The sequence below is a fragment of the Paenibacillus filicis genome, from assembly GCF_038070315.1.
Classification (GTDB): Bacteria; Bacillota; Bacilli; order Paenibacillales; family NBRC-103111; genus Paenibacillus_G; species Paenibacillus_G filicis.
Genome location: NZ_JBBPCC010000036.1, coordinates 1 through 53,150, shown reverse-complemented (window position 1 = coordinate 53,150; position 53,150 = coordinate 1). Strand labels below are relative to the sequence as shown.

At 54.1% G+C, this 53,150-nt stretch carries 47 protein-coding genes, 1 pseudogene and 4 riboswitches; of the genes and pseudogenes, 38 read left to right on the top strand and 10 right to left on the bottom strand.

Translation table 11 applies throughout. The features are described 5' to 3' along the window. Both WMW72_RS33735 and WMW72_RS33730 read left to right on the top strand, forming a co-directional pair. The coding region (locus WMW72_RS33735; protein ID WP_341419978.1) for an ABC transporter permease at window positions 1–1,256 on the top strand (1,256 nt) is incomplete at its 5' end. A 7-nt stretch (window positions 1,257–1,263) separates the two neighbouring features. Beyond that, the gene (locus tag WMW72_RS33730; protein WP_341419977.1) at window positions 1,264–2,067 is read left to right on the top strand and encodes an inositol monophosphatase family protein; all 804 of its coding nucleotides are present in this window, start codon (window positions 1,264–1,266) and stop codon (window positions 2,065–2,067) included. A 66-nt stretch (window positions 2,068–2,133) separates the two neighbouring features. On the opposite strand, the gene WMW72_RS33725 is transcribed toward WMW72_RS33730, so the two are convergent. Further along, entirely contained in the window at window positions 2,134–2,826 is a 693-nt protein-coding gene (locus tag WMW72_RS33725) for a phosphodiester glycosidase family protein (protein ID WP_341419976.1), read from the bottom strand. A 310-nt stretch (window positions 2,827–3,136) separates the two neighbouring features. On the opposite strand from WMW72_RS33725, the gene WMW72_RS33720 reads away from it, so the two are divergent. Together WMW72_RS33720 and WMW72_RS33715 are read left to right on the top strand one after the other, a co-directional pair. Then, a complete protein-coding gene (locus tag WMW72_RS33720; RefSeq protein WP_341419975.1) occupies window positions 3,137–3,502 on the top strand; it encodes a hypothetical protein in 366 nt (121 codons plus the stop codon). 11 nt (window positions 3,503–3,513) lie between these two features. After that, window positions 3,514–3,684: a hypothetical protein gene (locus tag WMW72_RS33715; protein WP_341419974.1), complete on the top strand. Its 171-nt coding sequence runs from the start codon at window positions 3,514–3,516 to the stop codon at window positions 3,682–3,684. Here the strand turns inward: WMW72_RS33715 and WMW72_RS33710 are convergent. Then, complete coding sequence (locus WMW72_RS33710; RefSeq protein WP_341419973.1) at window positions 3,674–3,982, bottom strand: hypothetical protein; 309 nt, start codon at window positions 3,980–3,982, stop codon at window positions 3,674–3,676. The two genes, WMW72_RS33715 and WMW72_RS33710, sit on opposite strands and share 11 nt — an antisense overlap. Before the next feature lie 405 nt (window positions 3,983–4,387). Between WMW72_RS33710 and WMW72_RS33705 the strand changes: the two genes are divergently transcribed. The 8 genes from WMW72_RS33705 to WMW72_RS33675 all read left to right on the top strand — a co-directional run bounded on the left by WMW72_RS33705 (window position 4,388) and on the right by WMW72_RS33675 (window position 16,354). Then, window positions 4,388–6,400, top strand: coding sequence for a stalk domain-containing protein (locus WMW72_RS33705; protein ID WP_341419972.1), 2,013 nt, complete (start codon window positions 4,388–4,390; stop codon window positions 6,398–6,400). A gap of 254 nt (window positions 6,401–6,654) precedes the next feature. Next, on the top strand, window positions 6,655–7,611 hold the full coding sequence (locus WMW72_RS33700) for a nucleoside hydrolase (protein WP_341419971.1): 957 nt from the start codon (window positions 6,655–6,657) through the stop codon (window positions 7,609–7,611). A 637-nt stretch (window positions 7,612–8,248) separates the two neighbouring features. Continuing rightward, window positions 8,249–8,438, top strand: a riboswitch (cyclic di-AMP (ydaO/yuaA leader). A gap of 169 nt (window positions 8,439–8,607) precedes the next feature. Next, a riboswitch (cyclic di-AMP (ydaO/yuaA leader) is annotated at window positions 8,608–8,774 on the top strand. A gap of 123 nt (window positions 8,775–8,897) precedes the next feature. Further along, window positions 8,898–9,308 (top strand): hypothetical protein, encoded by a 411-nt coding sequence (locus WMW72_RS33695; RefSeq protein WP_341419970.1) that lies wholly within the window; start codon window positions 8,898–8,900, stop codon window positions 9,306–9,308. A 137-nt stretch (window positions 9,309–9,445) separates the two neighbouring features. Then, window positions 9,446–9,523: a K(+)-transporting ATPase subunit F gene (gene kdpF, locus WMW72_RS35740; protein ID WP_423227638.1), complete on the top strand. Its 78-nt coding sequence runs from the start codon at window positions 9,446–9,448 to the stop codon at window positions 9,521–9,523. Window positions 9,524–9,551: 28 nt separating this feature from the next. After that, a complete protein-coding gene (gene kdpA, locus WMW72_RS33690; protein WP_341419969.1) occupies window positions 9,552–11,228 on the top strand; it encodes a potassium-transporting ATPase subunit KdpA in 1,677 nt (558 codons plus the stop codon). 22 nt (window positions 11,229–11,250) lie between these two features. Beyond that, on the top strand, window positions 11,251–13,281 hold the full coding sequence (gene kdpB / locus WMW72_RS33685; RefSeq protein WP_341419968.1) for a potassium-transporting ATPase subunit KdpB: 2,031 nt from the start codon (window positions 11,251–11,253) through the stop codon (window positions 13,279–13,281). Between the two features lie 39 nt (window positions 13,282–13,320). Continuing rightward, complete coding sequence (kdpC, locus tag WMW72_RS33680; protein WP_341419967.1) at window positions 13,321–13,929, top strand: potassium-transporting ATPase subunit KdpC; 609 nt, start codon at window positions 13,321–13,323, stop codon at window positions 13,927–13,929. A gap of 73 nt (window positions 13,930–14,002) precedes the next feature. After that, on the top strand, window positions 14,003–16,354 hold the full coding sequence (locus tag WMW72_RS33675) for a histidine kinase (protein WP_341419966.1): 2,352 nt from the start codon (window positions 14,003–14,005) through the stop codon (window positions 16,352–16,354). Here WMW72_RS33675 and WMW72_RS33670 read toward each other — a convergent pair. The 3 genes from WMW72_RS33670 to WMW72_RS33660 form a co-directional block, all read right to left on the bottom strand. Next, the gene (locus WMW72_RS33670; protein ID WP_341419965.1) at window positions 16,330–16,653 is read right to left on the bottom strand and encodes an MGMT family protein; all 324 of its coding nucleotides are present in this window, start codon (window positions 16,651–16,653) and stop codon (window positions 16,330–16,332) included. The genes WMW72_RS33675 and WMW72_RS33670 overlap by 25 nt on opposite strands. A 114-nt stretch (window positions 16,654–16,767) precedes the next feature. Next, window positions 16,768–17,898 carry a DUF4261 domain-containing protein gene (locus WMW72_RS33665; protein ID WP_341419964.1) on the bottom strand — a complete coding sequence of 377 codons (1,131 nt, stop codon included), beginning with the start codon at window positions 17,896–17,898 and terminating at the stop codon, window positions 16,768–16,770. A 163-nt stretch (window positions 17,899–18,061) separates the two neighbouring features. Then, on the bottom strand, window positions 18,062–19,072 hold the full coding sequence (locus WMW72_RS33660; RefSeq protein WP_341419963.1) for a LacI family DNA-binding transcriptional regulator: 1,011 nt from the start codon (window positions 19,070–19,072) through the stop codon (window positions 18,062–18,064). Window positions 19,073–19,275: 203 nt separating this feature from the next. Between WMW72_RS33660 and WMW72_RS33655 the strand changes: the two genes are divergently transcribed. The 12 genes from WMW72_RS33655 to WMW72_RS33600 all read left to right on the top strand — a co-directional run bounded on the left by WMW72_RS33655 (window position 19,276) and on the right by WMW72_RS33600 (window position 33,762). Beyond that, a complete protein-coding gene (locus tag WMW72_RS33655) occupies window positions 19,276–21,561 on the top strand; it encodes a helix-turn-helix domain-containing protein (protein WP_341419962.1) in 2,286 nt (761 codons plus the stop codon). Between the two features lie 170 nt (window positions 21,562–21,731). Beyond that, window positions 21,732–22,655 carry an ABC transporter permease gene (locus WMW72_RS33650; RefSeq protein ID WP_341419961.1) on the top strand — a complete coding sequence of 308 codons (924 nt, stop codon included), beginning with the start codon at window positions 21,732–21,734 and terminating at the stop codon, window positions 22,653–22,655. Between the two features lie 39 nt (window positions 22,656–22,694). Then, complete coding sequence (locus tag WMW72_RS33645; RefSeq protein ID WP_423227637.1) at window positions 22,695–23,558, top strand: carbohydrate ABC transporter permease; 864 nt, start codon at window positions 22,695–22,697, stop codon at window positions 23,556–23,558. A gap of 59 nt (window positions 23,559–23,617) precedes the next feature. Continuing rightward, on the top strand, window positions 23,618–25,195 hold the full coding sequence (locus WMW72_RS33640) for an extracellular solute-binding protein (protein WP_341419959.1): 1,578 nt from the start codon (window positions 23,618–23,620) through the stop codon (window positions 25,193–25,195). A 112-nt stretch (window positions 25,196–25,307) separates the two neighbouring features. Beyond that, window positions 25,308–26,651 carry a glycoside hydrolase family 30 protein gene (locus tag WMW72_RS33635; protein ID WP_341419958.1) on the top strand — a complete coding sequence of 448 codons (1,344 nt, stop codon included), beginning with the start codon at window positions 25,308–25,310 and terminating at the stop codon, window positions 26,649–26,651. 317 nt (window positions 26,652–26,968) lie between these two features. Further along, window positions 26,969–27,331: a DUF423 domain-containing protein gene (locus WMW72_RS33630; RefSeq protein ID WP_341419957.1), complete on the top strand. Its 363-nt coding sequence runs from the start codon at window positions 26,969–26,971 to the stop codon at window positions 27,329–27,331. 58 nt (window positions 27,332–27,389) lie between these two features. After that, window positions 27,390–27,581, top strand: a riboswitch (cobalamin riboswitch). Between the two features lie 97 nt (window positions 27,582–27,678). Further along, window positions 27,679–29,319, top strand: coding sequence for an ABC transporter substrate-binding protein (locus WMW72_RS33625; protein ID WP_341419956.1), 1,641 nt, complete (start codon window positions 27,679–27,681; stop codon window positions 29,317–29,319). After that, window positions 29,320–30,261 carry a nickel ABC transporter permease gene (gene nikB / locus WMW72_RS33620; protein ID WP_341419955.1) on the top strand — a complete coding sequence of 314 codons (942 nt, stop codon included), beginning with the start codon at window positions 29,320–29,322 and terminating at the stop codon, window positions 30,259–30,261. Continuing rightward, window positions 30,258–31,130, top strand: a complete 873-nt coding sequence (locus WMW72_RS33615; RefSeq protein ID WP_341419954.1) for an ABC transporter permease — start codon at window positions 30,258–30,260, stop codon at window positions 31,128–31,130. The genes nikB and WMW72_RS33615 overlap by 4 nt, the downstream gene beginning before the upstream one ends. Before the next feature lie 24 nt (window positions 31,131–31,154). After that, complete coding sequence (locus tag WMW72_RS33610; protein ID WP_341419953.1) at window positions 31,155–32,231, top strand: ABC transporter ATP-binding protein; 1,077 nt, start codon at window positions 31,155–31,157, stop codon at window positions 32,229–32,231. Continuing rightward, window positions 32,179–32,964: an ABC transporter ATP-binding protein gene (locus WMW72_RS33605; protein WP_341419952.1), complete on the top strand. Its 786-nt coding sequence runs from the start codon at window positions 32,179–32,181 to the stop codon at window positions 32,962–32,964. The genes WMW72_RS33610 and WMW72_RS33605 overlap by 53 nt, the downstream gene beginning before the upstream one ends. A gap of 102 nt (window positions 32,965–33,066) precedes the next feature. Then, window positions 33,067–33,762 (top strand): class I SAM-dependent methyltransferase, encoded by a 696-nt coding sequence (locus WMW72_RS33600; protein WP_341419951.1) that lies wholly within the window; start codon window positions 33,067–33,069, stop codon window positions 33,760–33,762. A gap of 187 nt (window positions 33,763–33,949) precedes the next feature. On the opposite strand, the gene WMW72_RS33595 is transcribed toward WMW72_RS33600, so the two are convergent. Next, a complete protein-coding gene (locus WMW72_RS33595; protein ID WP_341419950.1) occupies window positions 33,950–34,588 on the bottom strand; it encodes a DUF2306 domain-containing protein in 639 nt (212 codons plus the stop codon). Between the two features lie 212 nt (window positions 34,589–34,800). Here WMW72_RS33595 and WMW72_RS33590 point away from each other — a divergent pair, with 212 nt between their 5' ends. Together WMW72_RS33590 and WMW72_RS33585 are read left to right on the top strand one after the other, a co-directional pair. Beyond that, window positions 34,801–35,400 carry a TetR/AcrR family transcriptional regulator gene (locus tag WMW72_RS33590; protein WP_341419949.1) on the top strand — a complete coding sequence of 200 codons (600 nt, stop codon included), beginning with the start codon at window positions 34,801–34,803 and terminating at the stop codon, window positions 35,398–35,400. Between the two features lie 474 nt (window positions 35,401–35,874). Continuing rightward, window positions 35,875–36,753, top strand: coding sequence for a radical SAM/SPASM domain-containing protein (locus WMW72_RS33585; protein ID WP_341419948.1), 879 nt, complete (start codon window positions 35,875–35,877; stop codon window positions 36,751–36,753). Window positions 36,754–36,930: 177 nt separating this feature from the next. Here WMW72_RS33585 and WMW72_RS33580 read toward each other — a convergent pair whose 3' ends face one another. Next, entirely contained in the window at window positions 36,931–37,503 is a 573-nt protein-coding gene (locus WMW72_RS33580; RefSeq protein WP_341419947.1) for a DoxX family membrane protein, read from the bottom strand. 179 nt (window positions 37,504–37,682) lie between these two features. Then, entirely contained in the window at window positions 37,683–38,549 is an 867-nt protein-coding gene (locus tag WMW72_RS33575) for a sigma-70 family RNA polymerase sigma factor (RefSeq protein ID WP_341419980.1), read from the bottom strand. 283 nt (window positions 38,550–38,832) lie between these two features. Here WMW72_RS33575 and WMW72_RS33570 point away from each other — a divergent pair. From WMW72_RS33570 to WMW72_RS33555, 4 genes and pseudogenes are all read left to right on the top strand, one after another. After that, window positions 38,833–39,312 (top strand): annotated as a pseudogene (locus WMW72_RS33570) (NAD(P)H-dependent oxidoreductase); the annotation flags it as partial. Window positions 39,313–39,447: 135 nt separating this feature from the next. After that, window positions 39,448–39,591, top strand: a riboswitch (FMN riboswitch). 121 nt (window positions 39,592–39,712) lie between these two features. After that, a complete protein-coding gene (locus WMW72_RS33565) occupies window positions 39,713–40,714 on the top strand; it encodes a DMT family transporter (RefSeq protein ID WP_423227636.1) in 1,002 nt (333 codons plus the stop codon). 222 nt (window positions 40,715–40,936) lie between these two features. Then, entirely contained in the window at window positions 40,937–41,167 is a 231-nt protein-coding gene (locus WMW72_RS33560; RefSeq protein ID WP_341419946.1) for a cold-shock protein, read from the top strand. A gap of 111 nt (window positions 41,168–41,278) precedes the next feature. Beyond that, a complete protein-coding gene (locus tag WMW72_RS33555; protein WP_341419945.1) occupies window positions 41,279–41,656 on the top strand; it encodes a GNAT family N-acetyltransferase in 378 nt (125 codons plus the stop codon). A 131-nt stretch (window positions 41,657–41,787) separates the two neighbouring features. On the opposite strand, the gene WMW72_RS33550 is transcribed toward WMW72_RS33555, so the two are convergent. Continuing rightward, window positions 41,788–42,300, bottom strand: a complete 513-nt coding sequence (locus WMW72_RS33550) for an SRPBCC domain-containing protein (protein WP_341419944.1) — start codon at window positions 42,298–42,300, stop codon at window positions 41,788–41,790. Then, the gene (locus WMW72_RS33545; RefSeq protein ID WP_341419943.1) at window positions 42,278–42,529 is read right to left on the bottom strand and encodes a transcriptional regulator; all 252 of its coding nucleotides are present in this window, start codon (window positions 42,527–42,529) and stop codon (window positions 42,278–42,280) included. Before WMW72_RS33545 ends, WMW72_RS33550 begins: the two co-directional genes overlap by 23 nt. 241 nt (window positions 42,530–42,770) lie before the next feature. Between WMW72_RS33545 and WMW72_RS33540 the strand changes: the two genes are divergently transcribed. The 8 genes from WMW72_RS33540 to WMW72_RS33505 all read left to right on the top strand — a co-directional run bounded on the left by WMW72_RS33540 (window position 42,771) and on the right by WMW72_RS33505 (window position 52,848). Beyond that, window positions 42,771–43,244: a hypothetical protein gene (locus WMW72_RS33540; protein ID WP_341419942.1), complete on the top strand. Its 474-nt coding sequence runs from the start codon at window positions 42,771–42,773 to the stop codon at window positions 43,242–43,244. Window positions 43,245–43,293: 49 nt separating this feature from the next. Next, window positions 43,294–44,682: a threonine synthase gene (gene thrC, locus WMW72_RS33535; protein ID WP_341419941.1), complete on the top strand. Its 1,389-nt coding sequence runs from the start codon at window positions 43,294–43,296 to the stop codon at window positions 44,680–44,682. A gap of 188 nt (window positions 44,683–44,870) precedes the next feature. After that, the gene (locus WMW72_RS33530) at window positions 44,871–46,658 is read left to right on the top strand and encodes a cache domain-containing sensor histidine kinase (protein WP_341419940.1); all 1,788 of its coding nucleotides are present in this window, start codon (window positions 44,871–44,873) and stop codon (window positions 46,656–46,658) included. Beyond that, on the top strand, window positions 46,655–48,292 hold the full coding sequence (locus WMW72_RS33525) for a response regulator (protein ID WP_341419939.1): 1,638 nt from the start codon (window positions 46,655–46,657) through the stop codon (window positions 48,290–48,292). The genes WMW72_RS33530 and WMW72_RS33525 overlap by 4 nt, the downstream gene beginning before the upstream one ends. A 103-nt stretch (window positions 48,293–48,395) precedes the next feature. Further along, entirely contained in the window at window positions 48,396–49,298 is a 903-nt protein-coding gene (locus WMW72_RS33520; protein ID WP_341419938.1) for a carbohydrate ABC transporter permease, read from the top strand. A gap of 15 nt (window positions 49,299–49,313) precedes the next feature. Next, entirely contained in the window at window positions 49,314–50,210 is an 897-nt protein-coding gene (locus tag WMW72_RS33515) for a carbohydrate ABC transporter permease (protein ID WP_341419937.1), read from the top strand. 127 nt (window positions 50,211–50,337) lie between these two features. Then, complete coding sequence (locus WMW72_RS33510) at window positions 50,338–51,702, top strand: ABC transporter substrate-binding protein (RefSeq protein WP_341419936.1); 1,365 nt, start codon at window positions 50,338–50,340, stop codon at window positions 51,700–51,702. A 15-nt stretch (window positions 51,703–51,717) separates the two neighbouring features. Then, complete coding sequence (locus WMW72_RS33505; RefSeq protein ID WP_341419935.1) at window positions 51,718–52,848, top strand: alginate lyase family protein; 1,131 nt, start codon at window positions 51,718–51,720, stop codon at window positions 52,846–52,848. The last annotated feature ends 302 nt before the right edge of the window (window positions 52,849–53,150 follow it).

Here is a 53,150-nt window from a genome sequence, read left to right as displayed (position 1 = left end):
ATTGTTTATACTTCATGTTGAGTGCCTCCTGTGCTGGAATTGTTCTTTGGACGGAACGTTTCCCAGTATACAGTTGGCGCTTTTTTCATTCAAACCTTAAATTAATTCATTACAGGAATGGCTCCTTTTATATTCTAAGAAGAGTTGTCTTTCCTGTCTTAAAGCCTACGTTGTTTGCGGTAACCGTTTTGTTATTTTTAACGGGGCTAGGGGCTACTTCGGCTCCCTTGGTTCTTGGCGGTCAAAATTTTCAAACGATCACCCCAATGATCTTAACCTTTGTCCAAAGTGTCACCTCTCGCGACATGGCCTCTCTGCTAGCCATGATTCTGGGGGCGTTTACGTGGGTCTTATTATCCATGATGAGGAAAGTGGAAAAGGGCGGCAATTATATTTCGATTTCCAAGGTGAAATCGCAAATCGTGAAGCAAAAAATCAACAACAAGCTTGCCAATATCCTGGTCCATGGCGTAGCATATTTGTTGTTTGGGATATATGCACTGCCGGTGATTTTGATCGTGATTTTTTCGTTTACCGATTCGTATAGCATCACGACTTCTACCTTGTCATGGGATCGCTTTACCTTGGCGAATTATGCAAGGCTATTTACACACTTTAGTGATTTCAAGCCGTACGGGGTTAGTATTTTTTATTCATCTGTCTCCTCGATTTTGGTGGTGATCTTGGCGCTCGTTGTGTCTCGAATTCTGCATAAATACAAGAACCTGTTCGCTACCGTCTTGGAGTATGCCATGCTGATTCCGTGGCTATTGCCTTCAACGCTGATCGCCTTAGGGCTGATCGTCACTTATGATTCGCCCAAGCTCATCATGCTGAACCAAGTGCTGACTGGGAGCGTATGGATTCTGTTGATTGCCTACGTCATCGTGCAAATTCCGTTTACGCTGAGAATGCTGCGGGCTGCTTTTTTTACAATCGACCGATCCTTGGAGGACGCCGCCCAAAGTTTAGGGGCCGGAGCCTTCCACACCTTTAGACGAGTCCTGCTGCCCATCGTGCTGCCCTCTACGTTAGCGGTGTTAGCTATGAATTTTAACGGGCATCTAGCCGATTATGATCTTACTGTCTTTTTATTTCACCCAATCCTGCAGCCGCTAGGTATCGTGATCAAAAATAGTACGAGCGAGCAGGCCACGGGCGATGTACAAGCTCTGGTGCTGGTGTACTCGGTCATCTTGATGGTGATTTCCAGCCTTACGCTATATCTGGTCTATGGAAGAAAATCAAAGGAGTGAGGTCCATATGCACGAAGAGCATGACATTTATCTGAAGTCCATCGCTTGGGTTCTGGAAGCCGGGGAGATCATCAAACAAAGGCTGCAAGAGGGCACTGAATTTAAGCAGAAAACGAGTCATGCGGACGTGGTAACCGAGGTGGATCGCGAGATCGAGTCGTACTTCGTGAGCAAGATTACGGAGCACTATCCGGAGCATAATATTGTGGGCGAGGAGAACGTGGGCAATCGGGTTTCGGAGAGCCCGTACTTGTGGATTATTGATCCGATCGACGGCACGAGCAATTTTATTAACCGGAAGAAAGACTTTGCCATCTCCGTAGCGTTCGGCGAGCTCCATCGCGGAGTGTTCGGGATCATCTACGATGTGATGGCCGGAAAGCTGTACCGCGCTCAGAAGGGAAGCGGGGCTTTTCTGAATGACGTGAAGCTGAATGCGGTTCCTGCGAACACGCTGCTCGAGAATGAGCTGGTGGCGATTAGTGCGCCATGGGGAAGCCTGGAGGAAATGAAGCCTTGGGAGCCGCTCTATAAGCTGGCTGCCCAAGTTCGGGGCGTCAGACTCTATGGAGCGACGACGATGGAGCTGACCGATATGGCCGAGGGAGTACTAGGCGGCTATGTCCAAAATTACGTCAACTCGTGGGATTATGCGGCCGGCCGAATTCTGCTGGAGGAGCTGGGTTGCACATTCTCCGACTTGGAAGGCAACGATATCGACATGCTATACAGCGGCGGATTGGCTGCCGCGAGCACAGGTCTTCATGAACAGATCGTCCGGGCGATCCAAGAGGCCTCGGAGGCCAAGTAGACAGAAAACAGGTGCAGTTCTCTTTGGAGAAACTGCACCTGTTTCGTTAAGAAGAGGCGTTTCATCTTAGGATTTATCTTTCAGAGCAACCATCTCTGGGACTTTCCTCCCGTCTCCACTTACGCTGGCCTCAGCACATTTCATCTGAGACGAACCGCTTCCGTCGAGGAAGATTCCATTAACAAGCGTTCCGGAGCCGACCTTTTCTTTGATGGCCGTGCGGAACTCTGCGGCTGTACAGTTTGTATTGGTTACGACAAGCCAGATATTCAGCCCCGTATTATATACCAGACCAGCGCGTTCTACTTTGCCTGTACGGTTAGGCATCTTCTCGGCATCGGCTTGTGCCGCCCAGCCCGAATCATTGCCCAGGCTCATGCTGATGCCGCCCTGAGCCCAATATTTCGTTTTATCGGTCACGGTGAGATTGCTTGCCGAGTCGGTGACTTGAACCGAATATTTCCCTGCCGCGTCGTCCCAGACCAACGTGCCGCGTTTGGCCGTTCCTGCGTTGGTCCAACCCACGCCATAATCTCCAGCTGCGCCTTTAACAGGCGCGTGATTGTTCACAGCAATAGACAGGATGTTTTGCGTTGAAAAATCGAAGAATCCGCCATTAATCCCATAGTTGGGTTGCGAGGAAGACGTAACTGCTGAACTGATCGCCTTCAAGATGATGTTTTTAGGAGTCGTTTTGATCGTATGAAGCACCACGCCGTTTGTTGCCGTATATTTGGTGTACGTGTAATTGGTTGCCATGATAGAATTCCTCCTCAGTAGGTTTGTTCGGAAGTGAAGTTAGGCATGAAAAGTGCCCCGTTGGGATAATCCGAGAGAAGGGGTGTATCCCTCACCACTTGACTCTTGGAAACAAAGCAGCATCTCGCCTTACACATACAATATCATATAGCGTAACGTTACGCAATATAATATTAGTTGGAGATGTAGAAGTCGAAGATTCGACAGGCCAGTGAGCCTATCCGGATGAAGACTTGTAGGGTAATTCATATTGTAGAACGTAACGAACCGCTATATAATAAACGTATGATTTCCAAATAAGGAGGACCCTATGAAGTACTCTATCAATTTATTTGGCTACAATTTAGACTGCCAATTAAGCGTAGTGGACGGAAAGCTGAATATTGATGTTTTAGAGGAAGAACAACGAGCTCTCAAACAGTACTTGATTCGTGTTCTTCCCAAGTACGGAAGAGAGGCTTCCAACGCATCCTCCTTGGAATCGCTGCTGGAGCTTTCGTTAATGGCCGAAAAAACGCTAGAAGGCCGGATGGCGGAGCCCAAGCTGAAGTTACCTTACGAATTCCAGCCCGAAATCAAAGAAAAGCTGATCGAAGCCGCAGCTTTACAGGACCTATCGGCTACTCAATTATTAATTCGCTTGATCGAAAAAAAATATCAAGAAGTGATGGGTTAGGAGGAAGATTCATGCCATATGGAAACAAAGTTAAATTTCATTACGATGTTCCCGCTTATATTAAGCAGCAGCTGGCAGAGGCGGCCAAAAAGCTGAATATGACGGCGACCGAGCTTCTCTCCAAAACCATCGAAGAAGAATACGAACGCATTAAATCCGAACAAAAGAAGTCTAATGAATAGGCAGACAAGATAAGAATCGGCCGAACACACGTAATTGTTCGACAGACAGATATTGGTATAAATAATCGTCCCCAATGGGATCACACGAGAACAAATGCCCCACACTGTATGCTTCTTTGGGATTATCCTCCACAAGAAACATGGAGCACACGGGGGTGTTCTTTTCCATGTGGAGAAAAAATCGTGCATCCACACTGGAATGCAGGATAGCTTGTACATGTTCCATGACATGAATAGGGATTTCATGTTTTTGAAGATCAGAAATGATAGAGGATTGTTCCTGTGCTTCGATCATCATAGCGTAATCTCTCCTTTTATAGTACAATAATAAATGCAAACATATGTTCTATTTTTGGGCGCGGATTTCCAAAGATGTAGGCAGCTTGTACATAGGATCATGACAGAAGTTGCTCATCTATTTAAATGAATAAGTAAATTAATGTAAATAAATAGGTAATATATGTAACATAATAATAGTATAAAACGAAACGTTACGCAATATGCTATTGTTCCTCACGGTCAGCAGCACCTGCCGCGGACGGAGGGACATCCAGGAAATTGTCGGCAAATTGTCTTGAATTGGTGGAAGCTAATTTCAGATAAGAATGAATGATAGATTCCATAAATGGGTATTCTGGCCTATAATCATAGAGAACGAAGGAGCACCGCATCGTAAAATGACTTTCATAATGGAGTGAAAAAGATGAACAGTAAGAAAATCATGAGTTTACTTGTCGTATTCGTTTTACTTCTCGGGGTATTTGATATTCGAGCAGGGTTGGCGAAAGCGAATGATCGGCTGGATTACAGAGAGGGCGATTATCTCGTTCACCTGCTTCAAGATGGGGATGGGAAGGAACGCCGGTTTGCCTTCACCCCCGGCAATCGAATCACGGCTGCCAATACGAAGCTTCGTTTGTTTATCAATGCCCGGGAAGTGGAGCACAAGGATTACACCGTAGATTACGACAACTACGCTATTACGATGAATAAGGCTCCTGACCCAGGTGCTGAGATTTCTTTGAAATATGCAATAAACCCAACCTTCGAATGGGAAGAAAACATCTCGGGCACATCGAGTATTGGGGTTGCCCTTCCCGAAGGGGACGGGGCGGCACGAGTTTTCAAATTAACGACCCGATATGTCATAAATTCAAGTAAAAATGTGAGCTTGTACATCGACGGGATGAAAATCCGACCTTCGGAGTTCACCTTCAATCCTGAGAGCCAGTCCATCACGATCTCAGAAAAGCGCCCGGCGCCTGGTGCTAAATCGAAGATTTACTTCTATTTCCCGAAGACTTCGATTACGGGTATCCAAACCGCTGGCGGAGAGCCAGCAGCGCCCGCTCCCTCCGGCCCGCTTGCAGCGCCGTCTCCCAATCCGGCTGTCGAACCGGGATTTCAAGTGCCAAGCGGAGCGAGCTTTCCCGGGACGATTACACAGAGTCCGAATGGATCCGTCACGGTGAATATGCCGAAGGCCAATTTGCAGCCGACCTATCACTCGTATCTCATGATCAAGAATGCGAGCGGAAAGCTTGTGAAGCAAATCCGAATAACCCCAGGGAGCCCTTCGACCTATTCATGGAGTAAGCTTGGGCTGTCCTCGGGAGGATACTATGTTTACTTGAAAACCGTCAATCAGTCGGGAGGGCTCGCAGCCTCTGTCCCTCAATTCGTGCCGGTCAACCAGCAACCAGAGCAAATCCAGGTTTTAATCGGAGGACAACGGCAGGCTTATGAGCAGGCTCCTGTCAATTCGCAAGGAAGCGTGCTGGTGCCGCTGCGGTCCATCTTCGAATCGCTCGGAGCAACGGTAGAGTGGGATAGCCTCACCCAAACGGTCACCGCAAGAAGAGAAGGTCAAACCATTGTATTAACGATCGGTTCGAATGTGGCTTACGTCAACGGTGTTGCCGTGACGTTGAGTGTACCCGCACAGCTTATCCATGGGCATACGATGGTACCGGTTCGCTTTGTGAGTGAAGCTCTAGGCGGTGTTGTAGAATGGAACGAGGCTTCCAAATCCGTCATCATTTTTCAGAACAAACCTGAGATCCCGACCTCCGTTGAAAGCGAGAAGACTCCGGTTGAGGAAGCGGTACAAGAGCCGTCAGAACCGTCGACTTCCTCACCTATTCTAGAGAACATATCCAAAGGGATCAAAGCTGCTTCGGATATTGTCTTTGTCATAGACGTGACAGGTAGTATGGGTGAGGTTATCGACTACGTGAAGGAGTCGGTCATTAGCTTCGTGGATTCCGTTCCATCGGGCTCGAACTTTGCTCTCGTGGCTTATCGGGATATTAATTATGTAGATCCGTATAATCCAGATTTCGAGTATTTTGATTTCACCAATAATAAACACTTGTTACGGGTTCAATTAGAGCAGTTGGTTGCTTCCGGCGGGGAGGACGAAGAGGAATCTGGACTAGAGGCCATTGATATGGCGATTCAAAAATTAGCGGGACGAAAGAACTCCAAAAGAATCATCTTCATTACCGATGCTCCTGTTCATGATAAAGGCACCTCCCAAGGCATGGCCGGTTTCTTCCTGGAAGAAATCATCGCTAACCTGCCAGCGAATCAGGTTACGCTGGATGCCATTGCCCCGACAAGCGGCTTGGCCTACGAGCAGATCAGTCAGCTTGTTCAAGCTGGCCAAGGTACCTTATACGATATTGATGCTGCCACGCTGATGCAGCTGCAATGACTTTGGTGAAGCAAGCCTATGCATGAATTTCACTGTCATGCAGGGATTACCGAGCTTATGCTCGTTTCCCTCACCAAGCACGGACTCTAGGGTCCGTGCTTTTTTCATAATGAAATTCGGTAACGCACCGCTACACGCTGGGATGAGAGGTTTGCTATGCCGCTCATTACTGTTATAATTCCTATCATGATTCTCCTGCCACTTCATCGAATACGGGAATTAAATAGTAACTAACCAGACAGGGAGAGATTCCGATGCAACCATTCGAAAAAAAAGTAATCATTGATGCCGATACGGGGATCGACGATGCGCTAGCCATCCTATATGCGCTGAAAGCAACGGATGTACACGTAGAGGGAATCACAACGGTATTCGGGAATATTAGCGTCCAGCAAGCAACGGAGAATACCTTAAGAATTATTCAGCTGGCCAAGACGACCTATGAGATTCCGGTGGTCCAAGGGGCGGAGAAGCCTCTGCAGCGCACCTTGCAGGGCTTCTCTACGAAAGTGCACGGCGAGAATGGAATCGGCGACGTCGAGCTTCCGCCTTCCGCTCAGAAGGCCTTGGGGGAAGAAGCCCATGAGTTTATCTTGCGTAAAGCGGACGAGCTTCCTAATGAGTTAATTATCGTGGCTTTGGGAAGATTAACCAACTTAGCCCAGGCGCTTCAGAAGGATGCAACGTTGGCTCAAAAAATTAAGCATGTATATGTCATGGGTGGAGCTGTTCATGTCCCGGGTAATGTAACCCCCGTGTCGGAGGCGAATATATGGGGCGATCCCGAGGCCGCGGACATCGTGTTTAGCTCGGGGTTACCGATCACCATGGTGGGCCTAGATGTTACGATGAAAACGCTGATTACCCAGCAGCATCTGAACTATCTGCAGGAGCATTGCCAAGAAGAGAACAAGGATATCGTCGAATTTATCAACGAATCCTTACAGTTTTACTTTGACTTCTATCACACCTCGAATTATTGGATGGGAGCTGCCCCGCTGCATGATCCATTAACGATGCTGGTGGCCCTAGAGCCAGGTGTGGTCAAAACCCAACAGATGAAGATTAAAGTGGAATGCCAAAGTGAGATTTGTCAGGGGATGACCGTGGCGGATTTACGGCGTAATGCTTTGGTAGGAAGTCCTGTACAGGTGTGTATAGATGTCGAGGCCGAGTATGCCGTGAATAAATTATTGTCCGTATTTCTTTAAACAGCGTCTATAGCTATGCAGAAGGCATGGAAGGGGAGCAGAAATGCTCCCTTAGCCTGTTTGTAATCAGGCATGTATGCGTCTGAAACGACCTTTGTCACGCCATATGAAAAGAGTCCCTTTCTTCTAAGCAGATCCAATTTGTCAGGCGGAACACTTTTGGAAGGTCTTTTTTTACATGAGGCGCCTCTTCATCTATAAAAATTACGAAATCAGAGGTCATGGCCGCCATTCCGGCATCCTCAATCTTCGTCTCGTGCAACCGGGATTAGTAAATAGTTGTTGGCGGCTGAAACCTGTGCTTACGAGGTTAGCTATCGCGGTTACCCCATTCGCCCGAACTATTGCAAAATAAAACCCGATAAATGGTTAGATTTGTATGATTTGAACCGGAAATCCACGTGAAACCGACTTCAATGGACAGACGCTTCGGTTATCTCCACCTTTTCTAGGCTAAGCTTCTATTTTCGTGATTTTCGAGATAAACAGTAAAATCGGGAGTAAGATGCAGCAATATGGAGATCGAAGATGAATTACTTCCGGATTATGGCGGATTGAACGGGATTTGACGGATGGTCTTTCTTTACAGGACCAACCGGCAAGCGTATGATACAACTCATGAATCAAACAAAGTTTCCATGTTGAATCGCTGAGTTTCCTGGGCTAACCGGGAAAGCGGGGGAACCAATACAGCCAGGCCGAAGCGGTGTGAGAGCCGCTGCGCGCAGGGCATGGGGTGAATCTTGGGGCAGGAAGCGGCTCCGAGTAGGGCGACTCTCACCGCCCGAATCCGTCAGCTAACCCCGTAAGCGTTGGTAGGCAGCCATCTTGGTATCGAAGGACCGTCTTGACTTGTTCTGACATGCGAATGGTGCTTAATGGAGAGAGGATGATGAAGCTTGTGATCGAACCTATCGACCACAGGGCTTAAGCCTCTGTGGTTTTTACTTGTCTTTTTATGAAACAGAAGCCAATGATTTACAAAACGAATGACATGCATCTGATTCGCTGAGTCCTTGAATGGAAAAGGAACGGGGGAACCAACGAAGCTGCCATCGCAGCTTCATGGGGTGAATCCCGGAACAGCCAGGCTGTTCCCGGGTAGGGCGACTCTCACGCCCGAATCCGTCAGCTAACCTCGTAAGCGTTTGGAGAGAGGCAACGATTGTCGTGGGCAAGACACGGTCTATTTGGCTGTGCCTGAAGAAGCCGCGGGAAGAGTTCTTTTCTTCCTGCCGGCTTCTTTTTTGTTGCCTTCTCTTTCTCAATCAATAGGAGGAGAATCCGTGGTACATCAGCGGGAATGGATCTTGGTATCCGCACCGAACAAAGCAGGGGAGCTGTTCATTAGTCAATTGCTGGCCCGGCAGATTCCGTGCGCAGCGATCGTGAACAATCGAGTGGAACAAGAGAGGGTTACTAGAATCGGAGTGAAAATTTCCCACCTCGTGGATACTAAAAATGAGGTTACCTGGATCATGCCGGAGTTCCCGGTAGGTCAAGTCTTTTTATTTGAAAATAGCGTGACGCTGTGCTGCCGCTATCTGCAGATCTGCAGCAAATGGACGACAAAGCCCATCACGATCATCACCCATTCGAGCAGTCCGAGGCTGATGTACAGAAATCTGGGGGCCCGCAATATCATTCATACGTCCAGTCAGGACGTTAGCTTTTTAATTGCATCCATGGACGATTAGGCAGAAGGCTGACCATGAGGAGGGATTTGGATGCTGGATCTAGGTATGGTGCTGCTTCTGGCCGGAGCGTATGTCTTATTCGCAGGCTTCCTAGCCTGGTGCGGAAGCGTAAACCGTGAACCGGAGGGAGATAACAAATGATCGTGGTTGGTGTATGTACGGTGTTTATCTTTATTTATCTCGTCTATGTGCTGGTCAATCCGGAGAAATTCTAGGTTGCTGACAAGGAGGGTCTAAGAAGTTATGGGCATTGTACAAATAGCCGTTGTTATCCTGATCCTGCTGCTGCTGGTGAAGCCGCTCGGCACCTACCTGTACCAGGTGTTCCGGGGCGAGGCGAACGGCACAGATCGCTGGTTTGCCTGGGCGGAGAGGCCGATATACGCACTGATCGGGCTGAAGCAGCGCCGGGGCATGACCTGGAAAACCTACGCGCTAAGCTTTATTCTGACGAACATCGTCCTGGTAGCGACCGGCTACCTCATGCTTCGACTGCAGAAGTTTCTGCCGTTTAACCCGAGCGGCATCGATAATATGGAGCAGACGCTGACATTCAATACGGTCATCAGCTTCATGACCAATACGAATCTCCAGCATTACAGCGGTGAGACTGGCCTCTCGTATTTCTCGCAGATGGCTTTTATTACGATGATGATGTTTACCTCAGCTGCTACGGGGCTGTGCGTGGCGATAGCCTTCATCCGAGCCATCACGAGCAAGGGTGAGACGATCGGCAATTTCTTCGAGGATTTCGTCAAGGCGCATACGCGGGTATTTCTGCCGTTTGCTTTTGTCACCACGCTGGTGCTCGTCGGGCTTCAGGTACCACAGACGCTGCAGCCAACGATCACCGTGAACGGGGTGGAAGGGCCGCAGCAGATTGCGATCGGCCCGGTAGCGGCGCTCGAATCGATCAAGCATCTGGGGACCAACGGGGGCGGCTTCTTCGGGGCGAACTCAGCCCATCCGTTCGAGAATCCGAATCCGCTGACCAACGTGATCGAGATTCTGTCCATGTGGTCGCTGGCGGCTGCGCTCCCGTATACGTTCGGCTTGTTTGCCAAGAACCGCAAGCAGGGCTGGGTGATCTTCTCGGCGATGATGATCTTGTTCGTACTGTTCCTGTCTGCAGCTTATGCCGCTGAATCGGCAGGCAATCCCGTGCTGAACCGGCTGGGCGTGGATGCCTCACAGGGCAGCATGGAGGGCAAGGAGGTACGCTTCGGCATTGCTGGGTCCGCCTTGTTCACAACCGTGACGACGGCGGCGACGACCGGCTCCGTCAACAATATGCATGATACGTTGACCCCGCTCGGGGGGATTACGCCGTTGGCTCTGATGATGCTCAACTGTGTATTCGGCGGCAAGGGTGTTGGTCTCGTCAATATGCTCATGTATGCGATTCTGGCGGTGTTCCTCGCCGGGCTCATGGTCGGGCGCACGCCTGAATTTCTGGGACGGAAGATTGAGGCTAGGGAGATGAGATTGATCGCCGTCGCGATTCTGACGCATCCCTTGATCATTCTGGCGCCGACGGCGCTGGCCCTGATGACGGAGCCGGGCACGGCTGCAATTACGAGTCCGTCGTTCCACGGCATCTCGCAGGTGCTGTATGAATACACCTCCTCTGCGGCCAATAACGGGTCCGGCTTTGAGGGACTTGGTGACAACACGCCATTCTGGAATATATCCACGGGTCTCGTGATGCTGTTCGGCCGGTATATCTCGATGATCGCGCTGCTCGCCGTAGCGGGTTCCATGCTGCGCAAGCAGTGGGTTCCAGAGACGATCGGAACCTTCCGTACGGACAATGGCTTGTTTGTCGGGATACTGGTCGGTACGGTCCTGATCATCGGTGCGCTGACATTTTTACCGGCGGTTGTTCTGGGCCCGATCGCTGAGCATTTAACGATCCGTTAATCGAAGAGGTGGAAATAAGTCCATGAGTACAAGTAGAAAAAAACTGCTAACCGGCGAAATGGTAACAAATGCGATCAAAGACAGCTTCATCAAGCTGAATCCGGTCACGATGATGAAGAATCCCGTGATGTTTATTGTGGAGGTCGGCACCTTCGTCGTACTGCTGATGACGCTCTTCCCCGGCTATTTCGGAACGGAAGGCAGCGTAGGCTTTAACCTGACGGTGTTTGTGATTCTGCTGTTCACGGTGCTGTTCGCGAATTTCGCCGAGGCTTTAGCCGAAGGGCGGGGGAAGGCACAGGCGGATTCCCTGAAGAAAACAAAAACTGAGATCTCGGCGAATAAAGTCTTGGGGAGCGGCATCAAGCTGGTACCCTCCACCGAGCTGCGCAAGGGCGATATCGTCATTGTGTCGCAGGGGGAGATGATCCCGGGGGATGGCGAGGTGATCGAAGGACTGGCCTCTGTCGATGAGTCTGCCATTACAGGCGAATCCGCGCCGGTGATCAAGGAAGCGGGCGGAGATTTCAGCTCGGTCACCGGAGGCACCCGCGTCGTGAGCGATAAGATCCGGGTGCGGATTACGAGCGATCCGGGCGAATCCTTCATCGATCGGATGATTGCCTTGGTCGAGGGAGCCTCCCGGCAGAAGACGCCCAATGAAATCGCGCTGAATACGCTGCTCACCAGCCTGACGCTGATCTTCCTGATCGTCGTCGTGACACTTGCTCCTATCGCCCGGTATGTAGAGATCGAGCTGTCCATCCCGGTCTTGATTTCGTTGCTTGTCTGCCTCATTCCTACGACGATCGGCGGGCTGCTGTCCGCCATCGGCATAGCCGGGATGGACCGGGTCACTCAGTTCAACGTCCTGGCGATGTCTGGCAAGGCTGTCGAGGCGGCGGGGGACATCAATACGATGATTCTCGACAAGACAGGAACAATTACATTCGGGAACCGGATGGCCAGTCAGTTTGTGCCCGTAGGCGCACACCCTGAACGTCTAGTAGGGGAATGGGCGGCGGTCAGCTCCATGAAGGATGAGACGCCGGAGGGCCGCTCGGTGCTGGAGCTGATGAAGAAGCAAGGGCTCACGTACGATGAAGCGATGGCCGAAGGCGGGGCGTTTATCGAGTTCCAGGCGGAAACCCGGATGAGCGGCATTGACCTGAAGGACAGCCGCAAGGTGCGTAAGGGCGCAGTCGACGCCGTGCGCAAGTGGGTGGAGGCCCAAGGCGGCACGGTCCCTGCGGATCTCGGCACTCAAGGCGATGCGATTGCCAAGGAAGGCGGGACGCCGCTGGCGGTAGCCGTCGATCACGAAATCTTTGGACTCATTTATCTGAAGGACACCGTCAAGCCGGGCATGAAGGAACGGTTCGATCAGCTCCGCAAGATGGGGATCAAGACGATCATGTGCACCGGGGATAACCCGTTGACGGCAGCGACCATTGCCAGGGAAGCGGGCGTAGACGATTATATCGCGGAGAGCAAGCCGGAGGATAAAATTGCGGTTATCCGCCGGGAGCAGGCGGAGGGCAAGCTGGTCGCGATGACCGGGGACGGGACGAACGATGCGCCGGCACTGGCGCAGGCGGATGTCGGCCTCGCGATGAACAGCGGGACAGTCGCGGCGAAGGAAGCGGCCAATATGGTCGATCTCGACTCGGACCCGTCCAAGATTATTGAAGTGGTGGCGATCGGCAAGCAGCTGCTGATGACTCGCGGCGCGCTGACCACGTTCAGTATCGCCAATGACGTGGCCAAATACTTTGCGATCATCCCGGCGATGTTCACGCTGGCGATCCCGCAGATGGAAGCCTTGAATGTGATGCGGCTGGGCTCGCCTTTATCAGCGATCCTGTCCGCCCTGATCTTCAATGCGATCATCATCCCGCTGCTCATCCCCCTCGCGATGAGGGGAGTCGCCTACAAGCCGATGAGCTCGACCCGGCTGCTGCAGCGCAATCTGTTCATCTATGGGCTGGGTGGAGTCGTGGTACCGTTTATCGGAATCAAGCTGATCGATCTCGTCGTGCATTGGTGGGTCTAGACCTACTAGACCTGTACAGAGAAGAAGGGTAGGATGAAGATGAATAAATCAGCAAGCGCCGGACAGGAACCGGCCCGGCTTTCCATAAGCGTCGCGATAAGAGTCAGTCTCGTATTCATCGTCTTGTGCGGGATTGTGTACCCGTTATTAAGCACAGGTGTCGCGCAGATGCTGATGCCCGGGAGGGCGAATGGCAGTCTGATCGTGAACAGCAAGGGCGAAGCCGTAGGCTCGGAGCTGATCGGGCAGTCCTTCACCGATCCGAGGCTGTTCCAGGGCCGTGTATCCAGCATTGAGTATAAAGCGGAAGCGTCAGGCTCGAATAACTATGCGCCGTCGAATCCGGAGCTGCAGAAGAGAACGGAGGCATCAATCGCCGACTGGAAGCGGAATAATCCCGACGTGCCTGTCAGTCAGTTGCCTATCGACCTGATCACGAATTCGGGCTCGGGGCTTGATCCGCATATTACGCCGGAATCGGCACACGTCCAGGTCCCACGGATCAGCAAGCTGACCGGGCTGCCGGCCGATCAATTGAATAAGCTGGTCGAAGCGCATACAGAGGGACGCAGCCTGGGGATTTTCGGCGAACCCCGCGTGAACGTGCTGGTCTTGAACCTGGACTTGATTGAGCTATTGAAGAAATAACCCGAAGAAGCCGGACATCGATGCCTCAGATGCTCCGGCTTTACTCCGTAACGGCTGGGACCGGGGAGGAACTATGGACACATTCAGACGCAAGACGCCGGAGGAAATTCTGCTATCCGTCTCCAAGCTGCATCGAGGCCGCTTGAAGGTTTACATCGGGGCGGTGTCCGGCTCGGGGAAGACGTACCATATGCTGAGGGAAGGCCAAGCGCTCCGAAGCCAGGGTATCGATGTGGTCATCTGCGCGGTATCGACCATGCAGCGGCCGGAGACGGTCCAGCAGATCGGCGATCTGGAGCGGGTGCCGAGCATCCACTGGACCCTGAACGGCCGGGAGAAGAAGGATTTGAACCTGGACGCGCTGATCAAGCGTAATCCGGAGGTCGTCCTCGTCGACGGTCTGGCTCACCGGAACCGGGAGGGCGCGCCGCTTCGTACACGGCTGGAGGATATCCAGCGCTTGCTCAGCCATGGTATCAGCGTGATTACGACGGTCAACGTGTATGAGCTGGAGGACGTGCGCGCCGTAGCCAAGAAGCTGACCGGGATCGAGGTTACCGAGACGGTAGCCACGGATGCGCTGGAGCTGGCCGATGAGGTTGTGCTGATCGACGTGACGCCAGAGACGATGCTGGCCCGGGTGGAAGAAGGGGGCTTGCGCGCGGATGGAGCGGCGCTGTTCAAGCGGGGCAATCTGGCGATTCTGCGGGAGCTTACCCTGCGGCTGATGGCGGAGGGCGTCAATGACTCCCTGAAGAAATACCGGGAGGAGCTGGGGCTGATCGGCCCGTCGGGAGCGGCGGAGCGGATTCTCGTCTCCACCCAGTATCACTGGAATGGGTCCATCTATATGCGCCGCGGCCAGCAGATTGCTAAGCGGCTGAACGGTGAACTGCTGGTGGTGACCTTCGTCAACCAGGAGAAGGAGCTGAGCAAGGAGGCCGCGGCCTTCAAGCGTTCGCTGCTGAAGCTGGCGGACCGCATCGATGCGGAATTCCAGGAGCTCCCCCTGTGCTCCCGGCGGGAGCTGCCGACGGTGCTGGTGAACTATGCGCTGGGGCATCACGTCACCCGGATCGTGATCGGGCATTCCAAGCAGACCCGCTGGCAGGAGTTCTGGCAGGGCTCTATTGTGCATGACATGCTGAAGAAGACGCGCAACATCGATGTATTCGTCGTCGCCGACCGCGCCGAGCATGAGGGAGAGCGCATCCTGCCTGCCAAGCTGGCGGCGTCGGTGCCGGAGGATGAGGCGGAGCTGTTCCGCCGGCTCAGCTCGCAGGAGCTGGAGCAGCGCATCCGGCAGATCAAGCGGGGGCGGTTCAAGGTATACATCGGAGCCGCGCCGGGCGTCGGCAAGACGTATACGATGCTAAGGGAAGGCAATGACCTGCTCCGGAAAGGCATTCAGGTGTTCGTCGGATTGCTGGAGACTCACGGACGTGAGGAGACGCAGGCTCAGGTCGGCGCGCTGGAGGTGCTGCCCAGAGCCGTCTTGGACTACAAAGGAACCCGGCTGCAAGAGATGGATACGCAGGAGATCATCCGGCGGAACCCCGAGGTCGTCCTGGTGGATGAGCTCGCGCATACCAATGTGCCCGGAAGCCACTATAAGAAGCGGTATGAGGATGTGCTTGAGATTCTGGCCGCGGGCATCTCCGTGATCACGACCGTCAATGTGCAGCATCTGGAAAGTTTGAACGATGCGGTGGAGCAGATCACAGGGGTCCGGGTCCGCGAGACGGTACCCGATCATATTCTAAGGCTGGCTGATGAGGTTCAACTGATCGACGTCACGCCCGAGTCGCTGCAGCAGCGGATGAAGGATGGCAAGGTGTATGCGATGGAGAAGGTGCATCAGGCGCTGAATCATTTTTTCAAGACAGGGAATCTGATCGCGCTTCGCGAGCTGGCCCTCCGGGAAATCGCCGATGACGTGGATGAACGGCTGGAGGCTTGGGAAAGGAGCAGCAGTGCGCTGAGAGGCCCGTGGCGCAGACAAGAGGTAATCTTTGTATGCGTGAACTATACGCCGCATGCGGAGCGGCTAATCCGGAGGGGCTTCCGGATTGCTTACCGGCTCAAGGCTGTATGGATCGTCACCTATGTACGGCTGGAGACCGTTCCCGAGACACCGGAACTGATCGAACGGCTGGACGTACTGAGGAAGCTCACGGAACGGTTAGGCGGGAAGTTTGAAATTCAATCGGCCCGCGGGAGAAAGGAGCTGCCTCGGGTCTTGGTCGACAAGGCAAACGGGTGCAAGAGCACCCAACTGATCATAGGTCAGGCCAAAACAACCTGGTGGAAGGAGCTATGGCAGGGCTCGATTCTGAAAACCGTCCTTCGCTCCGCGAGGCATATGGATGTGCTGGTCGTCGCCGATTATGAGGCGAGCCATCAGGGATACTCATCTGGCGAATAGCTGTGCAGATACTTCTCCAGATCGTAGCTGCCGTCTGCCTGGGGCGTCACGTCCTCCGCCTCCAGATTCAGCCTTTGCAGCTCCCCGCCGTCGCCTGGCGGGAGGCTGATGCGGCCCTTGCTGTTCATCACCCGATGCCACGGCAGCTGATAGCTGCGGCTGTAGGTGTGCAGGATACGGACCACCTGCCTCGCTCCGCGCGGGCTTCCGGCCAGCGCTGCGATCTGACCGTAGGTCATGATCTTGCCCCCGGGGATTTGCTGGATCAAGTGGATGACTCTTTCTGTAAATGGCTGCATGCTTGATTTCTCCTTGTATGAAAACGAAAGCGAGCCGTGAACGGCTCGCCCTGCTGGTAACGAGAGCTTATTTAGTATACCAATTGCCTATCGGGACGTAAATGTATGGGAGGTTTAGTATTTGATCTTGAGACTTTCTCCGTCGACATATACGCCTTGGGAGCGGGTAATCGGCAGCTTATGTTCTGCCGTAAAGCCGATGGTTTCACCATCCTTTAAAGTTACGTTATGTTCGACCATATAAGTGGAAATGTCAATCAGAAAGTCACGCAGCTCCTCAGGGGAAGTTTGACTATCGAGCACTTCTATTTCATCTTTACCCAATGATTTCAGCCCGCAGGTGTAACCGTTCATCCCTGTTTCGGTTTTGACAAGCCCAAAGTGAACCAGGTTCAGCAAAGGAAACGTGTCATCAGCATTCATCAGTTCGGCCAATTGTATATAAAGCTCTGGCTGAAATACGGTACCGGACATATATAAACCGATAGCATTGGGAAGCTTCAAGCAACTAGCCGCAAGCTTAGCGTACAGCCTGCCGCTATCCATGGGGGAGCCGGAGCGGGTAAATACAGCCAATATAATCTGAGCTACATGTGTCTTGGTAATCTCCGCAGCCTGCCGCCAGAGGTAGTTGCCCTGTGCATAATGCTCGGCCTCTTCGTTCGGTACAGGAGCATCGACAAAGCTTAATGCTAAAGTGAAACCGTCCACTTCAAAGACAAGGATTCCTTCCTCTTTTTCCTCTCGCTTCTGACTTTCTCCATCTGTTGGCGAATAGGAAATGTTCCAGTCCTGCAGAAGGTTCGCCTTCACCTGATCCAGATCGCAATCATGGGAGTTCAGCAGAACGAACCCATTGAAAATACCGGATGAATCGTTGTTAGACTTTGCATCGCCTTCTTGCATGGGTGCAGCCTCAATAGCTGCAGCTTGCTGCATCCAGTACTCGCGGATCATTTCTATCATAGCAATGGCTTCCTGTTTGGCGGTGACCGGGTTATAGAGTTGCATCTCACTGAAGATATGTCCGCAATGCTCCGTATCGGTTGGATTTTCATATCCCCCGCAAACACCTAGGAGCCATTTCCCAAGCCATGTTTTTTTATATTTAAATATGTAGTAATGCATGTCATGTAAATCAAATTCTCCTGCTATTTCAATTTTGCTAGGTATTCGGCCTAGTTCCCGTTCATCGGATAGCCAGTTAATCATGGATTGCATGGCGGCTTGTTGTTGGGTGGTCATTGAATCCTCTCCTGTGTTCCTTCAGCGTTTTTGCTTCAGCTATTAGATCCCTACTACACGCCTTGGTCTGTCTTGAAGATAATGGATGTTTTGGGCTTTGCGCTATTTATTGGTGAGCAGGGTCTTCTTGCAGCAGTAACTGCAGCCGAACACGGCAACAGCATCATCTACCCTCCGAAGACCCGCGGATCAGCAGCTCCGAATCGACGGTAAACACGCGGTTCTCCGCATATTCATCCTCATTCATCATATCGATCAATTTCTCCACGAGCAGCGCGCCCATCGTATAGTTCGGCTGCTTGACCGTCGTGAGCGAAGGCTTCAAGTACTTGCCGATCCGGTTATTATCTACGCCGACGACAGCCAACTGCTCGGGGATTTGAATGCCCAGCTCTGCGCAGGCCCGGTATACCCCGAGGGCCATCTCGTCATTGGCCGAGTAGACGGCGGTAAAGGGAGTCTTCTTGGCGAATAACCGCAGGATCGCCTCATAACCGCCCGATTCGTGAAAGTTTCCGTTCTCGATCAGTTCAGGCTTAAACGGAATGTTGTGCTCCTTGAGCGCCTTCAAGTAACCCTCCAGCCGGTCAAAGCTGTCCACCGCATGGGCAGAGCCATTGATGAAGGCGATCTCCCGGTGGCCGCGTTCTACGAGATGGTGGACCACCTGCATCGAAAACTTCACATTATCGGTGAGGATGCAGGGGATGCGCTCATGCTCCAGCTTTTTTCCTACAATCCCAATCAAATATCCGTGATCGGCAATACTCAGAATCGTTTCATTCGAAGTTAATGGGGCCACCATGATGACTCCGTCGATGGTACGTGTGGTCAACAAGTTCAGAAACTCCAGCTCTTTCTCTTCATTATTAGCTGTATCGCAGATGACCACTTTGTACTTTTTGGAATAAGCGATGTTCTCGATGCCCTTGATGATCTCAGAAAAGTAGGAGTTGCTGATATCGGGGACGATGACGCCGACGATCATTGTTTTTTGCGAGCGAAGATTTTTGGCGGCAGCATGGGGCTGATAACCAAGCTCATGGATGATGTTCATGACCTTGGCCCTCGTTTTCGGCGTAACCTTGCTGCTGTCATTGAGTACGCGAGAGACGGTAGCTGGAGAAACTCCCGCTTTGGCGGCAACGTCGACAATTTTAAAGTGAATATCCATCCGTATCAACCTTCTATGCCCATGTAATGTGTTGTAAGATAAATTTTACTGAGTATTAAGTATAAAATAAATTGAAATCGATTTCAATAAAACAAATTGAATGCGGTTTCAAGCTGGTTTATAATGAATTTGGAAATGATTATTAGCTCCTAAATGGTAGATTTGCAAACCGAATGAAATCGATTTCAGGAGAAGAGGTGACGATGTTGAAAATAGATACGTCTGATTCCAGCATGAAATTCTCCCTTTCTATTTTCCGGTCTTTTACAGTGACCATCGTAGTGACGATTGTGGTGCTATCGGCTATTCTTCATGTTTATTTTGAAGATATAGCACTCAAGCAGACGTATACGAGCACGCTGACCAGTCTGGCCCAGACCAGTGAAGAGGCGTCCATCATGGCGGTGAATGCCCGTACGATGGCCCAGCAAATTTATAATGATGTGACGGTGTCTAAGCTGTTGTATTTCTCTACGGTCGATTCCCTGGATACAGGCAACGCGATGGCTCAGCTGAACTCTTATCGTGCGACTTCGTTATTTATCGATTCCATTTATTTATATAACCCCAAGACCGACACGTTCTACAGCAGTTCCGAGATCAGCGCCAATTCAGTTTGGAGATCAGGCGAGTTCTATGACACGACGGCGGCCGAGATGGTGAAGCATGCCTCCGATTACGACATCCTGATGCCCATCCCCCGGAAAATCCCGTTTGAGGGTCTGATGCTGAGCAGCCAGGAGAAGGAGCGTGAATGCTACAGCTTCCTGCTGTACGACACTTTATCCCATAACGACGAGAAGCCTGTCATTATCGTCAATATTTCCGAAACCCAGCTGCATAAAAATATCGACGGTACGATTTCCAGTTCAGACAAAAATACGTTTATCATCGACCATCAAGGCGTGCTGATCACGAACGGTTGGAAGTATCCGATGCTGACCGCTCTCGCTCATAAGCCCTACATGCAAGAGGTGCTGGGAAGCGAGGAATCGGAGGGGTACTTCGTCTCCGATGTAGACGGAGTGAGGTCGCTGGTGACCTACACGGCTCCCGATGTGCTGGGCTGGCGTTATATCCGGATTGCTCCTTACAGCGTCATCACTGGCGGCCTCAACCATATGAGGGCTTATACGATCGGAATCGCACTCGCGATTCTCGTACTCGGACTGCTGACCTCCTACCTCATCTCCCGCAAATTATCATCCAAGGTCAATCACAAGCTGGTGAAGCTGACGGCGCTCGAGACGGAGCGAAGGAATCACTTCCTGGCGCTCAGGCAGGATGTGGTCCGCGATCTGCTCCTAGGGTCGGGAAGCAGCCATCCTGGAGGCTTGAACGAGAAGTTCCAAGCGTATGAAATCGCTCTGGATGCTCAGTGGCCATTCGCCGTTGTCGTACTGAAGATTGACCGGTACAAGGAGCTTGTGGAGACATACAGCGCAGGCGACCGGAGCCTGCTGAAGATCGGGATCATGAATATTACCCAGGAGCTGCTGAATCCATGCTGCTCTTCCTTGGCAGTTGATATGGGGGACGACCGGATCGCAATTCTGCTGAACACGCCCGGGCCCGGCTCGGAAGCGCAGGCCCGCTTATCCGAGAACTTGTGGCGCGGGATTCAATCGGCAGTCTCTGCTTACATAAAAGTTTCTGTATCCATTGCCCTCAGTTCGGCCAGTGAGGACGCCAGGGGTGTAAGCCGGCTGTACGCGCAGGCGACCGAGGCTTTATTTCACCGGGTGTTCTACGGATATGGCTGTCTGATTGACGCGGAACAAATCGAATGGCTCAAGAAAAAGCAGTACGTATACCCCGTCTCCAAGGAGAAGCAATTGATTGAAGAGCTGATGCTGGGGCGGATCGCCGGGTCACAGCGTATATTGCGTGAGATCGTCGGGGAAACGTCCGGGTACTCCTATAGTTGTTATCACTTGGCCGTATCTCATCTGGCCTTTGCGGTGAATAATGCCGTATCCACGATTCAGAGAAACAACGATATTTCCTGGAATGTGAATGTGAATGCGCTGTTGGCTGAGCTGAACGAGACCGAGCTGGCCGAGCAGATGTACGGAATGTTCTTCGATGTATTCGGGCAAGTATCCGCCAGCCTGGAGGATAAGAAGAACAGCAGGCACGACGAGGTGGTCGGCGGCATTATCGCCATCATACGGGAGAAGTATATGCTTCAGGAGCTGTCTCTGGAAAGTATTGCCGAGGAAATGAACTTATCGGCCACGCATATCGGCAGGTTGTTCAAAAAACATACCTCCAGCACGATCCTGAATTACATTATCGAGGTGCGGATGGACAAAGCGAGGGAGCTGCTGCTGACCACCGATCTTCCGGTTGGAGATACGGCGGAGAAAACCGGCTTCTCGAACAGTCCTTATTTCTACAAGGTCTTCAAGAAAATGAACGGCGTAACCCCGGCCGACTTCCGCAAAAACGGACGGCTGCAGGACACTGCTATCCAGGAGATTGGCTGAGCGAGCCGCACAGCGGAAAAAGTGAAAGCGTACGGAGAAAATAACCTCAACCTGGCAGCAAAAAGTGATAATAATCGGATATGTATAGTTGCCCCGGCCTTGGAGTAGTCCTATGATTGGCCTTACACACCATCGTGTACACAGTCCAATCAAGGTCGGAGGGGAGAAGGATGACGGCACTACAAGGGTTATGGGCGGAGCTATCCAGGAATCGGATCATGTTTCTGATGATAGCCCCGGCCATTCTTTTTTTTATCGTATTCAGCTATATGCCGATGATCGGGATATACCTCGCTTTTACCAAATTCAGCTTCGACGGCGGAATTTTTGGCAGCCCTTTCATTGGGATGGAGAACTTTAAATTTTTGTATCAATCCGGCACGTTATGGAACTTGACCAAGAATACCGTCTTGTTTAACGTCGCTTTTATTTTCATCGGCAATTTCCTGCAGCTGATTTGTGCGATTTTCTTGAGTCAGATTCTCAATAAATATTTCAAGAAAATCACGCAGTCGATTATGTTCTTGCCGTTCTTCATCTCTTGGGTGCTGGTCGGCGCCTTCGTCTTCAACCTGTTCAACTCTGATACGGGCGTCATTAATACGCTGCTCAAGCAGTTCGGCGCGCAGCCCTACGATTTCTACCTTCATACGGAGCCTTGGAAATACATTATCGTCTTCTTCAACGTCTGGAAGGGACTCGGCTATGGCACAGTCATCTACCTGGCCGCGATCATGAGCATCAGCGACGAGTATTATGAAGCCGCTGAGATCGACGGGGCGAATATTTTCCAGCAAATCCGGCATATCACGATTCCTCTGCTCACCCCGACGTTTATACTACTGGTCATCTTCAGCCTGGGAGGCATCCTCAAGGGGCAGTTTGACTTGTTCTATCAGATCATCGGCAGCAACGGTTTGCTGTATGATGCGACGGATATTATCGATACGTACGTGTATCGGGCGCTCGCGGTTAATTTCGATATCGGGATGGGCTCGGCAGCCGGTCTGTATCAGTCGTTCTTCGGCTTCCTGCTGGTCATGACGGTCAACTATATCGTGAAAAAGGTCCGTGAAGAGTATGCGCTGTTCTAAGGAGGAAGCCACGTGAGACGTCAAAAAGATCCGGGGACGATGCTGTTCATGGCTATCGCTTATACCACGATAGCGCTGCTGACCCTGCTGTGCCTGCTGCCATTCTGGCTCATTATCTCGGGCTCGTTTACGTCCGAGAACGAAATCATCGGGGAAGGCTTCAAGTTCTGGCCCAGCGAGCTGTCGATCGATGCGTACAAGGCCGTCTTCCGAAATCCGGAGCAAATTTACCGCGCGTATACGGTCACGATCTGTCTGACCCTCGTCGGGACTTTCCTGGGACTATTCCTGACGTCGATGGCCGGGTATGTGATTGCCCGCAAGGATTTCAAGTACCGCAATAGCATCGCGTTCTTCATGTACTTCACGACGCTGTTCAGCGGGGGGCTGATCCCGTGGTATATCCTCATCGTCAAGTACCTGGAGTGGAAGGACAGCTATCTGGCGATGCTGATTCCCGCCTTGCTCAGTGCCTGGAATATCATCTTGATGAAGAACTTTATGAAATCGATCCCGGATTCGATTATTGAATCCGCCCGCATCGACGGAGCGAATGACTTTACGATCTACGGCCGCTTGATCCTGCCCTTATCGACACCGGGGCTCGCCACGATCGGACTGTTCCTGGCTCTGCATTACTGGAATGACTGGTTTTCCGCGAATATTTTCATGACAACGGAGGCCAAATTTCCCTTGCAGTTCTTCCTGTACAAAATTCTTGCGAACGCCGCCGTGCTGCGCACGGATATTGCGGCGAACCTATCGGCTGTCAACTTCACGGCACCTGCCGAAACACTGAAGATGGCGGTCGCGGTTATCGTCACCGGGCCGATCGTGCTCTTGTATCCGTTCGTGCAGAAGTATTTCGTCAAGGGCCTGACCATCGGTGCAGTCAAAGGGTAGAACCGGTTATACGGCTCACATACCAATCGCTTGTCCATGAATAAGGAGGAGTCTACGATATGAAGAGAAAGCTCGGTACGATCCTGGCCGGCGTCCTGCTGGCTACTACGGCCCTGGCCGGCTGCAGCAGTAATAACGGAACCACACCCGCTCCCTCCACGCCTGGCAAAACAGAGGGCAACACGCCCACGACGCCCGCTCCCAAAGATCCGGACACATCCAAGCCGGTGGAATTGGTCTGGTATCTGGTCGGCGATGTTCACAAGGATACGCCGAGAGTTATGGAAGAGTTCAATAAAATGCTGAAGAAAGACCTGAATGCTACCGTCAAGCTGAACTTCACAACGTGGAACGACTGGCAGACCAAATACAACCTGCTGCTGACGGCAGGTGAGAAGATCGACATGATCTTCAGCTCTTCGTGGGCTGGCTACTTCAAGTACGCCAAGCAAGGGGCCTTCCTCGATCTGACGCCGCTGCTGCCGAAGTATGCGCCGCAAATCCAGAAGCAGGTGCCCGCTCAGGACTGGAGCGACGTCACGTTGGGTGGCAAGATTTATGCGATCCCGAATACGAATCCGGAGTATACGCCCAACGGGATCGTCTACCGGGAGGACTGGAGGAAGGAGCTAAACCTGCCGGAAATCAAGGATCTCGATTCCATCGAGGCCTATCTGGAGGGCATCAAGAAGAACAAGCCGGGCGTTATTCCGATCAACGGCAGCGCGTGGAATGAGGTAAGCACGCTGTTCACCGCCGTCAACGACTTCCAGGTCATCGGCGGGGAGAGCAAAATTATTATCGCCAAGAGCTATGACAAGCCTAGAGATATCGTAGCTTACCCCTTCACGCCGGAGTATGAAGCCTGGGTGAAGAAGATGAAGGAGTGGGCGGATAAAGGCTACTGGTCCAAGAATACGCTTTCATCCAAGCAGGAGGCCGGAGACCTGATCAAGGCAGGCACGGGGGCCGTGTACTGGCGTAACCCTCCTGGCGCAGCGGGTTTCATCACCGATGTGAAGAAGAAAGATCCGAAGATGGAGATCGGCTATTTCCCTTATACACGTCTCAAGGGTTATGCGATGCCGACGATGGCGATTGCCAACGGCATGGCCATTCCGAAGAGCGCAGCAAACCCTGAGCGCTCGCTGATGGTGCTGGAGAAGATCAGAACGGATGCCAAGTATTACAACCTCATCACCTACGGGATTGAAGGTTATAACTATGACCTGATCAATGACGGCAAAAACATCGCCACGCCGTCCAAGAGCCAGGATGCAACGAAGGTCACCCCTTACAGCATTGCCGATTGGGGCTGGAGAAACAAACCGCTGATGAAGCCGACCGCCGGCGGCTGGGAAGGCCTCGATAAGCTGAACGAGGAATTCGCCAAGATGAGCAAGCCGGATATTTTCTCGCCGATCTCGATGGACTACGATCCGGTGAAGACCGAGTATGCGGCAGTGAATCAGGTCGTCGATCAGTACGGCAAGCCGCTGATGATGGGGCTGGTGCCGAACGTCGATCAGGCGATCAAGACGTATCAGGAGAAGCTGAAAGCCGCCGGGATTGACAAGGTACTCGATTATGTGAAGCAGCAATCCAATGCTTATTATGATGAAAAAGGAATTAAATAGCAGGATCTCGAAGTAAGTACACGAGGCGAGCTTCAGATTAATCAAGAAATAAAAAAGGCGGAGGCTGCGGGTCGGCCTCCGTTTTTTGAATTTAAGTGAGGGAGTTGACTCTATGAACCAGGTGTATGTATGGGAATCGACCATCGATGAATCGAAGAAGCTGACTGAGGCGAGTCCACTTTCCTTCTCGGATATCGCCGAGCCGTACAATGATTATGTCATTACCTTGAACGAGGATGTGACCTATCAGCAAATGGACGGCTTCGGGGCTTCGTTCACCGATGCTTCCGCTTGGCTGGTGTATCACGCGCTATCGGATGAGCTTAAGGACGAGCTGATGCGCAAGCTGTTCGACCGCGAGGAAGGCATCGGCATGTCCTTTATCCGCCAGCCGATGGGTGCCAGCGATTTTGCGTGGAAGATATATAGCTACGACGATGTGGAGCCTGGCGAAAGCGACTATGAACTGAAGCGGTTCTCGATCGACCATGACCGGGCTTACATCCTGCCTGTCCTTCATCAGGCCTTGAAGCTGAACCCGGAGCTCAAGGTCATGGCTTCGCCGTGGAGTCCTCCGGGCTGGATGAAGACCTCGGATGCGATGATAGGGGGAAAGCTGAAGCCGGACTGCTATGAGGTGTATGCGCGCTACTTCGTCAAGTTTCTAGATGCTTACGAGGCCGAAGGCATTCCGATCTATGCCGTCACGATGCAGAACGAACCGGGCTATGAGCCCAAGGAGTATCCGGGCATGATCGTGAAGCCGTCGGAGGAAGCGGCGTTTATCAAGTCGCATCTGGGACCGAAGCTGGCGGAGCGGGAGCAGCCCGTCAAGATTATGTGCTATGATCATAACTGGGATGTCCCGAGCCACCCTGATGAGATCTATGAGGATGCCGAAGCGAACCGCTATATCGCAGGGACGGCCTGGCATGTGTACGGGGGGCGCCATGAGGCGATGACGCTGATCAAGAAGCGGTTCCCAGATAAGGACGTTTGGTTCACCGAGGCCTCCGGAGGCCAGTGGATTCCGCCGTTCCACGACGCCTTCATGGATCAGATGAAGCATGTGATCCGCACGACGCGGAACTGGTCGAAGTCGGTGATCTGGTGGAATATCGCGCTGGACGAGAACAACGGTCCGACCGTACTGTCCCGCAGCACCTGCCGTGGGCTGGTGAAGATCGAGCAGCAGACCGGGCAGCTCACCTATAACCTGGATTATTACACCTTGGGCCATATCAGTAAGTTTGTGCGGCCGGGCGCTTACCGGATCGAATCGAATACGTTCGAGGACGACCTGGAAAGTGTAGCATTCCGCAATGAGGATGGCTCCAAGGTTGTCATCGTGTCCAACCGGACGACTGATCCCAAGTTATTTGTGGTGGCGTGTGGCGACCGGACATTCCAGTATACGATAGCTGGGGAAGCCGCCGTTACGTTCAAGTGGGCGTGAGACGAGGCACTGGGCTGGCTGTATCAGAGACCCATCTATGCGGTTGAATACGAATGGATTTTGCTGAAATAACCGGCGGGTTCAGGCCGGGCTTCAGCTGTGGAAAGCCCGCAGGAGATACCTCGTACATCAAGATCCCCTTTCTTTGGAGAGGGGGTTTTGCCGTCTCAGGCAAGTCGCAGCGAGATCTTGTCGGCGGGCGCTGCCGGATAGCTCTGCCAGTCGGATTATTCCTCCTACCCGCCCCGCCGTTGTCCCCTCAGCCTCGCCATGCTATGCTGTCTGTAGAAGTCAGATCCCGTGATGGAGGCCATACGATGCAAACTTTTGTGATGCTTGGCAGTATATTGATGTTTCTGGCGGTTGCGCTGGGTGCCTTCGGTGCGCATGCGCTCAAGGCCAGGCTAACACCGGATAAGATGAAGGTGTACGAGACGGGGGTCCAGTACCATATCGCGCATGCGCTCGGCTTGCTGCTGCTTGGACTGCTGGCGGACCGGTTGCCAGAAGCGTCTCTGATCGTCACAGGCGGCTGGTTTCTGCTGGCCGGCGTGATTTTGTTTTCGGGGAGTCTGTACATGCTGAGTCTGACGGGCAAGCGAATTTTTGGCCCGATTACCCCGCTCGGGGGAGTGGCGTTCCTGATCGGCTGGGTGCTGGTGCTCGTGGCCGTGATCTGATCTCGGGCTTGCCTGAACAGAAAGATTACGATATGATCAGTCTTGTTTCATAGACAACTGCATACCTCAGGGAACAAGGTGCTTGACTGAGGTCAAGCTTAATAGGGAAGTTCGGTGCGATGCCGACGCGGTCCCGCCACTGTAGGGGAGGAGTCTCGGCAAGATGCCACTGATCCGCATATCGGATGGGGAAGGCTGCCGACGGCAGAGATACCCGAGCCAGGAGACCTGCCTGTTCTGACACACAACGTTGACCCCTACGGAGAATAGGGAGGTGTTAAAGACGGCCGTCTTGTTTCCATATCATATGTCGGGACATCTTTAACCTTCCTTGTGTGAAGGTAAAGATGTCTTTTTTATTTATCCAGCAGAAAGAAGGAATCGAACGCATGTATCCATTTGTTCAACAATCCAAGACCAAGCTTCACATGGTTCTATGGGCTCTATGTCTGCTGCTCGTCCTGGCAGGGTGTAGCTCAGCGGCGCCGCAGACCGGCACGCCATCCACAGCCCCCTCCGGCAGCCAGCTTCCGGAGGAAATTGTCCTGGCGGCGCCCCGCGATCTGGCGCCCGGACCGCAAGATGCTTATTACACGAGCACGATCTTATATGTATGGGAGCCGTTGATCACCGCTTCCGAGGACGGACAGCCCGCTCCCAAGCTCGCGGAATCGTGGACGATGTCGGCCGACGGCAAGGAATGGAGCTTCAAGCTGCGGAATAACGTCAAGTTCCATGATGGAGAATCCTTGAACGCGGATGCCGTCATCGCCAACTTTAACCGGTACAAGCAGGTAAGTCCCAAGAGCTCGCCGTTCTATACCCTGGACATCAAGAGTTCTTATCCGGGGCTGAAGGAAGTTGTGAAGCTGGACGATCTGTCATTCAAGCTCGTCTTTGAAAATCCGCAGCCTACGCTGTTGTATGCGATGGTTAACTTCTCTAGCGCGATCTACAGCCCTAAGAACTTCAATGAGAAAGGCGATTTCAACGGCCTTCCTCAAGGAACAGGTCCCTTCAAGCTGATCGAGCATCAGAAGGATCAATATGCACTGCTGGAAGCGTTCGACGGCTATTACGGGGAGAAGGCTGCAACCAAGCGGATTCGCGTCCGTTCGATCCCGGACCCGGATACCCGTTTGGCCGCTTTGAAATCCGGTGAGATTATGGGTGTCATGGATCTTGGAGCGATCCCGCCTACCCTCGCCAAGGAGCTACTGAAGGACCCCCAATTCGAAATTTCGGCAACGAAGTCGACGATTTCTCATTATCTGCACCCGAACGGCAAGAAGGCGCCCTTCGATAATCCGAAGATGCGCCAGGCCGTCAGCCTGATGCTGGACCGTGAGCAATTGGTGAAGGAGCTGTATCTGGGCTACCCGACCGCCACCGCCAATTTCCTGAACAGCACCTCGCCGTTCTACAAGGAAATCAAGCTGGAGCATAAGCCGGATGAAGCCAAGAAGCTGGCAGCAGAGGTGCTGGGCACTCAGCGGCAGTCGATCGATCTGATCGTGCCGACCTACGGCTTGGACCGTTATCCATATAAAGCGCAGGCGGAGCTGTTCCAATCCGTGCTGAAGGATCTGCAGCTGGACGTAAATATCAAGATTCTGGATGGAGCTGCCTTCAAAGACGCACAGGCCAAGGGGGATTACCATCTGGCTCTCGCTACCCAGGGACTGCCGAATGGCGATCCGTTCACCCTCTTCACCAACTATTTCTCCAGCGCTGGCTCCAGCAACAAGAGCTACAGCCTGGGCTATAAGAATGACCGGGTTGACCAACTGCTGAATCAAGCCAAGGGAACCTTGAGCCTGGATGAGCGCAAGGGTATCTACAACGAGCTGCAGACGATCGCCGCTGCGGATCTGCCGACGATTCCCTTATTCAACGATGCCAGTCTGATCGCCTACAATAAAAAAATAAAAGGCTATAAAGCGACGATCTACGGCACTACGCTGCCTCAGCTTGCCTGGGTCAAGTAGATGCGGTATGTCTTCAGGCGGATAGCCGCCGCTATTCCTGTCCTGCTGGGCATTTCTTTCATAGCTTTTGTTCTAAGTGTGGCTTCGCCCGGAGATCCTGCGGTCGAAGCCTTGAGTATGAATGGGATCAAGGAGCCGACCGAGCAGGAGATCGCCGTCAAGCGGCAGGAGCTGGGTCTTGACGATCCGCTGGCTGTTCAGTACGGACGCTGGCTGTGGAGAGCTAGCCATGGCGATCTGGGCACCTCGTATATGACCAAGGAATCCGTGAGCGGGGAGCTGCTGCGCCGGCTGCCGGTCACGCTCAGCGTGTCCGGACTGGCGCTGCTGTTCGCCGCCGGGACCGGGATTCCGCTGGGGATGCTGATGGCGCTCAAGAAGAACGGCTGGTTCGATCATGCGGCCCGGGCGGTCGCCCTGACGCTGATCTCCATTCCCGGCTTCTGGCTGGCGATCCTGCTGATCTCCTTGTTCGCCGAGAAGCTGCACTGGCTGCCGACGAGCGGATATGGCACGTTCCGTCATCTGATTATGCCGGCGCTGGTACTCGCTTCAGGCACGAGCGCGGTGCTGATGCGCCTGACGCGGGCTGCGCTGCTCGAGGTGTGGAACCAGTCGTACATGGTGACGGCCAAGGCCAAGGGACTGCCCGATCTGCGTATCCTGGTCATCCACGCCCTGCGCAACGCGCTGATTCCGCTCGTGACGGTGCTGGGTACTTATTTCGGTGCGATTCTGGGCGGGTCTGTCATTGTCGAGGTGATCTTTGCCGTACCGGGAATCGGCCGGTTCGCGATGGACGGGATTTTCCGCAGGGATTATCCGGTGATCCAGGGCTATGTCGTGTTCACCGGACTGGTGTACGTGATCTTCAATCTGCTGGTCGATCTGTCCTATCTGTGGATTCACCCACAGATGAGAGTGGGAGGGAAGCTGCGATGAAGCCAGAGTCTGTATCAGGCTCAAGTCTGACCGGTCACCGCATAACCTGGCTTAAGGGCACGACAGGGATGGCCGTCCTCATCCTCGCAGCGGTGCTGCTGTGCAGCATTCTGGCGCCATGGCTGGCCCCGTATGATCCCAACCAGGTGAATATGACGGAACGGCTGGCTCCTCTGTCAGCGCATCACCTTCTGGGGACGGATACGCTGGGACGGGATGTATTCAGCCGTTTGCTGTACGGCGGCCGAGTGTCCATCGTGCTGGCGATAGCCGTCACGGCTGTTACGATGCTGCTCGGGCTGGTCATCGGCACGCTGAGCGGGTATTGGGGAGGCTGGGCCGACGATGTGATTCAGGCGGTCGTCAGCATGTTCCAGGGCTTACCGGGACTGGCCTTCATGCTGGCTATAGCCGGCACGCTCGGACCGGGTACAAAGAGCCTGTTCATCGCCCTGATCGTGACATCGTGGCCGGATTTCTCGCGGGTCGTTCGCGGGGAAGTGATGAAGCTGCGGGAGGAAGCCTATGTGGAGGGAATCCGCTCGCTGGGAGCGGGGCATACGTATATCATCGTCCGCCATCTGCTGCCGAATATGATCGGGCCGCTGGTCGTGCTGGGTACGATCCGGGTAGGTCGGGTGATCCTGTCTATCGCTTCGCTCAGCTTCCTCGGGCTCGGTCTGCAGCCGCCCGCCCCGGATTGGGGCGTGATGGTGAACGATGCCAGAGCGCACTTCCGCAGCTACCCGCATCTGATGCTGGCCCCGGGCCTATGCATCGGCGTCGTCTCGTTGTGTATCAACTGGATTGGCGATCATCTCCGGGATCAGCTGGACAAGAAGTCTTCTCCGGATAAATCACTGCTGTAACCGAAAAAGGAGAGTCGATAAGCGATGGAGCCGCTGCTGCAAATCCGTGATATACAAGCCTCCTTTCCATCCGCGGAGGGTAGGCTTCGGGCACTCAACGGGGTGTCCCTCGATCTGTACCAAGGGCGAATATTCGGTCTGATCGGCGAGACGGGCAGCGGCAAGTCGGTGCTCGGGCTGTCCATCCCCGGCCTGCTGCCGGATTCGGCGGAGGTGAGCGGATCGATCCGCTTCAAAGGCCAGGAGCTCCTGAAGCTGCACCGGACACGTTTGCGCCAGCTGAGGGGCAGCGAGATCGCATTCATCCCGCAAAATCCCGCTACTTCGCTTAATCCGGTACTGACGATCGGCTACCAGCTCAAGGAGGCCATCGCCCGTCACCGGTCTCGCTCCTCGAGGAGCGGCAAAAGTCTGACGGAGCAGGCGGCCGAATTGCTGGACAGCCTGCATATGCCGGAGCCTGAGCGCAAGCTGCGCAGCTATCCGTTCCAGCTCAGCGGAGGCATGAAGCAGCGGGTGCTGGCCGCTATCGGCATGTGCGGCCATCCCTCGCTCGTCATCGCGGACGAGCCGACCAAGGGTCTGGATGCGCTCGTCCGCGCCCAGACGGTGGAGATGATGCGGAGCGTCGTCCGCCAGACCGGTGCGGCGATGCTAGTCATTACTCATGATCTGCATGTAGCGGAAGCGCTGTGCGATGAGATCGGCGTGATGTACGGCGGGCGGATCGTAGAGCAGGGTCCGGTAGGGGAACTGTTCCGCCAGCCTAAGCATCCTTACACGCAGGGGCTTCTCGGGTCGATGCCGGGCCGGGGCATGGTCCCGATCCCCGGCGCAGCCTACAATCCAGCCGACCCGGGTGCCGGCTGCGCGTTTGTCACCCGCTGCCGGCACCGGCGGGCAGAGTGCGAGAGCGCCGTGCCGGAGCTGTATCCGGTCACGGATCCGGGCATGTCCACTCTGGCGGGGACGGTCGGCCCGGCGTCGGCAGATCCGGTGCGTTCCGGCTTCGAAGCGGCGGCAACAGCAAAAGTGAGGTGTTTCCTGTATGCTCCAGATTCACGGACTGAGCAAGACCTTCCACAGCGGCTGGCTGAATAAGCAGAGCTTCCAGGCTGTGCGCGACGTGTCCTTCGAGATTGCCGCCAGCGAGACGCTAGGACTGGTCGGCGAGAGCGGCTGCGGCAAGTCCACGCTGTCCCGCCTGATCTTGAAGCTGCTCCCCGCCGACCCTGGGGGGCGCATCGTCGTGGACGGCACGGATATTACCGCGTACAGCATGAAGCAGATGCGGCCGCTCCGCAGGCGGATGCAGATTTTATTCCAGCATCCGGATTCGGCGCTCAATCCGCGCCAGACGATCCTCCGCAGCTTGCTTGAGCCGATCGCCCTGCACCGGCTCATGGGCAGGGAGGAAGCGGAGGCCAAGGTGCTGGAGCTGCTCGAGCTGGTCGGCCTGCACCGCGACCTGCTGACGAGGTTCCCACACCAGATCAGCGGCGGCCAAGTACAGCGCGTCGTGATCGCCCGTGCGCTGACGCTGGAGCCCCGGCTGCTCATACTCGATGAGCCGACCTCCATGCTGGATGTTTCTGTGCAGGCCCAGGTCATGGAGCTGCTGCAAAGCGTGCAGCGACAATTCGACATCGCTTATCTGTTCATTTCCCATGACCTGGAGCTGGTAAGTCACGCATGCAGCCGGATAGCCGTCATGCATCAGGGCTGTATCGTCGAGCATGGGAGCAGTGAAGCCGTCATGGAGCAGCCGCAGCATCCATATACGCAGCAATTGACGAACGCGTTCAGAGCTCTTGATCCCTTATCCGGGAGGTAATGTCTTCCGGTGGAAGAAAACGGCCGATCAAGAGGGAGCCGGTGCAGATGGACTGGAGCGTACTTCCGAATGAATTACACAACTAGATGATGGAGGGATTTCATGAGCGACTTTCCGAATACGGATGGACTATCTGCCTCAGAGTTCTGGATACAGGCGTGGGAAGAGGCTGCTGCCTCCGATCTGCGGGTAGGGAATGATACAGAGGAGGAAAGGTTCTGGCAGGGCTATGCGCCTGCCTATGACGACCGCAATCCGCTCGCGCCGTATACCCAAGAGCTAATGAAGCAGGTGTATGCTTATTTGAAAGCCGACGACCGTCTGCTCGAGATCGGTCCAGGCACAGGTGGCTTCACTCAACTGCTCGCTCCGCATGTGGGGGAGCTGGCGCTGGTTGAGCCGTCGACCTCGATGTTCGAGGTGTTATGCCATAACTGGGCCAAGCTGGTGGCGCCGCTTCCGCAGTTGCTAGCTGTTAAGTGGGAAGAGGCTCCGGAGGTGGAGGCGGACGTCGTATTTAGCGCCAATGCCTTCTACCGGATCCGTGATATGAAGGATAGCCTGCTGAAGATGCATCAGACCGCTCGACGCCATGTGTTCCTCGTGCAGTCGATCGGGCAGCCCTTCGCCGGGCCGCTTCGCGTGACAGAGAACGGAGAGCCGCAGGAGCGGGTGCGTGCCGAAGTGATTTCCAGCATACTGGATGAGCTGAACATCGAACATCACTACGCGACATTTCCAGTCCAGCGCAAGAGCGGGGAGATTCATGATGTCGCGCTGATCCACTGGAGCGTGTAGCTGTTAGGGCGGGCTGCTGTGGCCTGAGGCTTGCGGTGGCAGGTTAGGGGCCACAGGCTTCGGCTCAGCCGCGTGTCAGGCTGTTTAGCCGGAGCATCTAGTTGCGGATAGGCCGGACATCCGCAGAGTCTTGCAGCCCCTTCCCGCCTGCGCCGAAGCATGGCTCGCTATGCCCGGCGGCCTGCACCTACTGCCGGACAGGGGTCTTGTACACTGTCCGAATTACGAGCTCGGCCGCCAGCAAGAGCAGCGGGATCGTGCTGTAGACGCCGATGGTGTAGCTAGTGGCATAGTCCAATCCGAAGCAGTTGTTGAGCACAAAGGTCAGCAGATGAATCAGCATATTGGTAAAGCAAAAGGCGTAGCTGCGCACCATCCATTTCCGGTGGCTGTGTATCTGCTTCTTTTTTATTTTCACAAGTGCAACGACGGTCAAAAAGATCCAGAGAATGTTCAGGAAATTGAAGGCCATGCTCGTAGCCTTGCCGCCGGTGGCATAAGGGGCCATATAGCCGGAGGTCAGATCGACGATCAAGACGGCGAGCAGATAGATGTATCCGTTGATCCGGTGAAACCTGCGGTACTGCCGCAGCACCCGGCCGGAGAAATTAACCGCTCCCGCCAGCATCGCGATGCAAGCGAACCCCACATGAATGTACATCACCTTGAGCCAGACGGCGGTGGACAAGGCACGTGTCTGATTGGTCTTATGGCTCAAAAAGGCGGCAGCCTGAGGATCGTGAATAAAGTTGAAGTACACGGCATACAAAATGAATCCAATGGTAACCACCAGCATCAGCCTGTACGCTTGTTTGCTTGTGAACATCGTTCAGTCGACCTCTTTTTATCAAAATAGTACCGGACCGTCCGGTATTTTTATTATAACCCGAGTTCAGCCGAATGAATGAAGGAATTGTTACAGATTAAAGCCAATTTCCAGCTCTGGGGGGATAGGGGGCGGGAGGCTGCGCATTGGACTTGCCGCTTGAAACTGATACAATCAGAAGATGAAACCAACAGGACGGAAGGAACCTATCCATGCGCAAAGGCGAGCAAACGAAGCTGCTTATCATTCAAAAATCGGCCGAGCTGTTTAATCAGAAGGGTTATGTGGGAACGACGATGCAGGATATCATTGATGCTACCGGGTTGACCAAAGGCGGGGTCTACCGGGGCTTTTCGAATAAAGATGAAATTGCGATGGCGGCTTTTCAGTATGCCGGGGAAGTGTTATGGGAGCATTTCACAGCTGCGATGGAGGGAAAGCAAACAGCCACGGAAAAAATACTGGCCATCGGGCAAGTGTACAGCGACACGGTCCATAATCCACCGATGAAAGGGGGCTGCCCCTTCCTCAATACCGCGGTGGAGAGCGACCATGCCTATCCGGTTATGCGCGATCAGGCGGTGGAAGCTTATGTGCAGATGCTCTCCTTCATCCAGAGCCTGCTGGCCGAAGGGATCGCCGCCGGGGAATTCCAGGAAGACCTGGAGGTTGAATCAGTCGCCTCGTTTATCTTCTCGTCGGTCGAAGGCGGGATCATGGCAAGCCGGCTGACCCGTGACAATAGACATGTCGCCTATGCGATCGACAACATCGAACGTCTGCTGCTGACCTACCGGCGCCGGGAGACTTGATCGGATACGATTGCCGAACGAGTGGCTGCTGAACAGTTCATCCAAGCCTCCTCCTCATGAATGAACCCTGGAAAGCTCCGTGAAGGAGCTTTTTTCTCGTACAGGAAGGGACAACGAAGCAGAGGATCTCGCAGACGTTGCAAATGCCGATAAAATGGCTTACGGTAAAAATACCGTACCGTCCGGTTTTAAAATAAGGAGGAATAGGATAAATATTCAGGTTGTGTTGTTTGATGGCTTTGATCCTTTCGACTCATTCTGGCCCGAGCGTCGGCGACAGACCTGACATGCTGCCCTCCTCCAGGCTCGAGGGGACACGCATCCTGTCGGCAGATAGATGATGGGTTAGGCATGCCGCTCCCGCAGGAAAGGCTGGCTTCTGACCGTATGGCCGTATCCTTCCATAGCGCCGGGCAGGCTTGTGTGCTACGATAGAGCTTACGGAAGAACATCTGTGAGACGGAGCATGCGACTATGAAAACATTTAAGAAGTTTTATATCGAGATTACGAGCGTCTGCAATCTGGCCTGTTCGTTCTGTCCGCAGACAAAGCGCCAGGCGAGCTTTATCCAGCTCGATGCCTTTACCAAAATCTTGGATGAAATCCGGCCGCATACCGATTCCATCTATCTGCATGTCAAGGGCGAGCCGCTGCTTCATCCGAAAATCGATCAGCTGCTGGACCTCAGCCACGAGCGCGGCTTCAAGGTCAACATCACCAGCAACGGCACGCTGCTGCACAAGGTGAAGCACAAGCTGCTCGGGAAGCCGGCCTTGCGGCAGATGAATTTCTCGCTCCACAGCTTCGACGGGCATGAGGGCTCTGTGGATAAGGAGGGCTATGTTTCTATGGTCTTGTCTTTCGCCAAGGAAGCCGTAGCGCAGTCGGATATGCTGGTTTCCTTTCGCCTCTGGAACTTGACCGAGGACAATGGAATCAACCAAGAGCGGCAGCGTAACCGCGACATTCTGGAGATGATCGAGAAGGAGTTCGAGCTGGATTTCAAGATTGAGGAGCAGTTCAAGCGCGGCAGCGGAGTGAAGCTGACCAAGCAAATATATCTGAACCAGGATCATGAGTTCAAGTGGCCCGATCTGAAGGAAGATGAAGATGAAGGCAAGGGCTTCTGCCACGGACTGCGCAACCAGGCGGGCATCCTGGTCGACGGGACCGTTATTCCATGCTGTCTCGACGGGGAAGGCGTCATCAATCTGGGCAATATCCACGACAAGCCATTCTCGGAAATTATCGAGGGCGAGCGGGCCACCAAGATGTATGACGGCTTCTCCCGCAGGGAAGTTGTCGAGGAGCTGTGCCGGAAGTGCGGCTACCGGAGAAGATTCGGCGCTTAATCCGGCTGCAGGATGAGCATTCCCAAGCCATACAAAATACCAACAACCTCCACCACCGCTGTCCAGGCGGTGTGGAGGTTGTTGGCGTTGCAACCAGCCCCCAGGGGGGAGAGCGGCAGAGGGGCAGGGTGCGGGACTACACTCCTGCCCGGTGCTGCTGCACAAGGTAAAGCCGGACTAGAGCTGTCGGCTATTAACGCCCCGGCCGCCTGTCGAGCTGTCGCGGCCCCACGGTGTTCCGAGGAATGGCAGCGCCCAGCGGTCGAGACCGTACCAGCCGGCATTTTTCCAGGCAAGCACGAGCCATGTAGCTAGGATGAACAGGATCGGGTTGGTGCTGAGCGTTCCCGCGAACAGGAAGCTGACGTTCATCACGCCGCCGAAAAAGGCTGCGATGCCGGTCAATAGGCCAAGGATCAAACCCAGCCCTACCAGCACCTCGCCGAAGGCGACCACAAATCCGAACGCCTTGGCATTCGGCAGCACGAAGCCTTCGAGGAAATTGGCATACCAGCCGGTGACGTCTTTGCCGGCCTCAGCCTTGGCGAGCGCTCCTTTCACGAAGCCCTGAAGAGCGGTGCCGGCCTGATCTCCGGTCCATGCGGGGCTTGTGACCTTCTTCCAGCCTGCGGTAATCCAAGAATACCCTACATAAAGCCTTACCAACAGCCAGATGATTCCTGCTCTTGTGCTGCTGAACAAAAAATGTGAAACGGGATTTTCCGGAATTGTAATTTCCTTATTTGCCATTTGAATAGACCTCCCTGTAGATCATGACATCCATCGTCGTTGGCGCTGCGGATGAGTTAAGGATATTGTAACCTGCCGGTTTCTCGCATGTTGTGATCCTTATCACACCAACCCGATTAGGTCCGTGATAATAGAGGGAACCTGACCTGAAACGTCGCGCCGCCCTGTTCCTAGGGCGGTTAGTCGTTCCACACGGCCAGGTCGAGCTGGTCTATGCGTGCAGGATCGGAGATCAAGTCAATCTCGACGATCTTCCCGTGCTTGATAGTAACTTGAAGAACATACAGCAGTTTTCCGCGCGGCGCTGCAAGGATGCCTGCGCTACCGTTCACGAGAGCTGGCTGCGAAGCCTGTATACGGCCTGAAATTTGCGAGGCAAGCGCTCTTGCACCCCGCGTGACTCGGATGCTTCCGGCCTGGCGGTCATCCCGAACCACCACGTCCGGATCGAGTGTGGCGACCAGTGTATCGAAATCACCCCTGCGCGCAGCGGCCAGGAAAGCGTCGACAAGCTCGCGTTGATGGGCAAGATCGCCGTCAGGTACGCTCTCTGAGCCCTGCACCCGCCTGCGCGCCCGGCTGGCAAGCTGTCTGGCGGCGGTCTCTGATTTCCCCACGATAGGGGCGATATCGGAGAAGGGCATCGCGAATATGTCGTGCAGAACGAACGTGATGCGTTCGGCAGGACTCAGCTTGCCCAGCACGATCAGCAGCGCGAGACCGACAGCGTCGGCTAACAGAGCCTCTTGCTCGGGATCGCTTCCGTCCGCCTGGCCTGCTAAGGTCTCGGGGGTCTGAACGTCGATGGCGTCTTCGCGTCTGGATTTTCGCACCCGCAGCATATCGAGGCATAGCCTGGAGACCACGGTAGTCAGCCACCCACCCAGGTTCTCCACCTCGCTCGTATCCGAACGGCTCAGACGCAACCAGCACTCCTGCACCGCATCCTCCGCTTCGCTCAAGGAACCGAGCATCCGATAGGCGACCCCCTGCAGGTGACTGCGATGTGCTTCGAATTTCTCTGCTAGCCATTCTTGTTCGTTCATCATCCGATTCCCTCTCACCTTTAGATAGTCATAGTCCTCTATTAGATAGACGAAGCAACGTCAGCTCGTGTGACAGAAAGCCCTGACCATTTTATTATCCGGCTTGCCGGTCAATCTGTCACATCTACTGGGGCTCGTTTCGTCATGATCGTGTAGGCACCAGAGGCAAGGCTGATTTCACAGCGCCCCGTCCTTGGCGTCCATCCTATACAAACTAAAGGTGGTAGACACATGATGGCAACTGTATTGTATTTGACAGCCAACCCGAACGATCTTGAGAATGGTGTTCAGCGGCTGGGGCAAGTTAGGGACTGGCGTTGCATTTGAAGCATTGACCTCCGGCGAGCAAGCAAAAATCAGCCGGCTAGGTGAGCTGGTCGATCAATTTGTGGCTGCCGATAAGTATATATTTGTGAACCCGGTATGGAATTATTCCTATCCGCCTGTGATGAAGGCTTACATCGATGCTATCTGTGTAGCAGGCAAAACCTTCAAATATATCGCAGGTCAAGGACGAGTAGGCCTGATGGGGGACAAAAAAGCCGTTCACATTCAAGCCAGCGGAAGCGTGTTGTCTCCAGGCTCCGACTGGGCTGAATCGGAAATGGGCCATCGCCATCTGGCCGCGATTATGGAGTTCGTCGGGGTGCCCAGCTTCGAAGGAATCTTCGTCGAAGGGATGGCGGTATCGGGTGCTGACCGGGCGTCTGCCATTCGGGAAGAGGCGATCAGCCAAGCTCGGGAGCTGGCCCAGCGCTACTAGAGGAATCACTGCCTGGATGATTCCAAATTGAATGAAAGGTCTGCGGGAAACGGCCTTCCATCATTTTCAGAAATTTTCAGAAAACGAGTATTGTCAGCGCCGCGATAGGTGTGATAAGATTCAGCTTACAAGAATATGAACCTTCGGGGCAGGGTGAAATTCCCTACCGGCGGTGATGATACGTACGTGTATCGCAGCCCGCGACTCCCGGCCTCCGGCCGGGACTGACTTGGTGAAAATCCAAGGCCGACGGTATAGTCCGGATGAGAGAAGGTAAAGAACAGCCGCTGAAAAGCTTATTTTCACAGGTTTGTTTGGCGATGCCCCCGTTGATTATTCAGCGGGGGCTTTGTCGCTTTCAGAAGGTTCAATTCAAAACATTCCTCGGGAGGTTTTTGAATTGGAGCACGTATTCGGTTCTGGCACCAAGAGCTTGAAAGCAAAGGTATCGACCGGCCGTGAGGCGCACGGCATCTGGTATGTGGCGCTTGGCGCTACGCTGTGGGGGCTGGACCCTTTATTCCGCATTCTGCTGCTGAAGAGCTTTACTTCGGCGCAAATTGTATTCATCGAGCATCTGCTGCTTGCCTTCTATGCAGTGCCGGTGTTCCTGATGTACCGCCGCACGCTGCTCGGCAAGCTGACGCTCGGTGTCATCGGAGCCATGCTATTTATCTCATGGGGCGGCTCGGCCATCGCTACCATGCTGTTTACCTCAGCCTTCGCCCATGGCAATGCGAATGCCGTGCTGCTGCTGCAGAAGCTGCAGCCTCTCTTCGCCATTATTCTGGCGCGTCTGCTTCTGAGGGAAGCTTTGCCGTCCCGCTTCTTCGCTTACATCGGGCTCGCTCTCGCGGGTACCTATTTCTTAACGTTCGGCTTCGCCCCGCCGTCGGTGGGTCTGCATGATCTGGCGACACAGGGCTGCCTCTTCTCGATCCTGGCCGCAGCACTGTGGGGCGGCTCGACGGTGATGGGGAAATACCTCCTGCAGAAGGAGCTCAGCTTCCACCTCGTCACTTCGCTTCGATTCTTGTTTGCCATTCCGCTGCTGGCCGTTGTGCTGATCGCCAGCGGAGACAGCTGGCAGGCGCAGGCAAGCGGTGGCGCAATTACACTGATGGCGGTCAATCTGTTGTTCCAGGCCTTCTTCCCGGGCTTGCTCAGCATGCTGCTGTATTATAAAGGATTATCGTCGACAAAGGCTGTCTATGCGACGATCGCCGAGCTGTCTTTCCCCGCAGTTGGGGTATTGGTCAACTGGCTGGCCTTTGATCAGGCGCTGACCTGGGGGCAGCTCGCAGGCTTCGTGCTGATCTGGTCCACGCTGCTCTTGATGAGCCGCCGCAGCCAGAACGGGACATCTGCGCCATCAGCGGAGGCTAAGCCTGCCGCGTTGTAAAGCCCGGCTTTTCATACTCTTTTGCATTTTCCGCGCCGGTGTGGTACACTGTAGTTATTCAATCATATGACACTTAATTCACATATGTAGAAGGTTTCATTTGTCGGATGGAACCTTTCCTCGTATGTGATTTTTTGTACGAAGGAAAGCTGCCCTGAACCGAGGTTTGGGGCAGCTTTATTTTTTAGGGGACGACCAGACGAACAGGAGGATGATGAGCTCATGAACTTTAGAAAACGATCGCTCGAAGAAATTCCGGAAGAGGCGACGGCCATCTGGACGTGTAGCCGTGAAGATTGTAAAGGCTGGATGAGGGATAATTTTGCATTCGCCGTAGCGCCGATCTGCCTGCATTGCGGCGATCTGATGACCAAGGGCACGAAAATGCTTCCGATTATTGTGAATACGAACCATAATTTCAAATCCCTCAAGAAGGGCGTACAGATCTCGTAATCTGCTTGTTCCTGCTTCATCCGCTACCGCCATGGGTAAGGAGACAGAAGGCTGCTGCCTTTATCGGAGGCGCAGCGGATTTTCATTCTTCAGCCGGAGGTGCAGCAAGCGATGAACAAGGCTCAGGAAACGAGTACACAGTCGCAGGACCAACTGGTGGTGCAGAAGCAAGGCAACAGCTTTGTGCTTCAAGACATGAACGGGAAGGCCGGGGAGATCACGTACCGGCTGGTCGATGTGGATACCTGGGTGATCGACCGGACGTATGTAGATCCGGCCTATCGGGGTGGCAGCGTGGGCCGGCGTCTGGTGGACTTGGTCGTCCGGGAAGCCCGGGAGCAGGGCAAGACGATCATACCCGCGTGTTCCTACGCGCTCGCTGTATTTCAGCAGGACCCGGGGTATGCGGATGTATGGAATAGGGAGAAGAAAGGGAGCGACTACTCCGATTCATATAGCTCTGGCAGTGCGACGTCCTCGGAAGCCTGATGCGTGGATGTGGCAGTCACCAGCACGAACAAAAAGAGAGGCTATCCCGCAAGCCATGAGCTGCGGAATAGCCTCTTTTTGTCAAGCCGGTACAGCGGCAAAAGAACCTTCTTCTCTTACATAGATATGTCTTACCGTTGTGTCAGCAAATATTCTTCCAGGCGATCCGAGGTTTCGCTGATGCCTTGCTCCATCCCCATCTCGATAACCTTCTTCAGCGCTTCTTCCGAGGCATAGCTGGCCCGGCTCGTAATCTTCGTCTTATTGTCTTCCAGCGTCTCGAATGTCATCGTAATGTCTGAGGACGGCATGCCTGCGGCTTCATGGCCTTCTGCGTCGGAGAAGAAGTCCGTGTACACGATTTTCTCGGAGGCTACAATGTCCTTGTAGACGGCTTTTCCCCAGGATTCGAATCCGTAGAAATCCCCCTGATTCTTATCGATACACTTCATACAGTAATGCCAGATGCCGCCGGGGCGGAAATCGACGGTGCAGGCGGACAAGGTCCAGCCGCGCGGCCCCCACCAGTGCTTCAGATGCTCAGCTGTTGAATAAGCCTCGAATACAAGCTCGCGCGGCGCATCGAATACCCGCTCCATAGTCAGTACCGAGCCTTCTACTTTAAACGTCATTTTGTTCGCCATGTGACATGCCTCCTGAATTTTCATTGTTTGGACGTTCCCGTTGTTCCTTGAGCTGCTGCAGATAATGGTCCAGCTTGTCATACCGCTCGGGGCATGTACGGCGGTAAGGGTCCAGCCAGGCATCCATCTGCTGAAACGGCTTTACCCGAAGCTTGTCATGGCGCCGGTTGGCTTCCGCCTGCACCTCCACAACCCCAGACTCCAGTAAAATACGCAAATGCTCGGACATATCCATACACAACCATGCCCCTCTGCAATCCTGATGGACTGCGATTACCGTGTCAGGAAGCGGCTTCCGTTCCCTTGATTTGAATATACTATATCAGGAATATTCCGGTCAAGGAATATTTAATTCGCTCCTTTCCTTCATCGCGGTGATACCTTGACGGTATAGTGACAGGGGGGTAAAATGAAGGGGTTCAATATGTCCGGGCAGGTTACCATCCTGATCGAAAGAAGGCTTTAGGTTCATGAGAACGAAGATCGTGGCCATCGGTTTGTATCTGATGCTGGTTTACTGGCTGTCTTTGCATGTAGAAGGGCTGCATACGCTATTCTTCCCGACGCTGGGTGCGTTCAGTCTACTGTTCCTTTCACGTCCGCTGCATCCCAAGGAAGTCGTCAAGGTGGCGCTGGGCGCCGTTCTTGCTTCCGCGATCGGTGTGCTGGCTCATGCGGTTTATCCCGGCGTTATCTCGTTATTCGTCACGATGCTCGTGATCGTATGGATGATTCGAAAGTTCCAGTTGAACGCTCCGCCGATTTTGTCGGTTTCCTTCATTCCCTTCTTCGTCGAGTCTCCTAACTGGTGGGCCATGCCTGTATCGGTAGCAGGATCGATTGTAGGGCTTGTGGCCACCTTATATATGGTGCATGCGCTGGAGATCAAGCTAAGTTTGGTCTTGAATGCCTTGGTCTCAGCGAAAAAGCAAAGCTTGGATTAATCCAGCAATGTTCTATTCCTAAAATCTAACAGCATCGAGGGGAGCGCTTATGAAATATATCAGCACACGGGGGCAAGTAGCCCCGATAGGATTTATTGACGCTATTCTGATGGGATTGGCCGACGACGGCGGCCTGCTCGTACCGGAGCAGATCCCTCAGGTATCGGCGGATACGCTGGCGCAGTGGCAGCAGCTTACTTACTCCGAGCTTGCCTTGGAGATTTTCTCTCTGTATGTGAACGGGGAAATTCCGCGTGAGGACCTGAAGAAGCTCGTTGATGACAGCTACTCCACGTTCCGTCACGAGGAAGTGACCCCGGTGCATCAGCTGGATGGCAGCCGTTACGTGCTGGAGCTGTTCCACGGGCCGACCTTTGCCTTCAAGGACGTTGCCCTGCAGTTCCTGGGCAATCTGTATGCTTACGTTTCCCGTAAGACGGACTCCATCATTCATATTCTGGGCGCGACCTCCGGCGATACCGGAGCATCGGCTATCGAGGGCGTGCGCGGCAAGGAAGGTATCCGGATCTGCATCCTGCATCCTCACCAGAAGGTGAGCAAGGTCCAAGAGCTGCAGATGACGACTGTAGACGACGCCAACGTGCTGAATCTGGCGGTAGAAGGCACCTTCGACGACTGCCAGCGCATCATCAAGGAGCTGTTCGCGGATGTTGAATTCAAGCACAAGTACCATCTGCGCGCGATTAACTCCATCAATATCGCTCGGATTCTCGCCCAGACGGTTTATTACTTCTATGCTTACTTCCAACTGGCCAAGCAAGGGCAGGCGAACAAGATCAGCTTCAGCGTGCCGACAGGCAACTTCGGCGACATCTTCGCCGGCTACCTCGCCAAGAAGATGGGACTTCCTGTTCACAAGCTGATTCTGGCTACCAATGAAAATAACATCCTGGCCCGCTTCGTCCAGGAAGGCGTATACCAGCCGGGAGATTTCCGTGGAACATACAGCCCATCGATGGACATTCAGGTCGCCAGCAACTTCGAGCGGTATATGTTCTACCTGTACGGAGAGGACGCGGCCAAGGTGACTTCTCTGATGGCTCAGTTCAAGGCCGAAGGAAGCATCGTGATCGAAGGCGACGTCTTGAAGCAGGTTCAGGCGGATTTTGCAGCGTATAGCGTGGAGAACGAGGAATGCCTGAACACGATCAGCGACTACCATGCGAAGTACCAGTATCTGCTTGACCCGCACACCGCTTGCGGAGCGGCAGCTTCGGACCGGCTTGCGGAGGACGGGGAAGCGGCGGTTGTGCTCTCTACGGCTCATCCGGCCAAGTTCGACGAGGCGATCCGGCTTCGCCAGATCAGCCAGACCTATCCGGAGCCGATCCAGGCTTTGTTCGACAAGCCGCAGTTCCAGAAGGTTGTCGGCGGCACGAACGAAGAGATTCAGAAGCAGCTCGAGAGCTTCTTTTAATGAAATAAGCGGGCAGTCCGCCCGTATTTGCGCCATCCGGTTCCATGAACCGGATGGTTTTTTTGCATGGAGCTGATGGAAGGGGGAAATTATACGATGATTCTTCTAGCCGGATTGTAAAATGATAACCCTTGCCCTAGCGAGGAACCCTATGAAAAAATAAGGACGGCAAGAGGGAGGCGATCACAGTGTTCCGGTACTTCGCGAACTTGTTCTGGAATTATAGCCTGGAGCGAAAGGTATTTATAGCGACGTCACTGGTCATATTATTGGCCGTTCCGCTGACAGGAGCGTTCTCTTACTACGAAGCTTCCCGCATCTTGCAGGGCTATGCCTACAATGCGGCCAATCAGATGGTTAATCAGTTGAGCGGTTACATGAACAATGAGCTGAAGAATATCAGTGACCGCATGTATCTGATCAATTCTAGCGAGGCGATGAAGTCGACGCTGAACTGGAGCCGCGGCAATTCAAGGGAGTCTTATACGCGTGTGTTCAATAACATGTTTACCCTTTTTTCGCAGATGCGGGTGAATTCCACCACGATCAAAGAGATCTATATGTATACGCCCAGGGGGGAGTTTTTCGACGGCCCGTTCAAGCGGACGCCGCTCAGCTTCCAGGAAACGCCTTATTACGAGGAGGTCTTGCACACACAGAAGAACCGCTGGCTGTATCTGGAGCGCGATCCGCTCTTCGCAGGTGAAGGCGATGTTGTAAGCCTCCTGACCCGGCCAACCTCCGACAGCAGCTATCTGGAGGAGAACAGCTACGTGGTCATCACCTTATCGACGGAGAAATTTATTAATAATCTAAAGAGCATTCAGCTATCCCCGCAGGGCTTCTCCCTGATCCTAGACGAGACCGGGAAGCCGATCTTCCGGTCGGAGGAGTCCGCTGGCATCCAGGAGTTTATTCAGCGGTTGCAGCAAGAGCCTATTCAGGGCAAACCGCCTCACTTTGAAATGGAGATTAACCGGGAAACGTTTCTCGTCAGCCACGCCGACATCCCCTTCGTGGGCTGGCAGTCCGTCGTCGTGCAGCCCAAGGCGAAGCTGCTGGAGAACGTAAGATCCATTCAGTATGTGACGACAGTGATGACGCTTGTCCTGCTCGTTTGCTCCTTCCTGCTGAACAAGTTTATCGCCCAGTGGGTGACCAATCCGCTGCGCAAGCTGATGAAGCTGATGAATCAGGTGAAGCTGGGCAACCTGAGCGTGCGGTTCGCCTCGGAGCACAAGGACGAGATCGGCCAGCTGGGGCATCGCTTCAACGATATGCTGCAGCAGATTCAGCAGCTGCTTCATGAGATCGTGGACGAGGGCAGGGCCAAGCGGAAGGCCGAGATGCGCGCGCTGCAGGCGCAGATCAACCCTCACTTTTTGTACAACACGCTCGACGAGCTGTATTGGAAGTCGCTTGAGTTCGAGGACCCTACCGCTCCGGATATCATCTTGTCACTCTCCCGTTTTTTCAGGCTTAGTCTGAATAAGGGGAATGAGGAGACGACGATTGCCCATGAGATCGAGCATGTGGAATATTATCTGAAGCTGGTCAACCATCAATACAAGAGACAGTTCAGCTTTGAGATTAGCCTAGATGAGCGTGCGGCCCGCGTGGCCGTGCCCAACATCATCCTGCAGCCGCTGGTGGAGAACTGCGTACTGCACGCCTTCAAGCAGAATGACTACAGGGCGTTTCAGATTCACATCTCCGCTTTCCTGAGAGGGGAGTGGGCGATTTTGCAGGTGAAGGATAACGGAATCGGGATGGAGCCGCAGCTAGTGGAGCGTTTGAACAGCTCTTCATCCGCTCTGGAGCATGAAGCCGGACCGGGCGTGGGCTATGCGATAAGCAATATTAAGGAACGGCTCGGGTATTTCTTTGGCGAGCGGGCTCGCTTGTATGCCGAGAGTCAGCCGGGCATCGGCACCGTGATGGAAATCCGGATCAGAGTCGAGGAGGTAGCGAGATGAAAGTGCTGCTGGTAGATGATAAGGAAAGCGTCGTGCAGGGTATCCATAAGCATATCCCCTGGGACCAGCTTGGCGTAGAGCGCGTCGAGCTGGCTTATGACGGGGCGGAGGCTCTAGAGAAGGATCGGGAGCTGCAGGCGGATCTAATCATCACGGATATCCGTATGCCGAACATGGACGGCATCGAGCTGATGGAGCGGCTCAGGTCGGTTCGGCGTGAGGCGCGGTTTATTGTGCTGAGCGGGTACGACGAGTTCGACTATGCCAAGCAGGCGATGAGCCTGGGGGCTTCGGAATACGTGCTGAAGCCCGTCGATATCAAGACACTGTCACAGCTTATCGACAAGGAGCTGGGGGAGATTCGCAAGCAGCGGGAGCATGATGAGCAGCGCCAGCAGTTTCAGCGCAAGATGCAGGCCAGCCTGCCGGCCCTGCGGCAGCAATATTTAACGGAGCTGGTCCTGTTTCGCGATCACCGGCTGCATCGTCTGCAGGATAAGTGGAGCTTCGCGGAGATTCCGGTCAAGCCGTCCAGCTTCGGGCTGCTGGTGGCGGCAATCGACGGATTCGCGGACATCGCCGAGCACCCGGTGCAGGAGGTCGAGCTGACCCGCTTCATCGTCGAGAACATTATCCGGGACTGCTTGTCGGAGTGGGGCACAGGCATCGCCTTCTACTCCGAGTGGGGGCGCCTCACGCTGCTCGTCAATTATGAAGCGGCCCAGGAGGAGAAGGAGATCAAGCTGGGTCTGCTTCAATTCGCCGATTACTGCCGGCTTGCGATCGAGCGGAACTCCAAGCTGACGGTGACGATCGGGGTAAGCTCTCTCTGTCCTGAGCTGAAGGACTTACCGGGCGGGTACAGCCAGGCTTGCGAAGCGATCGAGCATGTCTATTTCTTCGGCGGCAACCAGGTCGTGCATTACGAGGACCTCGTGGCTTACCGCTACCGCTTGCAGCGGACGGCCTATCCGGTCGTGGAAGAGCAGGAGCTGCTGACCCGGGTCAAGCGCGGCCAGCCGGAGCTGATCGAGGCCGGGATAGATCCGTTCTTCCAATCGCTTCACCGCCAGGGCGGCACGCCGCACGATATCCGTCTTGCTTGCCTGCAGCTATCTGCCGTTCTGTACAGGCTGCTGCACGATATGGGGTTGGATGACGAACTGTCCGGCGCAGCCCGGCATACATGGAAGGAGGCCTTCGAAAATATCAGCCTGGCGGAGCTGCGGGCGCATATGCTGAAGCTGTCTGAGGAGGCGGCCCAGCAGGTGCGGCTGTGGATGAAAGCCGGTACCAAGAACATCGCCGAGCAGGCCCGGCAGTATGTCGCTGAGCAGGCGCTGTCAGTCATCACGCTTCCCCTGGTAGCAGATCACGTCGGCGTCAGCCCCAACTATCTGAGCAGTTTGTTCAAGAAAGAAGCGGGGATGACCTTCGTCGAGTTTATTACCGAGCTCAAGCTGTCCAAGGCCAAGGAATGGCTGATCGATCCGCATGTCCCGATCTATGAGATTGCCGAGCGTCTGGGTTATAATGACCGCCGGTATTTTCGTGAGATTTTCAAGAAAAAGACCGGTCAGACCCCGTCGGAATACCGCGACGCACTGCTCGGCACCAGCTCTCCCGCGGAGTAGAATATCCCCCCCTCTGCAGGAGGATTACCTCTCTAGAGGATTGGTCAGCCCGCTTTTATACTTAATCCATGGCTGAACCACATAGAGAGGAGTTTGGATGAGGATGACTTTGAAGAAGTGGAGAAGTTACTCGGGGCCCTACCTGATGGTGTTTCCATGTGTCGTGTTCCTTCTGTTGTTCGCGATCTATCCGATGGGCTGGGCGTTCAAATACATGTTCTACGACTACGATGGCTTCTCAGATGCACAGTTCATCGGTCTGGATAATTTCGTCCGGTTGTTCACGCGCGACCCGCAATTTTGGCATTCCGTATGGAATACAGGGGTGTTCACCTTCGGCAAGCTGATCGTGACGCTGCCGTTGGCTCTGTTGATCGCCTTTATTCTGAATCAGAAAATATTTGCGCGCAATACGGTGCGGGCCGTCATCTTTATGCCGACCATTCTGAGCGCTGCGGTGATCTCTCTGGTCTTCTACCTGATGTTCAACTCCTACAACGGGATCATCAACAACGTGCTGATCTCCCTCGGTATGATCGAGGCACCGATCGAATGGTTGGGCATCAAGTATTCCATGCTGACCGCCATCCTCGTCGCCATCTGGGGGGCGTTGGGCAATTATATGGTCTTGTTCCTGGCAGGGCTCCAGGGCATACCGAACGATCTGTATGAGGCCGCCTCCATCGATGGAGCCAACAAGACCCAGCAGTTCTTCAAGATTACGATTCCGATGCTCGGTCCCGTCATGCAGATGATTATCATGCTGGCGATCGTCAATACGCTCAAGAGCTACGAGAGTATCATGGTGCTGACCGCCGGAGGACCGGCAGGCAAGACCGAGGTCATGTACCTGTACCTCTACAAGCTGTTTTTCCCCGTCTCGGAGGGCGAAGCGGTCGTGCAGCAGTACGGATACGGAGCGGCGGTAGGGTTCGTGTCGGCGCTGATCGTCGGCGCCATCACAGGCCTGTATCTGTATCTTTCCCGTAAATCCAGCACATTGTAAGAGGAGGCGGCAAGCATGAGCAGTATGACAGCGGACATCAAGCCGGCGCGGCGCGCTGTGTCCCCATCCGTTCGCCTGGGGGCGTGGCTGGGCTGGGGCGTGATCGGACTATTTTTGCTGGGCATCGTATTCTTGATCCTATATCCGGTGTTATTCACCTTATTCGGATCGTTCAAGACGAACTTCGAGCTGTTGAACAGCACCGGTCTATTGCCAAAGGATTGGCAGTGGGCCAACTATCTGGAAGCGTGGCAGCGGGCGAACTTCGCCAAGTACACCTGGAACAGCTTGTTCATCTCGGTGTTGTCGACTCTGCTGAATCTGCTGGTTTGCTCCATGGCGGCTTATGCCTTGGCGCGCAGAAGCTTCCCGGGTCGGGGCGCGATTCTGTTCGTGCTGGCGGCTACGATGTTTGTCACCATCGGGGCTATTACCTACCGGCCATTGTTCGATATGATGAAGACTTTCCATATGCATAAATCGCTGTGGAGCGTTATTCTGATCTTCGTGGGTACACATCTGTCCTTCTTCATCTTCCTGCTGGAGCGGTTCGTGAAGTCGATCCCCAAGGAGCTGGACGAAGCGGCGACCATCGACGGCTGCGGATTTTTCGGCATCTACTGGCGCATCGTGCTGCCGCTGCTCGGGCCTGGGCTCGGCGTGGTCGGGCTATTCACCTTCCGCGATGCGTGGAATCAGTACATTTTGCCGCTGATCTTCACCATGACTAATCCCGATCTGCGGCCGCTGACGGTAGGGGTGATCGCGCTGAAATATTCGACCAATGCCGCTGCGGAGTGGCATCTGATGCTGGCGGGCTCGATGCTGTCCATGCTGCCGATTCTGGTCATCTACATGCTGACGAACAAGTCCTTCATCAGCGGGATTACGAACGGGTCGGTCAAGGGATAGCCAGGCATCATGGAGTACCCGAATGAGAAAATTCCCCCTGGGTGTCGAGATTTACCTCTCTACCTGGGGGAGAGGGACCCAGCCTATAATCAACCGTGTAACCAGAGGAAGAAGGGGAGCTGATCATATGGCACTATCTAAAAAACAAGCGCTTACATGCGGTATAGCGCTGACGCTTGCACTGACGGGATGCTCGAATACCAAGGAAGCGGACAAGCAGACGGACGCTCCGGGTGGCAAGGTGAAGCTGAGCTTCTGGACCAACGCGCGACACGACGTGGATCTGATGCAGGCCAAGATCAAGGAGTTCAACGAAACCAACAAGAGCCAGATCGAGGTTACGTACCAGGTGCTGACGGACAATTACGAGCAGGCGCTGCAGACGGCGATTCAGGGCGGAGAGGCTCCGGATATCATGAATGCCAAGAGCAAGCTGGCGCTGAGCGATATGGTGAAAATGAAAGCGATCGAGCCGCTCGACGACTACCTGACGCCGGAAATCAAGGGCAAGTTTGGAACCAAGCTGCTCTATCTAGACGGGATCAACTCGGTGGATGGCAAGCTGTACAGCCTGCCGAATTACGGCTCCACCTTCCGCTTGATCTATAACAAGGATCTATTCGCCAAGGCCGGGCTTAGCGGACCGCCCAAATCGCTTGCCGAGCTGGTCGACTACGCCAAGAAGATCACGGAAGCGGGCAAGGCCGACGGCGTCTACGGCTTCGCGCTCAACATGAAGAACCCGGTGGCTGCGTTTGAGCGCAGCATCATGCCGCTGCTCCGGCTCGACGGCGGAGATATCTACGATTGGCGCCAGGGGAAATACGAGTTCTCCACGCTGAAGCCTTATGTGGAAGCGGTCAAGCAGATTGTGGATAATAAGAGTATGCTTCCGGGGTACGAGTCGCTGGATATCGATCCGCTGCGCAACCAGTTTGCCGCTGGCAAGATCGGCATGTATCTGTCGCTTTCCGCCGAGCCGAGCGTCTACGAGTCGCAGTTCCCGACCTCGATCCAATGGGGTGTGGCGCAGCTGCCGACCATCGACGGACAGGCTCCGAAGGGCGCCAACTACATCAACGCCGCAGGCAACTGGCTGTATATTTCGTCGACCAGCAAGCACAAGAAAGAAGCATGGGAATTCCTGAATTACATCTACAGTGACGATGTGCTGGTTCCGTATTTCGAGCAGGGCAAGGGCGTGGCGCTCGTACCTTCGGTCATCGCCCAGGCCAAGGAGCCTTCGCTCAAGAACTTCAAGGACTTCACACCGAAGGACGACGCGATCTGGCCGGTCTACCCGACTCACAAGGTGGAAGGGAAGACGTGGCAGAGCGTCATCGCCGAGACCATCCTGGGCGTGACACCTCTGGACAAGGCGTTCGGGGATTTGAACAAGCGTTATAACGACGGGCTGGATCAAGCGGAGAAGGCAGGAACGGCCAAGCGTACGATCATCTCAGACTTTGACGCCCGAAATCTGCTCAAGTAAGGGAGTGGTGACGAGATGTCCTTCCTCATCCGATTAGAGAGGGCCGATTGGCCGAAGTGGCTGGATACGGAGCGTATTCCGCGCCAAGCGGAGCTGCTGCTGGATGAGCCGCCGGTATGCATCACCGATGCGAGAGCGGAGAACAGTCCGGGCACCGCCCATGATTATTACTCCAACGGCGACTACTGGTGGCTGAACCCGGATACGCTGGACGGGCTTCCCTACGTGCAGCGCGACGGAGAGAGCAACCCGGGTAATTTCACCCGGCATCGGCTGATTCTCCGCCAGATGAGAACGAAGGTCTCGTTGCTGGCTGCGGCGTATGCGCTGACAGGGGAGGAAAAGTACGCCGCTGCGGCTGTACGTTTCCTGCAGGCGTTCTTCCTGGACCTGCAGACGCGGATGAATCCGCACTTACTCTACGCGCAGGCCATTCCCGGCGTATGCGACGGGCGGGGAATCGGCATCATCGACACGCTGCATCTGATCGACATCCCGGTGGCGGTGGGTGCCTTGCAGGGTTCTGCGGCACTAACCGATGAGGTGTGTAGAGGTTTGAAGCAGTGGTTTGCCGATTATCTGCAGTGGATGAGCACGCATCCTCACGGCCTGGAGGAGCGGCGTCATCCCAACAACCACAGCATCTGCTGGTATGTGCAGGCGGCGGCCTTCGCCATGTTCACAGGCCATGAGGACATGCTGGAGCAATGCCGCCAGGCGTACAAGGAAGTACTGCTCCCGGGACAGATGGGCGCAGACGGCAGCTTCCCGCTGGAGCTAGCCCGGACGAAGCCGTACAGCTATTCCTGCTTCGTGCTGGACAACATGGTGACGCTGTGCCATCTGCTCTCGACGGAGCAGGACAATCTGTGGACGTATGTGCTGCCGGACGGGCGCGGCATCCGGAAGGGGCTGGAGTTCCTATATCCTTATCTGGCTGATAAAGAAATCTGGCCGTATGCCCGCGACATCGAGCACTTCGACGCCTGGCCGGTCGGGATGAGCTTCCTTCTCTTCGCAGGGCTGGCCTTGGAGAAGCGCCAGGTTCTGGAGCTGTGGAGGAGTCTGGACCCTGATCCGGGCAATGAGGAACTTCGGCGGAATATGGCGATCCGGCAGCCGCTGCTGTGGCTGAATGACCGTTAGACCGGGTAAGCCCGGACGGTGGACAGCCGCCTAGTACAGTCTATAGCTAGTCGCTTAACCAAGCATCCATTCGGAATCCGCTGTTGGACTCCGGGTGGATGCTTTTGTTATCTCGGGAAGATTGTTTGTTCCGCTGCTGCTGCAGATGTTCAATTAGTTGTTAGAAGAAAATAAAGTGTTTTCTTAGTGCTTAGGTTAAGATAAGACTCCTTTAAAAGCACTACATGCTACCCGCGTATGTTCTTTAATTAATATTTGGAAATGGTACATAATGGAGGAGGGTCGTAGCCCAAGCGAAGGCG

Bases quoted from the DNA above. Each gene is read 5' to 3' on its own strand.
- WMW72_RS33730 (WP_341419977.1), top strand. From the start codon at position 1,264: ATGCACGAAGAGCATGACATTTATCTGAAGTCCATCGCTTGGGTTCTG.
- WMW72_RS33725 (WP_341419976.1), bottom strand. From the start codon at position 2,826: ATGGCAACCAATTACACGTACACCAAATATACGGCAACAAACGGCGTG.
- WMW72_RS33720 (WP_341419975.1), top strand. From the start codon at position 3,137: ATGAAGTACTCTATCAATTTATTTGGCTACAATTTAGACTGCCAATTA.
- WMW72_RS33715 (WP_341419974.1), top strand. From the start codon at position 3,514: ATGCCATATGGAAACAAAGTTAAATTTCATTACGATGTTCCCGCTTAT.
- WMW72_RS33710 (WP_341419973.1), bottom strand. From the start codon at position 3,982: ATGATGATCGAAGCACAGGAACAATCCTCTATCATTTCTGATCTTCAA.
- WMW72_RS33705 (WP_341419972.1), top strand. From the start codon at position 4,388: ATGAACAGTAAGAAAATCATGAGTTTACTTGTCGTATTCGTTTTACTT.
- WMW72_RS33700 (WP_341419971.1), top strand. From the start codon at position 6,655: ATGCAACCATTCGAAAAAAAAGTAATCATTGATGCCGATACGGGGATC.
- kdpF (WP_423227638.1), top strand. From the start codon at position 9,446: ATGATCGTGGTTGGTGTATGTACGGTGTTTATCTTTATTTATCTCGTC.
- kdpA (WP_341419969.1), top strand. From the start codon at position 9,552: ATGGGCATTGTACAAATAGCCGTTGTTATCCTGATCCTGCTGCTGCTG.
- kdpB (WP_341419968.1), top strand. From the start codon at position 11,251: ATGAGTACAAGTAGAAAAAAACTGCTAACCGGCGAAATGGTAACAAAT.
- kdpC (WP_341419967.1), top strand. From the start codon at position 13,321: ATGAATAAATCAGCAAGCGCCGGACAGGAACCGGCCCGGCTTTCCATA.
- WMW72_RS33675 (WP_341419966.1), top strand. From the start codon at position 14,003: ATGGACACATTCAGACGCAAGACGCCGGAGGAAATTCTGCTATCCGTC.
- WMW72_RS33670 (WP_341419965.1), bottom strand. From the start codon at position 16,653: ATGCAGCCATTTACAGAAAGAGTCATCCACTTGATCCAGCAAATCCCC.
- WMW72_RS33665 (WP_341419964.1), bottom strand. From the start codon at position 17,898: ATGACCACCCAACAACAAGCCGCCATGCAATCCATGATTAACTGGCTA.
- WMW72_RS33660 (WP_341419963.1), bottom strand. From the start codon at position 19,072: ATGGATATTCACTTTAAAATTGTCGACGTTGCCGCCAAAGCGGGAGTT.
- WMW72_RS33655 (WP_341419962.1), top strand. From the start codon at position 19,276: ATGTTGAAAATAGATACGTCTGATTCCAGCATGAAATTCTCCCTTTCT.
- WMW72_RS33650 (WP_341419961.1), top strand. From the start codon at position 21,732: ATGACGGCACTACAAGGGTTATGGGCGGAGCTATCCAGGAATCGGATC.
- WMW72_RS33645 (WP_423227637.1), top strand. From the start codon at position 22,695: ATGCTGTTCATGGCTATCGCTTATACCACGATAGCGCTGCTGACCCTG.
- WMW72_RS33640 (WP_341419959.1), top strand. From the start codon at position 23,618: ATGAAGAGAAAGCTCGGTACGATCCTGGCCGGCGTCCTGCTGGCTACT.
- WMW72_RS33635 (WP_341419958.1), top strand. From the start codon at position 25,308: ATGAACCAGGTGTATGTATGGGAATCGACCATCGATGAATCGAAGAAG.
- WMW72_RS33630 (WP_341419957.1), top strand. From the start codon at position 26,969: ATGCAAACTTTTGTGATGCTTGGCAGTATATTGATGTTTCTGGCGGTT.
- WMW72_RS33625 (WP_341419956.1), top strand. From the start codon at position 27,679: ATGTCTTTTTTATTTATCCAGCAGAAAGAAGGAATCGAACGCATGTAT.
- nikB (WP_341419955.1), top strand. From the start codon at position 29,320: ATGCGGTATGTCTTCAGGCGGATAGCCGCCGCTATTCCTGTCCTGCTG.
- WMW72_RS33615 (WP_341419954.1), top strand. From the start codon at position 30,258: ATGAAGCCAGAGTCTGTATCAGGCTCAAGTCTGACCGGTCACCGCATA.
- WMW72_RS33610 (WP_341419953.1), top strand. From the start codon at position 31,155: ATGGAGCCGCTGCTGCAAATCCGTGATATACAAGCCTCCTTTCCATCC.
- WMW72_RS33605 (WP_341419952.1), top strand. From the start codon at position 32,179: ATGCTCCAGATTCACGGACTGAGCAAGACCTTCCACAGCGGCTGGCTG.
- WMW72_RS33600 (WP_341419951.1), top strand. From the start codon at position 33,067: ATGAGCGACTTTCCGAATACGGATGGACTATCTGCCTCAGAGTTCTGG.
- WMW72_RS33595 (WP_341419950.1), bottom strand. From the start codon at position 34,588: ATGTTCACAAGCAAACAAGCGTACAGGCTGATGCTGGTGGTTACCATT.
- WMW72_RS33590 (WP_341419949.1), top strand. From the start codon at position 34,801: ATGCGCAAAGGCGAGCAAACGAAGCTGCTTATCATTCAAAAATCGGCC.
- WMW72_RS33585 (WP_341419948.1), top strand. From the start codon at position 35,875: ATGAAAACATTTAAGAAGTTTTATATCGAGATTACGAGCGTCTGCAAT.
- WMW72_RS33580 (WP_341419947.1), bottom strand. From the start codon at position 37,503: ATGGCAAATAAGGAAATTACAATTCCGGAAAATCCCGTTTCACATTTT.
- WMW72_RS33575 (WP_341419980.1), bottom strand. From the start codon at position 38,549: ATGAACGAACAAGAATGGCTAGCAGAGAAATTCGAAGCACATCGCAGT.
- WMW72_RS33560 (WP_341419946.1), top strand. From the start codon at position 40,937: ATGAACTTTAGAAAACGATCGCTCGAAGAAATTCCGGAAGAGGCGACG.
- WMW72_RS33555 (WP_341419945.1), top strand. From the start codon at position 41,279: ATGAACAAGGCTCAGGAAACGAGTACACAGTCGCAGGACCAACTGGTG.
- WMW72_RS33550 (WP_341419944.1), bottom strand. From the start codon at position 42,300: ATGGCGAACAAAATGACGTTTAAAGTAGAAGGCTCGGTACTGACTATG.
- WMW72_RS33545 (WP_341419943.1), bottom strand. From the start codon at position 42,529: ATGTCCGAGCATTTGCGTATTTTACTGGAGTCTGGGGTTGTGGAGGTG.
- WMW72_RS33540 (WP_341419942.1), top strand. From the start codon at position 42,771: ATGAGAACGAAGATCGTGGCCATCGGTTTGTATCTGATGCTGGTTTAC.
- thrC (WP_341419941.1), top strand. From the start codon at position 43,294: ATGAAATATATCAGCACACGGGGGCAAGTAGCCCCGATAGGATTTATT.
- WMW72_RS33525 (WP_341419939.1), top strand. From the start codon at position 46,655: ATGAAAGTGCTGCTGGTAGATGATAAGGAAAGCGTCGTGCAGGGTATC.
- WMW72_RS33520 (WP_341419938.1), top strand. From the start codon at position 48,396: ATGACTTTGAAGAAGTGGAGAAGTTACTCGGGGCCCTACCTGATGGTG.
- WMW72_RS33515 (WP_341419937.1), top strand. From the start codon at position 49,314: ATGAGCAGTATGACAGCGGACATCAAGCCGGCGCGGCGCGCTGTGTCC.
- WMW72_RS33510 (WP_341419936.1), top strand. From the start codon at position 50,338: ATGGCACTATCTAAAAAACAAGCGCTTACATGCGGTATAGCGCTGACG.
- WMW72_RS33505 (WP_341419935.1), top strand. From the start codon at position 51,718: ATGTCCTTCCTCATCCGATTAGAGAGGGCCGATTGGCCGAAGTGGCTG.